Raw genomic sequence first — 52423 nt, forward strand, 5'->3', positions numbered from 1 at the left:
CCTCGAACGGGTTGGTCAAGGGGTAGCCATAGCTGGCGGCGTCGATATCGCGCGCTGAAGCGGCCACAGCCATGAGCAGGCCACCGAGCAAGGCAGCGAGGCGCAAAGTACGAAGCATGTAATCCCCCAAAAGAACGCAAGGTCAAGCGTATGCAGGCTAGGACCACTGCGGGCTGAACAAAGTTGCCTGGCGTAGTGGCCTTTGGTGTTCTTGTTATCTGCAACATAGCTGCAGGCCGACAATTTTGCCTTATCAAGGGCGATGGGTGATCATCGTTTTCTTCAATAGTGACTGTAGGGAAAACAGGATGTCTCGTGCCTTGCCGGCAACCATGGTCATGCTGTTCATCGGGCTGTGGCTCGCAGCCAGTTACGCGGTGCGTTACGGGCTGATGGAAGACGGCCAGTGGGTCGGCCTGTGCACATTACCGGCGGCGTACTGGCAGTGCGAGGTCCGGTCGTTGCTGGGGCTGGGCATTCACCACCAGGTGCTGGCCTGGGGCGGTTTGGGCCTGGCCCTGTTGGCGCAGGTGGTCGCCGGCCGTGCAGGCTGGTGGCTGGCTTTCCTGGCCCTGGTGTTCGCGGTGCCGGCGCTGGTGCTGTATACCGCCAGCATTGCGGTGTTTGCGCTGGTGCTGGCGGGCTTGCGGTTGGTCCGCTCGCAGCGGCGGGCCTGACCAGGCCAACCGCCGCATTAAAGGTGCGCCGCGGCCGCCATCACACCGCGCGCAGCCGCAAGCTGCGCCACAGCGCCACGGTCATTATCACGCTCACCACCGCCCACCCCCAGGCCTGGCGGTTCTGCAGCCCTTCGACAAACAGCTGTGGCGCCACCCCGGCGCCCACGATAAACGCCAGCAATGCCACCTCCGCCCGCCGCGCACGCACCGGCCACAGCGCGTACACCAGCGCCGGCAACGCCAGCGCTGCAGTGGGGAAGCTGCGGTAGCGCGGGTCGAACACCAGCGCCAGCATACTCACCGCCGCAGCGAAGCCCGCTGCCAGCAACAGCCAGCCGGCGCGCGCCTGCAACCCGGCGAACAGCCGCTCGCGCCAACCGGCGCGCTGCGCCTGGGCCAACACGGCATGGGCCAGCACCAACAGGTTCAGTGCGACCAGCCCCAGCGCCCACGCCCATTCCCCGGCGAAGCGCGCATGGGTACGCACCAGCTCGCCCCACAAGCCCAGGCAACCCGCCCCCAGCGCTGCCAGCAGCGGTAACAGCAACGCCGCCCGCAGGGTGGCGGGGCGCCCGGCCAGCACCAGCATGACCAGCATCAGCGCGGCGCTGCCCAGCAACCACTGCGGCCAGTAGTGCAGGTTGCTCACCGGCCCTTCCAGCACACCCTTGTCCTGCCGGTCGGCATCGTACAACCCCCAGTACCCGCCCACCGCACCTTCGTTGGCACGCTTCCACGGCTGGTCGAAGGCCTCGATCAGGTTGTAGTGCCAGCCATTGGCCTCTGCCATGCTCACAAAACCACGAATGAAGCGCGCTTCATTGACCCGGCTGGGCACTGCCGTCTCGCGCTGGCGGCCTTCGCTGGGCCAGCCGGTTTCACCAATCAGGACGTCCTTGGGCGCAAAGCGCGTACCGAACACCCGGCGTACATCGGCGACATGGGCCAAGGCCTGGTCGATGCCCTGGGGGTCGTCCTCCCAGTAGGGCAACAGGTGAATGGTGAGGAAGTCCACCGCCGGTGCCACCTGCGGGTGCTGCAACCAGAATTCCCAGACATCGGCGTAGGTCACCGGCACGTGCACCTGGCTTTTCACCCGGGCGATCAGCGTGGCCAGGTGTGCACCGGTCACCTCCTTGCGCAGCAGGGTTTCGTTGCCGACGATCACTGCGCTGACCACGTCGGGGTTGGCATTGGCGGCGGCGATCAGCAGGTTGATTTCCCGCTCGGTGTCGGTGGCGTGCGCATTGACCCAGGCCCCCAGCATCACCTTCAGGCCGTGCTTGCGCGCCAGCGCCGGTATTGCTTCAAGACCGGTCATGGAATAGGTGCGAATGCACTGAAAGCGTTCGGCCAACAAGGCCAGGTCGGCATCCATGCGCTGCGGGCGCAGCCGAAACGGTTGGTCGTAGGGCGACTGGTCCTTGTCGAACGGTGTGTACGAGGCACATTGCAGCTTGTGTGCAGGGCTCGCGGCATCGGGCAGTTGCAGCGGCTTGCCAAGCCCGTACCAGAGCGCTCCCAGCCCCAGCAGGGCGAACAGGCAGGCAAACAGGTACAACGGCAGCAGCGCGCGGGCAGAACGGGGCATCAGGCGGTCCATCGTCAGGCACAAAGGGATAGATAGTAGCCCGGCGCCAAAGCTTTGGCATGCAAGGATCGCGCAGGTCGTGGTGGGCATATGGCGCTAATGGCACAGTGCTGTCGCATATGGGGCAGGTACAGGTCGCAGCTGGATCAGGTCGCCCGGGGTTGCAGGCAGATGATGGAATCTCCAAGACCTGACGAGGGGATGCTTTGATGGCAACTTTGAAAAAAATGCGACGTTTCCTGGGGGTGGGCACCGCCCTGGTACTGGGATTGAGCGCAGCACAGGCAATGGCCAAGGAAGTGAGCATTGGCTACGTGGACGGCTGGGCCGACAGCGTGGCAACCACCAACGTGGCGGCCGAAGTAATCAAGCAGAAGCTCGGCTACGATGTGAAGTTGCAGGCCGTTGCCACCGGGATCATGTGGCAGGGTGTGGCGACCGGCAAGCTCGATGCCATGTTGTCGGCCTGGTTGCCGGTGACCCATGGCGAGTACTGGGCCAAGAACAAGGATAACGTGGTCGACTACGGCGCCAACTTCAAAGATGCCAAGATCGGCTTGATCGTGCCTGAGTACGTCAAGGCCACCAGCATCGCCGACCTCAAGACCGACAACAGCTTCAAGCAGAAGATCGTCGGCATCGATGCAGGCTCGGGCGTGATGATCAAGACCGAACAGGCCATCAAGGACTACGACCTGACCGGCTACAAGCTGCAAGCCAGTTCGGGCGCCGCGATGACCGCCGAACTGGGCCGTGCCTACGCCAAGCAGCAGTCGATTGCAGTGACCGGCTGGGTGCCGCACTGGATGTTCGCCAAGTGGAAGCTGAAGTTCCTCGAAGACCCGAAAGGCGTTTATGGCGCGTCGGAAACCGTAAACAGCATTGGCAGCAAAGAACTGGCGACCAAGGCACCGGAAGTGGCCGAGTTCCTGAAGAAATTCAGCTGGCAGTCCAAAGACGAGATTGGCGAAGTGATGCTGGCCATCCAGGAAGGCGCCAAGCCTGAAGCGGCGGCCAAGGACTGGGTGGCCAAGCACCCGGACCGCGTGAAGGAATGGACTGGCAAGTAACAACCTGAAGGGCCGGTTTTGTTGCTTCGCGGGTAAACCCGCTGCCGCAGGGCAGCGGGTTCTCTCGCGAATGGGCCGGCACTTTGTTACGCAAACGGTAAAACACCGTTGCATCTAAGACTAAGGTCGTCTGGTTGGCGTCCATCGGCAGCATAAAGTAAGGGTGTGGGTGTTTCCCTACTTGTGCTGCTAGGACAAAAACAATGAACGACAGCATTTACCTCTCGATACAAAACAGCCCTCGCTTCAAGGAGCTGGTCAGCAAACGCGAACGGTTCGCCTGGATCCTCTCGGCGATCATGCTCGGCTTGTACTGCGCTTTCATCCTCCTCATTGCCTACGGTCCTCACATACTGGGCGCCAAGCTCAGCCCTGAGTCGTCGATCACCTGGGGTATCCCCATCGGCGTCGGCCTGATCGTCTCGGCATTCGTCCTTACCGCCATCTACGTGCGCCGCGCCAACGGCGAGTTCGATGAGCTGAACAAGGCCATCCTGAAGGAGGCGCAACAATGATTCGCCACGCCAAAGCCCTGGCCATACTGGCCTGCGGAGCCTTCGCACCCGCCGTGTGGGCCGCCGATGCCCTGACCGGCGAGGTGCAGAAGCAACCGCTGAACGTCTCTGCCATCGCCATGTTCGTGGCGTTCGTCGCCTTCACCCTGGGCATTACCTACTGGGCCTCCAAGCGCAACAAGTCGGCGTCGGACTACTACGCCGCCGGCGGCAAGATCACCGGTTTCCAGAATGGCCTGGCGATTGCCGGCGACTACATGTCGGCAGCCTCGTTCCTGGGCATTTCCGCACTGGTGTTCACCTCTGGCTACGATGGCCTGATCTACTCGATCGGCTTCTTGGTCGGCTGGCCGATCATTCTCTTCCTGATTGCCGAACGCCTGCGCAACCTGGGCAAGTACACCTTCGCCGACGTGGCTTCGTACCGCCTCGGGCAAAAGGAAATCCGCACCCTGTCGGCTTCCGGCTCGCTGGTGGTGGTAGCGTTCTACCTGATCGCGCAGATGGTCGGTGCCGGCAAGCTGATCGAGCTGCTGTTCGGCCTGGACTACCATGTGGCGGTGATCCTGGTGGGTATCCTGATGTGCCTGTACGTGCTGTTCGGCGGCATGCTGGCCACCACCTGGGTACAGATCATCAAGGCCGTGCTGTTGCTGTCCGGTGCCAGCTTCATGGCGCTGATGGTGATGAAACACGTGGGCTTCGACTTCAACACGCTGTTCTCCGAAGCGATCAAGGTGCACGCCAAGGGCGAGGCCATCATGAGCCCGGGCGGCCTGGTCAAAGACCCGATCTCGGCGTTCTCCCTGGGCCTGGCGCTGATGTTCGGTACGGCCGGCCTGCCGCACATCCTGATGCGCTTCTTCACCGTCAGTGACGCCAAGGAAGCCCGCAAGAGCGTGCTGTACGCCACCGGCTTCATCGGCTACTTCTACATCCTCACCTTCATCATCGGCTTTGGCGCCATCCTGCTGGTCAGCACCAACCCTGACTTCAAGGACGCCGCCGGCGCGCTGCTGGGCGGCAACAACATGGCCGCGGTGCACCTGGCCAATGCCGTGGGTGGCAGCGTGTTCCTCGGCTTCATCTCGGCAGTGGCGTTCGCCACCATCCTGGCGGTGGTCGCCGGCCTGACCCTGGCGGGCGCCTCGGCAGTGTCCCACGACCTGTACGCCAGCGTGTGGCGCAAGGGCAAGGCCAACGACAAGGACGAGATCCGCGTGTCGAAGATCACCACCGTCGCCCTCGGCGTACTGGCGATCGGCCTGGGCATCCTGTTCGAGAAGCAGAACATCGCCTTCATGGTCGGCCTGGCGTTCTCCATCGCCGCCAGCTGCAACTTCCCGGTCCTGCTGCTTTCGATGTACTGGAAAAAGCTGACCACCCGTGGCGCCATGATCGGCGGCTGGCTGGGCCTGGTCAGCGCAGTGACGCTGATGATCCTTGGCCCGACCATCTGGGTGCAGATCCTGGGCCATGAAAAGCCGATCTACCCGTACGAGTACCCCGCGCTGTTCTCGATGGCCATTGCCTTCGTCAGCATCTGGTTCTTCTCGGTCACCGACAAGTCCAAGGCCGCAGAAAACGAACGCGCGCTGTTCTTCCCGCAGTTCGTCCGTTCGCAGACTGGCCTGGGGGCTTCAGGCGCTGTGTCGCACTGAGCCCGCCCGCCCATAAAAAAACCGCGCCGAAGCGCGGTTTTTTTATGCCTGGCGTGGCGCGTCTAGATCCTGCCCAGCAGTAACAACACCAGCAGGACCACCAGTACCACGCCGACGATGCCGGACGGGCCGTAGCCCCAGCTGCGCGAGTGTGGGAAGACCGGTAAGCCACCAATCAACAGAAGAATCAGGATGATGATGAGGATCGTGGTCATGTACGTGTCCTTGCGTGGTTAGGGGTCAAGGGCCTCGGGTTGCCGGCCTCTTGTAAGTTCGGACTGGTGGGCAATGTGAAAGATTCCATTTTGTGCCGGTTCATGCCCCCACATTCACTACCCTGATGAACCCTGCAGTTGGCCAGGCCCTTGTTTAGACTCGTTTCATACCTCAACGAGACAGGGCCAGCCACCATGCACAACCGCATCATGATTACCGGAGCCGGCTCAGGCCTCGGGCGCGAAATTGCCCTGCGTTGGGCACGTGAGGGGTGGCGCCTAGCGCTGGCCGATGTCAACGAAGGCGGCCTGCGCGAAACGCTGGACCTGGCCCGTGCGGCCGGCGGTGAGGGTTTCGTCCAGCGCTGCGACGTGCGCGACTACAGCCAGCTCACAGCCCTGGCCCAGGCCTGTACCGAGCAGTTCGGTGGCATCGACGTGGTGGTCAACAACGCCGGGGTTGCCTCGGGCGGGTTCTTTGCCGAGCTGTCGCTGGAAGACTGGGACTGGCAGATCGCCGTCAACCTGATGGGCGTGGTCAAGGGCTGCATGGCCTTCCTGCCCCTGCTGGAGCGCAGCAAGGGGCGCATCATCAACGTCGCGTCGATGGCCGCCCTGATGCAGGGGCCGGGCATGAGCAACTACAACGTCGCCAAGGCCGGCGTGCTGGCGCTGTCGGAGAGCCTGCTGGTGGAATTGCGCCAGGTGGAGGTGGCGGTGCATGTGGTGTGCCCGTCGTTCTTCCAGACCAATCTGCTGGACTCGTTCCGCGGCCCGAACCCGGCCATGAAGGCTCAGGTCGGCAAGTTGCTGGAAGGGTCGCCGATCAATGCGGCGGACATTGCCGACTACATCCACCGGCAGGTCGCTGCTGGCGAGTTCCTGATTATGCCGCATGAGGCCGGGCGGCAGGCTTGGGAATTGAAGCGGCAAGCCCCCGAGCGGCTCTACCAGGAAATGGCCGAAATGGCCGTGAAAATGCGTGCCAAAGCGGTTTCGCGATGAAATATCTGTAGGGCGAATTACCAGTAGATGTAGGGCGCTTCTGAATCGCTGCGGAGCTATTGAGTAGCCTGATCCTGACGATGCAGTCTCCGGTTTTACCTTGTGCAGGAGGACCGGAACATGCTGGTGATAGGGCGCGAAGTGGGCGAGGTCATCATGATCGGTGAGAACATCCGCCTCGTGGTGGTCGAAACCCGTGACGGGGTGGTGCGCTTTGGCGTGGATGCCCCACGGGAAGTGCCGGTGCACCGGTCCGAGGTGTACAAGCGCATCAAGGAAGCCAAGAAAGCCGAGACCGGCTAGTCGAGCAGTTCCCGCGGCACGTCATGCTTGGCCAGCAACTGGCACTGCTGGCTTTCGGGGTCGAACAGGATGAAGGCCTGGCCCTTGGCCAATGCCTGGCGTACCCGCAGTACCCGTGTTTCCAGCGGGGTATCGTCACCATTGTCGGTACCGTCGCGGGTGACGAAGTCTTCGATCAGGCGGGTCAGTGTTTCGGCTTGCAGTTGCTCGTAAGGGATCAGCATGGGGCGGTGTCTCGGGTTACGGTGGGGGCATGCTACGCGAAACATTGGGGCTTTGGGGACCGCGTTGCGGCCCATCGCGACACAAGGGCGCACCTCAACGACCGTGCAATTTTTGAGCTGTGGGAGATTCTATGGTTCCTGGCAAGGGTAGCCGGAGCATCTTCAGCGCCTGTGAGATCGAGCGCCGCCCGCGCGGCGCAATCGCGAGCTGCGCTCGCTCCTACGTTTGTTTCGGGCCAGTAACGCCTGTGACAGGCGCGCGCGGCCGCCGTGTTTGTACGGCGCGATATTGAGGCATGCACCAAGGCGTTCGCGCGCAAGCATCGCGCGGGCGGCGCTCGCTCTAACAGGCGCTGCATACCTTGTGGCAAACACCTGTCTGCCCTGATGCGATCCCCGTGGGAGTTGGCTTGCCGACGATGGTCCGCAAAGCGGCCCCAAGGCCTCAGCCCTTGTTACCGACCAGGCTGTCGACCGCCGGCACGCGCGTGTCGCTCTCCATCTGCGCATCGTGTTCCAGCTGGTGGCTGAAGCGCTCCAGCGAGGCATTGGCCGGCTGTGAATCGCTGGCAAACACCGGCGGGCTGAGCAGGTACGCCGACAACAACTGGCTCAGGGCCGCCAGGCTGTCGATGTGCGTCCGCTCATAGCCGTGGGTGGCATCGCAGCCGAACGCCACCAGCGCGGTGCGAATGTCGTGTCCGGCCGTTACCGCCGAATGGGCGTCACTGAAGTAGTAGCGGAACAGGTCGCGGCGTACGGGCAGGTCGCGGTCGCCGGCCAGTTTCAGCAAGTGCCGCGACAGGTGGTAATCGTAGGGGCCCGACGAGTCCTGCATGGCCACGCTCACGGCGTGCTCGCTGGAGGCTTGCCCCGGCGCCACCGGGGCAATGTCGATGCCGACGAACTCGCTGACGTCCCAAGGCAGGGCACCCGCTGCGCCCGACCCGGTTTCCTCGGTAATGGTGAACAGCGGGTGGCAGTCGATCAGCGGTTGCTGGCCGCTCTCCACCACTGCCTTGAGCGCGGTGAGCAGCGCCGCGACACCGGCCTTGTCATCCAGGTGACGGGCGCTGATGTGGCCGCTGTCTGTGAACTCGGGCAGTGGGTCGAAGGCCACGAAGTCACCAATGCTCACCCCCAGCGCCTCGCAATCGGCGCGGGTGGCGCAATAGGCGTCCAGGCGGACTTCCACGTGTTCCCAGCTCACCGGCATCTGGTCGATGGCGGTGTTGAAGGCGTGCCCACTGGCCATCAGCGGCAGGACGCTGCCGCGCAACACGCCGGTGTCGGTGAACACGCTGACCCTGCTGCCCTCGGCGAAGCGGCTGGACCAGCAGCCAACCGGCGCCAGGGCCAGCCGGCCGTTGTCCTGCAGTTGGCGCACGCTGGCGCCGATGGTATCGAGGTGCGCGGATACGGCGCGGTCGGGCGAGGTTTGCCGGCCCTTCAAGGTCGCGCGAATGGTGCCGCGACGGGTCAGCTCGAAGGGGATGCCCAGTTCGTCCAGGCGTTCGGCCACGTAGCGCACGATGGTGTCGGTGAAACCGGTCGGGCTGGGGATGGCCAGCATCTCCAGCAGCACGCGCTTGAGGTATTCGAGATCGGGTTCGGGATGTCGCTCGGACATGGTTGAATACTCCTTGCTCCTGTGCCGGCCTTTTCGCGAATGAACCCGCGAAGAGCCCGGCACTGGTTTACGCCAAAGGCCGGCTATGCGGGAACAGCAGGTCGATGAAACGCTCGGCCGTTGGCTGCGGTTCGTGGTTTGCCAAGCCGGCGCGCTCGTTGGCTTCGATGATCACGTACTCGGGCTGTTCGGCATCACGCACCATGAAGTCCAGCCCGACCACCGGTATTTCCAGCGCCCGCGCAGCGCGCACGGCTGCGTCGGCCAGCACCGGGTGCAGGCGGGCGGTAACGTCTTCCAGGGTGCCGCCGGTGTGCAGGTTGGCGGTGCGCCGCACGGCCAGGCGCTGGCCGGGTGGCAGCACGTCGTCGTAACCCACGCCAGCAGCGCGCAGGGTACGTTCGGTTTCTTCATCCAGCGGGATACGGCTTTCACCCGCCGTAGCGGCCTGGCGACGACGGCTTTGGGCCTCGATCAACTGGCGCACACTGTGCTTGCCGTCACCCAGCACCTGGGCCGGGTGGCGAACGGCGGCCGCCACCACTTCATAGCCGATCACCACGATGCGCAGGTCGAGGCCGGCATGGAAGCTTTCCAGCAACACCCGGCTATCGAACTGGCGGGCATGGCCGACCGCCTGGGTCACGTCGTCGATGCAGGTCAGGTTTACCGCTACGCCCTGGCCTTGTTCGCCGTCAACGGGCTTGACCACCACCGCGCCATGCTCGTCGAGAAAGGCCAGGTTATCGTCGGCATTACCGGCCAATTGTTGCGCCGGCACCTGCAGCCCGGCAGTGCGCAGGGCATGCTGGGTCAGGCGCTTGTCCTGGCACAGGGTCATGGTCACGGCGCTGGTCAGGTCGCTGAGCGACTCTCGGCAGCGGATGCGCCGGCCGCCCAGGCTGAGGGTGAACAGCCCGCCGGCGGCGTCATCCACCTGTACCTCGATGCCGCGGCGCAATGCCTCGTCGACGATGATGCGTGCATAGGGGTTGAGGTCGGCCTGTGGGCCGGGGCCGAGGAACAGTTGCTCGTTGATGCCGTTCTTGCGCTTGACGGCGAAGGTGGGCAGGTTGCGAAAGCCGAGCTTCTGGTACAGGCGCTTGGCCTGGCGGTTGTCGTGCAGCACCGACAGGTCGAGATAGGCCAGGCCACGGCTCATGAAGTGCTCGATGAGGTGGCGCACCAGCACTTCACCCACGCCGGGGCGGGTGCAGTGCGGGTCGACTGCCAGGCACCACAGGCTGCTGCCGTTCTCGGGGTCATCGAAAGCCTTGGCATGGTTCAGGCCCATGACGCTGCCGATCACCGCGCCGCTGTCTTCGTCTTCAGCCAGCCAGTAGACCGGGCCGCCCAGGTGCCGAGGGGTGAGCAAGTCGGCATCGACCGGCAGCATCCCGCGCACCTGATACAAGGTGTTGATGGCCTGCCAGTCAGCCGGGTTCTGCGCCCGCCGCACGCGAAAGCCGCGGAATACCCGCTGGGCTGGCCGGTAATCGGTGAACCACAGGCGCAGGGTGTCGGATGGGTCGAGGAACAACTGTTGTGGCGCCTGCGCCAGCACCTGCTGTGGTGCTGCCACATACAGCGCGATATCGCGTTCGCCTGGGCATTCGCCCAACAGGTCGTCGGCCAGGTCGGCCGGCTCGGCATAGGTGTGGCCAATCAGCAGCCGGCCCCAGCCGCAGTGCACGGCACGCGGCTGTTGGTGGGGCTGGCTGCCGTCGCCGGCCAGGCGCGCCTGCAGGCGCTCGTAGGACGGCGCCTGGCCACGCAGCAGGCGCTGACCGTAGGCGATTTCGTGGGGTTTCATCGGTCAGAGTCCTTGTTCGCTCAGCCACAGGTTCAATGCTGCCAGTTGCCACAGCTTGGAACCGCGCAGTGGCGTCAATTGGCCGTGCGGGTTGCTAAGCAGGCGGTCGAGCATGGCTGGGTTGAACAGCCCACGGTCCTGGCTGGGGTCGGTCAGCAGCTCGCGTACCCAACCCAGTGTGGCGCCTTCCAGGTGCTTCAGGCCCGGTACCGGGAAGTAGCCCTTCTTGCGGTCGATCACTTCATGCGGGATCACCCGCCGTGCGGCTTGCTTGAGCACCTGTTTACCGCCGTCTGGCAGCTTGAAGCGCGCCGGAACGCGTGCCGACAGCTCTACCAGGCGGTAGTCGAGGAACGGGGTGCGTGCTTCCAGGCCCCAGGCCATGGTCATGTTGTCGACCCGTTTGACGGGGTCGTCGACCAGCATCACGGTGCTGTCCAGGCGCAAGGCCTTGTCCACCGCCTGCGGCGCGCCGGGGCGGGCGAAATGCTCGCGCACGAAATCGCCAGCGGCATCGGTATCCAGCAACCATGGCGCCTGTACGGTATCGCGGTACTCGTCGTGGCTGCGGTCGAAGAAGGCGTTGCGGTATGCCGTGTAGGCATCGTCGGCGCCGTCCACCTGCGGGTACCAGTGGTAGCCGGCGAACAGTTCGTCGGCGCCCTGGCCGCTTTGCACGCCCTTGCAATGCTTGGCCACTTCCCGCGACAGCAGGTAGAAGGCGATGCAGTCGTGGCTGACCATCGGCTCGCTCATGGCGCGGAAGGCGGCAGGCAGCTGGTCGATGATTTCGTGCTCGGCAATGCGCAACTGGTGGTGGCGCGTGCCGTAGTGCCTGGCGATCAGGTCGGAGTACTGGAACTCGTCGCCGCGCTCGCCGCCGGCATCTTCAAAGCCGATAGAGAAGGTCGACAGGTCGTCCACACCGACTTCGCGCAGCAGGCCGACCAGCAGGCTGGAGTCGACACCGCCGGACAGCAGCACGCCCACGTCCACGGCGGCACGCTGGCGGATGGCCACGGCTTCGCGGGTCGCGTCCAGTACGCGGGTGGTCCAGCCTTCCAGGTCCAGCTCACGCTCATCGGCGTTGGGCCCGTATTGCAGTTGCCACCAGGTCTGGCGCTCGATTTCGCCGTGGCGGTCGATACGCATCCAGGTGCCGGGTTCCAGCTTTTGCACGTTCGCCAGCAAGGTGCGCGGTGCCGGCACCACGGCATGGAAGTTGAGGTAGTGGTTGAGCGCCACCGGGTCGAGCATCGGGTCGATGTCGCCGCCCTTGAGCAGCGCTGGCAGGGTCGAGGCAAAACGCAGCCGCTCGCCGTTGCGTGACAGGTACAGCGGCTTGACGCCCAGGCGGTCGCGGGCCAGGAACAGACGTTGGTTATCGCGTTCCCAGATGGCCAGGGCGAACATGCCGTTGAGTTTCGGCAGTAGCGCCGCACCCCAGGCGTGGTAGCCCTTGAGCAGCACTTCGGTGTCGCCGTCCGACCAGAACTGGTAGCCCAGGGCCTGCAGCTCCTGGCGCAACTCGGGGAAATTGTAGATGGCACCGTTGAACGCCAGGGACAGGCCCAGAGTGTTGTCGACCATGGGCTGCGCCGAGCCGTCGGACAGGTCCATGATTTTCAGGCGGCGGTGGCCGAGGGCTATGGGGCCCTGGCTATGGAAGCCCCAGGCATCCGGGCCGCGTGGCGCCAGGTGATGGGTAATGCGCTCTACCGCAGCCAGGTCGGCTGGGCGTGGCGCTTGGCCGATGGGGGTGAAACGTAACTCTCCTGCTAATCCGCACATACAACGTAGACCCTTTGAGTTTCGGCACTCTTGGCGCTACTGGCTCTTAGCTCGTACCACTTTTGTACCACTTTCCAACATTTTCAGCTTCTCAAGCTCAGCCCAGTCGTTGGGCGAGCTGATCCACTTGGCATAGGTGGAGAGCAGCACCTGCACGCTGTGCCCGAGTTGCGCGGCGATGAATGCCGGGTTCATGCCGGCCATCAGGCACATGGTCGCGTACGTGTGGCGCGTGTCGTACATCCTGCGGCGCTTGATGCCGAGTTTCCGCAGGGTCGCCAGCCAGTAGCGTTTTTGACTCGTCTCGGAGCGAATGAACATCTCCGACCGGTCTCCCGTCCCACTGGGCGCGAACACGTAATCTGAACGAGCCTCGGTGAGCGGTCTGGCTTTTTCGAGCGCATGCATGGCCCGATCGTTCAACAGAACTTTCCTCGAGCGCTTCGTTTTGGTGCGATCCTGGATGACTCCGCGTATCTGGATACGGCACACGTTGGCGGTCCTGGCGCGGCGATCAATCTCGCTCCAGCGCAGAGCCATCACCTCTCCTGGGCGCATGCCGGTGTAGAAACAGAACTCAAAATAGGCGGCGTAAATGGCGGTCATGCCGCTCGTCGTTTCGGTCAGGTGAGCAATGATCGAATCGGCCTCATCCTTGGTGAACGGGTCGACCTCGCGCTTCGGAACCTTCGCGCCGGGAATGGACAGGGCGGGATTTCTGACGATCAGTTCGTCCGCAACTGCCTGCTGGAAGATCGACACGAGGAGCCCCACCACGCCCTTGCGCCGGACAGGGGAGGTCCACTTAATGTCGTTCATGATCTTGCGCAGCTTTACTGAGGTGATCGTGTCGATCGGCATCTCAGCCAGGTAAGGAACCCAGTAGACCTGTAGAGCAGACCTGTAGTTTTTGCGGGTGCCTTCGACGATCTGCAAGCTGTTCAGCCAGTCCTGGGCGTAGTCGAAGAAGATGGGCGCAGTCTGCTCGACGACTGCAACGCTGCGAGTGTTCGGAAACAGCTCGACGTACTTGTCTGGGGTCAAGGCGCCGAGCTTGTCCAGTCCTCTTACTTGAGCACGTAGACTCGCGGCTGCTGCGATCCCTTTCGCGGTCTGAGGGAGGGGGAGCGTCTCGCAGCAACGCTTCTTGTTCCAGGTGAACCGGATTCGGATAGAGCGCCCGACAAGCTCGACTCCGGCCGGCAGGTCCACAGGCTTTCGATCCATTCGTCATATCTCCTTCTGCTGTACATGATCCTGCCGTTGATCTTCATCCACACCCAGCTGGGGATGATGCCTTTCTCGCGCTTGCGTTGAAGCGCCTTCGCTGTGCACCCAACCAACTCGCCCATCCGCTTTTCGGTGACCTTGTCTTGTGCCTGTTCGTCGGGCAGATTCTCTGCTGCTGCCATCGCTACTCCTCCTGATGCGTCAGGTTTTGTTTGTCACGCTGAACTGTCACGTCAGCAGGCCGACGCCGGTCGCGCTGAGCATTCACCGCACGCAGCACCGCACCGACCACCGAACTGATCTTGGCCTTCTGCCGATCGTCCAACTGATCGAAAGGTGTGTCCGCGAAGCTGCTTGCGCGGTGGACCTCGCTGCAAGCCGCCTGGAAGTCGCCGCAGTACAGATGCCCCTCGGCGCTCTTGGCGCGCTGGCGCCAGTAGGCAGCCCGCGCATGCAACGCATCCATCTCCGACAGGAGGGCGAGAACATTTGCCGGATTGGCGCCGGCAATGAAAGCCGCATTGGCCCGGCACTCTTCGTCCGTCTTAACCCGGCAGTTAGCGAATGCCTCCGCGATCATCCCGCTCTTCTCATGTGCAACGTAGGCGTACAGGAGATGGCCGTGCTCATTGATGTACTCACCCTCTGTGACCCACTGGCCACCAGTAGCGGCTTGGGCCAGCGCCCTCAGCTTATCTCGATCTATTTTCATGACATCGCCCACCGACGGTTGAAGTTGGACATGGCCGCATCAGCCAATACTTTCGCCTGATCGTGGCTCAGGCCGCGCGCAAGGCCAGCGGCGTAGCAGCGGCTCCAGTGCTGGCAGCGGAGTTCGTTCATGGTCACGGTCTATCCTCCCAGTCCCAGCTCAGCTTCGGATCAATCGGCGGGTGAGCCTGCAGGGTGTGCAGGTTCAGCAGCGTAAAGTGGCCATCCATCCAGCCGCCGGTGTCGATGTGGTACACGTTGCCCAAGACAGCCGGGCGCCGAACAGGGGTGTGGCCCACCACCACGGCGCGGACGCAGCCAACCCCATGGTGCTGCTCATGGGTGATCCTGCTCCGCGACCACTGAACTGCCTCTTCGACGTTGCGCAGGCCTGGCATATTGCCCTTGGCCCAGTCCTGCAGCATGGTCCAGGTCGGCAGCGGGCAGTCAGCGTGCACGATGCCCACCAACCCCTGCGGCGTCATAACCTCGATGATCAGCGGCAGGTCGGCCAGCAGTTGCACGTAGCAGCCTTGCCCAATTGACGATCTGGCGTAGAGCCAAGCGCCGCCGTTGGCAAGGTGGTCCCCACCTGCACGGCCATCAGGGTCAAGCCGGTAGGCGTCGATGGCCATCTGCTCATGGTTGCCGCGCACCGCATGAAACCATGGCTTGGACAGCCAGGCGTCTACCTGGTCCGACTCAGGCCCACGATCGACCAGGTCGCCCACCGAGAACAGCCGATCAGCGGCAGGATTGAACCCGACCAAGTCCAGGGCGCGTTGCAGTCGGGTGAAGTGGCCGTGGATATCACCAACGGCGAAGTCGCGGCCAGCGGTGTTGATCTGGAAGTGCTTGATCATGTCCGCTCTTCCATCGCCTGCTTCATCAGCAGGTAAGTCTTTGGAGCGCGATTACCCTTGCACCAGTCCAACCCGACTTCATCAAGGAAGCACTTGCAGATCTCGCCCCAGTTGCCGGCCAGCCCTACCCACTGCTCCCCGCGCTGAGCCATCTCGCCCATGCGCGGTTTCCACTCGGGGATCAGCTCAAGCAGCTTGATGCAGCGGTTGAGGTCATCCGGGTCGGCAGGGGCGGCGTAACCATCACGGGCGGGGACGCCAAGCATGTGGTCGTGAATCGCCCGCGATGACATACCTACGTCGCCGTCACGCATCCAGGCAGCGGCCCGCTGCTCGACCGTGGCATCACCGCCAGGCATTGATGTGTCATAGCCAAGCGCGCAGCCAGCAGCCTCAAGCGCCTTGGCGCAAGCCTGTTCGAGCTTCTTCTTGCCCTTGATCTTCCCGTGCATGAAGTCGTTCATGATCGGTGTAATAGCGTCCAGCTGGCGCTGATTAAGCTTGTGACCCTGCAATACAATGCTCATGCCTGACCTCCCGCCAGCGCCGCCAATTCAGCCACCAGCGCATCGGCCCGCCCGTAGAACTTCCCGGCGTCCTCGTTCACGAACCGCTCCAGAACGGTGGCCACTGCCTGCTGATTGGCCAGGCCACGCAAATCGGCGCTGGGCACGGCCGTATCGGTCGACGGAGCGTGGACGAAAGCCTCCTGGCTGATCAGCAAGGTGCGCACCGGCCTGATGCCCTTGCACTTGCTCACCCAGTTCGTATCGGGCACGCACCAGGGCAGCATGTGAAGGCACCAGGCAGTTGCTGCGTTCGACTTCTGACTGCTGGTCCAGTACTCGCTAAGGCCAAACGCCTGGGCCGCGCCCCTGACTGTGTACGATCCGTCGTGACCCCATTCTGGAAGCTGCAAGAGATTGCAGCGCAGCACCTGCAGCTCCTCGATGGAGGGGATGTGCCAGCCCCAAGTGCCACGGATGTTCATGCCCAGAACCTTGCGGGCAATAGCGCTGCCCTCGGCGGCCATGGCTTGGGTGTTGGCCATTCCGTCGAAGCGGGACGTGGCGCCACGGATGCGTGGGCGCGGGCCTTCCTCCTGCCACCAGTGTGCGGCGACTTCAAAGTCCCGGCCTGCATCGATAACCGCGTGCTCGGCGCCGTCGAAGAACAGGCGCCCGGCGAAGAAGCCACCACCAAGCGGCTGGCTAACGGCGGGGAGGGCGGCGGGGTTGATTGAACGACGCTTGGTCATTTTGCAATCCTCGGTTTGCCCGTAACTACTCGACTGCCCTCGGCGTCATGCACCGTCACCGTTGGCGAATTCCTCACCATGGAGCCGTCGGGCATTTGGGTGTAGGTAGGGATGCCGTAGAACGGTCCGTCAGGTGCAAACGGATCGGGCAGGGCGCCTGGGTTGTCCAGCAGCATCTGCTCGAACTGGCGCATGCAGGCGTTGAATAGCGGGCCGTTCTTGAAGTCAGGCTCTTTTCGCCCAGACTTCGTGCTGGCGCTGTCCTCCAGCCCGGCCACGAACGCCACCCCAGAAAGCGTGCCCCTGGCTTCGGCGGCATACTCGGCAGCCTCAGCTCTATGCACTGGATTGACCGACAGGACATCGAGGATGGTGTCGAGGCCGTGCACGATGGTCAGGTAGTCGTCGGCACGCAGGAGCCAGTCCGCGATCACCAGGAAATTATTCCGACGACTCTTGCGACGAGCTTCACGTTGCGCCTCTAGCTCTTTCACCTTGCTTGCGGTGAACGGCAGGCCCGTGCTAGCCACCTTGATCTGCTCGGCGTAGTAGGCATGGTCGTGCTCACGCTCGGCGCACATATGGCGAGCAGCGCGTCGAGCGATAATCAGGGAAATCAACGGCTCGACGTTGCCACGGTTGGCCAGCTCAAGCAGCCGGCGGGCATGCTCAGGTTTCATTCGCATGGGAACCCCCGAAAGTGATCGGCCAGCACCCGTCGCCCGTCCAAGCCGCAGGCCGTGGAAAGGTCGATGACTTGGCCAAAGGTGGTTTCACGGTGCTGCAGGGCATCCCACAGCAGCAGAAGGAGGCCGGCCTGGTTCATGGCTGCTGCTCCTGCACCACCTGCTGCTGCAAGGCCTCCAGGCGCAGGGCGGTGTCGATCTCCTGATCCAGCTCTTCAGCAGAGAACCAGTTGTCGCCGCGAACCACCAGCAGGTCCTCGTCAGGATCTTCGATGCGCTCGCGATTACGCAGCCAGCGATACCGGCGGGCATCGGCAGCCATGCGGACGTGCTCATCGATGTCGAAATCTGGAGCTGAAACTGATGGGGGAGCATTTTTTTCAGCTTGTTCACTAAATTTCTTAGTCGGTGCCCCGTTTATCAGATGTGAAGGTGCTGCGGGCCGGCCCTGTGACAGGTTCAGCACCAACTCAATCTCGGCCAAAGCATCTTCCGCCTCTGCCCACATTTCCTCGCTTGGTGCCATCCCGTGCCCGGCGACGGCCATCAAGCCACCTACTTTCACGTCAATTCGCTTGAGCAGGTTTGCCATCTCCGGAGAAGCCAGAGCCAGGTGCTTGTCCACGGCCAGTGCTTCGTTGAGCACCTCGACATCGTTCTGCAGGTCGCCCAGGCTGGCGCCGGCGATTACCGCCAAACCGCGACCGATGGAGACGTGGGCCCCGAGCAGGGCGAAAGGCTGAACCTGCTCCAGGCTGCCGCCCTCTGGCGCTTTCAGCACCAGGCTGATTCGATCAGGCAGCGTCATGGCCAGTCTCCTGTTTCTTCTGCTCCTGGATGCGCTCGTAGATTTCCTGGCGGTGCACGGCCACGCCTTCAGGCGCTTCAATGCCCAGGCGAACCTGCATGCCGTTGACGCCCAGCACGGTAACGCTGATGTCGTCGTTGATGCGGATGGTTTCGCCTACGCGGCGGGTGAGGATAAGCATGTGGTACTCCTTGTGTGGGTTAGGGGTGGTGCCCATCACCACCCCATTGGCCTTACTTGACGCCGATGAAGGGGAGAGGGGCCTGACCGCCGGTGTAGGTCGGCAGCTTGCCGTCCCACTTCTCGACCGCGTTGAGGGTCACTACATCGGGGTTGGCTCGCAGAGCTTGGGCGCGCACCTCGATCGCCTTTGCATCGGCCTGGGCAATCAGCAGCTTGGCGTCGGCCTCACCCTGGGCCCGCGCTCGTTCCTTGTCGGCCTCAGCCTTGGCCTGGGCAACCTCGTTACGGCGCTGTTCGGCCATCTGCGTGGCCTGGATCTTGGCATTCAGGCTGGCAGTGACCTGCGGTGGTAGTGCAAGGTCGGAGGCGTAGTAGATGCGCTCCAAGTTGATCCCGATCGGCGCCACTTGGGCACGGACGCGTTTCTCCACTGCGGTGAGCAAGTCGGCCTTGCCTGCGCCATACACGCTTTCTACAGGCAGGGTCGAAGCCACGTCGTTGAAGGCGTCACGCACCATGTTGCGCAGGAATTTATTGGTGATCTCGTCGATGCCGGCGCGGTATTTCTGGAACAGGGTGGTGACCTTGTCCGGCGCGACGGCATAGGTGATGCCCACGTCGCCGCCAACCTTCATGCCCTCGACGGTCTGGAACGTGATTGTTTCGGCACCGGTCCAGGTTTCGGTCTGGGTGAACGTCGGGAAAAGGTACAGCTCTTCGTTGATGCCGACCCAGTACTTGCCGGTACCGACCTCCTTGAGCTCAACCCCTTTCTCCGAGCCGTACAGGTTGACGATGACCCCGACATTGCCGGCCGGAACCTTCGAGCACCCGCCCAGGACGGCGATAGCACACAGCGATACAGCAGCGAGTAAACGCTTCATTGGTCTTCCTCTTTGGTGATTGCCGCAGGAGCACGGCGCTTGTTGAAAAGGTGGTAGGCGAGGGTGATGGACGCGATCAGCCAGATGACGACCAGTGCAAAACCGATGATCACCAGGCCGTCCGACTCGCTGCTGATCAGGGCCGGTGCGATGAAGCGCAGTACGGCCAGCGAAACGACCAGGTACAGGAATGCGCAGATCAGGTTGATCAGCAGGTCTAGCGTTCTGATTGATGGGTGCTTCATCACTTTCTCCAGGGCGAGCAAAGGCCCGCCGCGTTTGTTGGCTTTCGCAAAAGTCAGGGTTGGATCAGGTCAGGCGGGTAGCGTCACGCCACCGCCAAGGCGCACTCAGCGCGCCGTTGAATACGGGTCTCGGCAACCTTGCGCTCGCCGGAACGGCGGATGCGGGTGAATTCATCAATGCCAACAATCGAATGTCCGACCAGGATGGCGCACAGAGCGAGAATCATTGGAGAGATAAGTCCGCGGCGCATGGCTTCAGCTACAAGGGCTGGACGCTTGTAAACGCCAAGCTTGTGCATGGCTGCTTCAATGCGGCCTTTGATGGAGCGAGGAGAAAGACCGTCGCGCTGCGCGATCTCTTTGTCAGTGTGGCCGGCAGCTACGGCCACCAAGCAAGACAGCTCTCGTTCAGCCAAGCCTTGACCGAGAATGCCGCGCCACGATCCACAAGTGACAAATTCCATGAGGTGATGCTCCATGCTTCGTTGAAGATGGAGCAATAGTGCTTGCGGGATTTATTTGTGTCAATCCTTGCGGGATTATTTTTTACAGCCCTGGGATTTTTGCATCAACGACGCGCCCGATGATCTCCCAATCGCTGTCCATTTCGACAGTTCTAAAGGCTGGATTAAGCGGGGCGAGATAGCGCGCCCCCGCGTCGGAGACATATTGCTTGAACGTCATTTCGCCGTCTGTATGTCGTGCAACGTAGTATTTTCCGCTAATGAGATCGAATCCTTCAGGCCTGACGAGGATTCGAGTTCCCTCGGGAAAGCTGGTTGCACCAGGTCCTGTCATTGACGGCCCTTTTACAGTAAGCCAAAAACCATGCTCACCTGCGTTCTCAGTGCTCACCAGGAAATCCGAGCCATCCCCTGGTGCAAGGTAGTTTGGAGACTCTGAGCGCTCTCCTGCAGAAACCCAGCTTATCAATGGGTAGCTCCTTGCCTGTCGATAAGGGGCATTCGCCTCTTCAACGTTTGTATCAACCGCGTACTGGAAAGCTTTTTCTCCAGCCGGGCTTGATCGATAACCCTTGAATGCATCCAGCGCCATCTGCTCAACCCCTGGGCCGCTCAGCATTTCTCCATATTTTTTGGAGAAAGAGCTCACGGGAACCTCCAAGAGCGAAGCGATCGCAAGCGAGAAATGGAGATTTAGGGCGTTCCTGCCGTTCAAGTAATGACTCAACGACCCCTGATTCATGCCGAGGATCTGGGCGGCCTTTTCTTGAGTTAGCCCCAGCTCCTTGCGCTTCTCCATGAAAATTTTCTTGAGGGCTGCGCATTCGGCTAGTGCTTCCGGGGAGAGTTCTTTCTTTTTCATCAGCTCACCATATGGCTGGCGGCACTGAAATTCCAATGCCGCCAGCATTGACTTTAAAAAATCCCGCAAGCACTATTTGTGAAAGTCAGAGCTACGGAGTAACCCTGTGCAGCGCACCCCTCTTGCTGAATACGCAGCCAAGCGGCATGCCTGGACGGCTACCAAGCTTGGTATGACCCAAGGAGCCTTGAGCAAGGCTATCCGAGAAGGCCGTTCGATTTTTGTAGTTGTAACCGCGTCCGGGGAAATTTCAGCGGTGGAGGAAAAGCCATTCCCTGGACAGCGTCGAGGCAGTTCGTCTGCATGCCCACAGAATAGCTCCGCAGGAACTATCGAATCAGGTCCTAAAGTACCTGTTTTTTCATCCAGTGCTATGCAGGCCCCTACATGAAGTCTTCCCCAACCCTGTTTTTGCTGAGCGGCTGAGATTTTCGACCGCCCACAAAAAAGCCCAGCCTGAGCTGAGCTTCTTAGTTGCTACCCGCGCCAACGGGTGGCTTTGGTACCACTTTGTCTGCAGAAGGACAAAACGATGCAACAGGAAAATACCACCGCACCACCAAGCGCGCAAGCCCCGGACTTGTTCCGCCTACATCGGCTACACCGTGGCTCGCTGGCCGCATACAGCGTTGCCCGAGTTTTGCGGGAGAGCCATGAGTTTGGTGATGACAACCCACTCACTGATCGTGATCAGCACGGTCTTATGCTGGCGCTTGAGTTCATTTGCTACGACTTGTACGCACACCATGAAGCCGAGCTTGAGCTTGGCGAAGGCGGTGCCCAATGACCGCCCTTGCCACTCATGTCCAGCGCTTCACCATCTCTGGCGTCTCGTACCAAGTCGAATCTGGCACGCACTGCAGCACTGCCCTTGTCGCAGCAGGAAGCATCTTGTCGGGCGTCAACATCTTGCTCGGTGCTCTCATTGATGAGAGCGGTGACCAGGCCAATGAGATCTACGCAATCCGCACTCTGACCATGCAGGTCGAGGCACTTATCGGCGCCATGGAGGTGCCGATCCGCAACGCCGAAGACCTCGCGCCACAAAACCAAACCCCTCCAGTTTGTGGCGCGGAGGTGACTCAATGAGCACGACAACCAGCGACCTGGGCGAGAAGGTCATGGCCCGTCTTCGGGTTATCGAGGGGTTCGCCTCCATCCTGATGGAGAACGACAGCCTCAAGGGGGATGCGCAGGCCGGGTTCGCTCCTCAACTCGATCATCTCAGCGAATCCACCATCCATGAAGCGATGTACATGCTGGCCGACCAGGCGCAGGGCCAGCTGCTTCAGCTGATGAATGCCGCAGGGGGTGCCCAATGAAGACCCTTCAAAACATTGCTGATGAAGCCTACGACGACCTGATGGTGCTGCGGGAAAAGCTCAACGACTTCAAGACCATGTTCCTGGCTGTGAGCAAATTGCTGCCCGAGTCTGACACTGCAGGCCGATTGGCAGGCATCGGGGCCATACACGCCAAGGAGTGGGCGACCAATGCCGAGGAGTGGGCGCGGAAGATGGATGAAAACCTCCGCAACCTTGAAGCCCAGCAGCCCGTCGCGCCACAAAAACCTACCCCTGCAAAACGTGGCGCGGGAGGTGCGGCATGAAGCTAGTCACCATCCACAACACTCAGCTGCCCGTCGTCGAGTATCGCGGCCAGCGCGTAGTCACCCTGGCGATGATCGACCAGGTGCATGAGCGGCCGGATGACACTGCTGGTCGCAATTTCCGCGAGCACCGTGACCGGCTCATTGTCGGTAGTGACTACTACGTCATCGCTCGATCTGAAAACAGCGAAATTCGCGGTTTAGGTTTCGACGTGCCGAATCGCGGTTTGATCGTCCTGACCGAGCAGGGCTATCTGATGCTGGTCAAGTCGCTAACCGACGATCTGGCTTGGACGGTCCAGCGCCAACTGGTCAGCAACTACTTCAGGCCGGCACCAGCACCTGCTCTCCCTGGCGACTACATCACGGCCTTGGAGCACCTGCTGGCCACGAAGCGTTCTGAGCAGCTGGCGTTGGAGCAGCGTGACCATGCGATCGCCACCAAGGCGGAGATCGGCAGTCGGCGAGAAGCCACCGCCATGGCCACTGCATCAGCTGCTGTCCGCAAGGTCATGCACCTGGAGAACGAGCTGGGTCGTGGTTGCCAGCACGCCACCGTGACGGCGGTTGAAAAGGCCGCCCACCGAAGCTTCGGTGGCCAGGGTTTCCGTCCGCTCAAGAACTGGTGTGACATCCATGGGGTGTCCGCCCCGAAAGTCCAAGACCCTCGATTCGGCTGGGTTCGCTCCTGGCCTGCGGCCGCCTGGACGGCTGTTTACCAAATTGACCTGGCCGAACTGTTCGGCGTCGCAGGAGACCACGAATGAAAGCCAAGCCTACCCATGCGCAACTCATGACCTTGATCGCCGAGGCGGCTGTTGAGTTCCAGCAGGCCGAGATTCTGCGCAACTCCCTGAAGCGCGAACTGAGCGCGATGTATGCGACCTACTTCAGGGCTCACGGTCGCCCAGGCAATGGCGAGCGCACCCGTTTCGACTTCGAAGACCCGGCGTATCGCGGTGTGGTCCAGTTCACCGAGGGGGCGTACAGCCGCTGGTTTGACCAGCGTGCTCTCACAACGAAGCTCAAGCGCCGGCTGCGCGGTCTGGTCGAGCGCCTGGAGCGTGCCCAATGAGCAAGGTGATCAACAAGGCCTACTTCGAGAGCTTCTCCAATGCGGCTCTGATGTTGCTGTCCTTCGAGGCCGTCATGGACGCAATCGAGGTGGTCAGCGATGGCGCCAAGATCCGCGAGTTTGACGAAACCTATGTCGGCCTGGTCGGCGCCAGCTTGGCGCTGAGCGTGCTGTTCGAGCGACAGACCGGCAGTGATGCTTCGGTCGTCTCGGGAGAGCACCTCGAGCAGGAGCGTCGGCATCTGCTGGAGGGTGGTGAGCCGCCAACCTTCAGCATTCCGATCGTCAACACTCTGCGCGAGCCACTGCGGCCCGAGGTTTTCGACCATCTGACCACTCTGCAGCTCGCCAGCGCGTCGTTCAACTATGCCGACAAGGTGTTCGAGACGATCAGCAACCACTCGCCCCAGGCGCTTGAAATGGCCGAGGCGCGGGTTTCTTCGCTGGATGCGGTGACAGCGCTGCGTTCGCTCGTTCTGCGCCTTTCTGGTGGATCGCTGACTGACCTTGCCCAGCACGTTGCCAAGATCACCGGCGCTGGTTCGGAGACTCTCCAATGACCACGACCGCAAACCCTGCCCAGGCGCTCCAGCAGCGCGCTGGCGCGTCGATCATCACAGGCCCCTGGCCTACCTACAGCCAGTTCAAGGGCTTTCCAGAGCGCGAGCGCTGGACGCTTTACGAACTGGCCAAGGCTGGGCGCCAGGCCATGGAAGACAGCGGCTTCGAGATGGCTGAAACCTACGACGCCTTCGTGCGCCGTGTCACAGAGGAGCTTGAGCTGTGAGCACCATCCTGATGACCGCCTGCTGGCCGCTCGAGATGAGCGCTGCCCAGAAGTCAGTCCTGATCTCCTTGGCCGACAACGCTAACGACGACGGTGTTTGCTGGCCTTCCATTGCCAAGATCTGCGAGCGCACCTGTCTGAAAGAGCGGGCGGTACGCAACGCAATCCGTTGGCTTGAAGGCGTCGGCTTGCTGGTGGCGAAAGAGCGTGCTGGGAGGTCGACCTACTACGCTGTAACCCCGGCATCTTATGCCCCCGGCATTAAATGCCCCCCGGCACCAGATGCCGGGGACCCCGGCACCACGTGCCCCTCACCCCGGCACCAGATGCCGGACACCCCGGCACCAGATGCCCCCAGAACCGTAATAGAACCCAAAGGTGAACCATCAAAGAACCGTAAGAGGGGAAATGACGGTTTCACGGTTGAGCAGATGCTTGAACTGGCACCAGAAGATCTGACGGAGCAAACCGCCCGTGACTACTTCCAGTTCAGGAAAAAGAAGGGCCCGCTCAATACGACGATTTGGAACACCGTGCTGAGCGAACTGGAGAAGTGCCGTCAAGCTGGTATCAATTCGGACAAGGCCCTGGCTGAAGCCATGACCGCAGGCTGGCAGGGGTTCAAGACGGAATGGCTTGTAAACCGACTCAAGCAGGATGCCTGGAGTGCTCCAGCAACCGGCTCGCGCAGCGCAGTTCTGCAAGTACCTGCCCACCACCAGGAGATGTACCCTGATGACCTCATCTAAATTCAGTCCAGCCCCAGGCGAGCGCGCCACCGGCATTGCTAAATGCGAGGTGCCTGGGCATGGCCAGTACGAAACGAAGCAGGTCGAGCAGTTTGATGGCGGATGGAAGGCTACCGAGTGTCCGCGTTGCCGCTGGGAATCCCTGAACCTCCAGTGCGAGGTGGGCGTGCGGGACGCTGCGTATGCCGAAAAGGAAGCCGACGAGCTCAACCGTGACCTGTTCGCCACCGGCATCACGCCGCGCTTCCGTGGGTGCACGTTCGACAGCTTCATCACTAACGCCGAATCGGCCAAGGTCCGCGCCCAGTCTATTTGCCGGCGCTACGCCGAAGAGTTCGAAAGCCACTACCGGGCTGGCCGGGCACTGATGCTGCTGGGTGAGGTCGGGAACGGTAAAACCCACCTGGCATGCGCGATCCTGCAGCACGTCGTACGGGAGTACGGTGCCAAGGGTCTGATCGTCACCGCCGAGGCGATTATGCAGGCCGTGACTGACAGCTTCAGGAGCAACGCTGGGCCTTCGAAGTCCGACCTACTGGCCGAGCTGGCTGCAGTCGACCTGCTGGTGATCGACGAGGTGGGCATGCACACGCCGCGTCCAGGCAAGGATTTCATGCCCAGTCTGCTGCATGAGGTTATCGACCGCCGCTATCAGCTTGTTCGACCGACGATCCTGGTCAGCAATCAAGACCGTGAGCAACTACCGGCCTTCATCGGGCCCCGGGCCATGGATCGCCTGCGCGAGAACGGCGGCTTGCTGGCGCCATTCACCTGGTCGTCAGCGCGTGTAGGAGGGGCGGCATGATCAGCCAAGATTACGCGGCTTGCACAAAGGATGTGTCACGGTTGCACAGCCCTGAGTCAGAGCATGCCCTGATCGGCGCAATGATCCACCAGCCAGCGCTCATTGACGACGTGAAGCTTGAGGTCGGGGATTTCTACCAGGCCGATTGCGCGGAGCTGTTTGAGCTGCTGCTGGCGCTCAAAGCGAAGGGCCGGCAGATCGACGTGGTAACTCTTTCCGACGCCCGCCCGGCCTTGGCAGACGGTCGTGGCACGTTGGCAGTGGCTGCTCACATCGCTCACAACACGCCAAGCGTGGCGAACTTCACCGAGTACGCCAGGATCGTGAAGCAGCGCTCAGTTGCCCGCCGGGTGATAGCCGCCGCCCACATCATGTCGGAGCGGCTGAAGGATGGCGAGCCACTGGACGAGGTTCTGGCGCAGGGTCAGCAGGCCTGGATCGCGCTTGAGGCAGAGGGCCTAGATTCCCGCAAGCGGTACCGCTTCGTGGGCGAGATCCTGCCCGAGGCAATCGACGGGATTGACCGCCGGTTCAACCGCGAGGTGGTGCTGGGCTTCGATACCGGGCTGCCATCGCTCGACAAGTTCATTCCCGGCATCTGCGCCGGGCACATGGTCGTCATCGCTGGCGCCCCGGGTAGCGGCAAGACCACCCTGGGCCTGGGTATCGCAGAGCGGGTGGCGTTGGTGGCCAAGTCCACGTCGCTGGTGTTCAGCCTTGAGATGACGGATGTGGAGCTGACAAACCGGTCGCTGGCCTCAGTGGGTAGCGTGCAGTTGAAGCACATCACCGAAGGACATTCGATGGCCGACAGCGACTGGCCAGGCCTGACGGCGGCTGTGAGCAAGCTCGATGGCGCTCCGCTGATCTTCTGTGATGACGCCTCCCTGACGATGCGCGATATCCGTCAGATCTGCCGCACGGTCAAGCGCGAGCATGGCCTGGGCTCCGTCACGCTGGACTACATCGGCCTGGTCAACGGCGAGAGTAAGTCGGCCAGTCGATATGAGCAGGTCACCGACATCAGCAAGTCGATCAAGCGGCTGGCCAAGGAACTGGGAGTGCCCGTGATGGTGCTGGCGCAGTTGAACCGCGGCCCAAACAACCGGGCGAACAAGCGCCCCACGAAGAGCGATCTGCGTGACTCTGGCCAGATCGAGGCCGACGCCGACGTGGTGGTGCTGGTCCACCGAGACAGCGATTCCGAGGAGGGGCAGTCGGGCGTCACTGAACTGATCGTGGACAAGAATCGTCATGGTGAAACCGGCATCTGCCGGGTGCAGCACCAGGGTGCTTATCACCGGTTCGTCGAGCTAGTCGGGTACCAGCCAAGCAACGAAGAAGTCGAAATGGGCAGGACATTTGCCGGCCGCCACCGCACCAAAGGAGCTCAGTATGAAACTTTTTGACCTGTGGCCAGGCCACAAACCACCCGCTCGCACTCCGACCCGGCCCGTCGTATCGGTCACCGTGACCAAGCGCGCTGGTGCCGGGCAGCCTGTTGCCACTGGCAATACCCCGAAACCCGAAGGCGTGCATCAGCGTTTGGTCGGCCCACGCGAGCTGCCAGAGACGCTTGAGGCCTGTGAGGCCCTGCATGAGCAGCTGGTGGCTGACGCTATCCGCCTGGAGCTGTCGCTGGCGCAGGCCGTCGAGCGCGCCATCCAGGGCACGCCATACGACCGAGCCTGGTACAACCGGGCGAAGGCCGCGCTCAAGCACTTGAACCATGACCGCACCCGGCTGCTGTACCGGTGCGGCCAACTGCGCAAGGAGGCCAAGGCGCACGCCCAGCAGCACATGGATCGCGTCATCCTCGACGTGATCAAGGAGTCGATGCCCGCCGACCAGTTCTTGGGCTATGTGCGAATTGCCGAGGCCCGTGCGGCCCAAGGGGTTTCTCGATGAGCAACGTAACTGTGGCATTGCCGCGCAAAAGCCTGACCGCCGTGGAGTGCAAGTTCCTCAAGGTGGGCAACCGTATGCTGCTGGAGCAGAACAACGGCCGCATTGCTTCGGCGGCGCTGATGGACATCGTGGCTGACTGGCACGCCGCGCGCGCCAATGTGGGATTCGAGCAGTTCGCCAAAGGCTGGATCACCGAAGGCAACGCCAAGAACAAACACGCTGACAAGCTGCTGCGCGAGCTGTTCGGCCTGGATACCGACCCAACGCCCCGGAGGGCTGCATGAAGAAACGAACCTACGTGGACAAGGCGCTGGGCGATACCGAGTACTTGCTCGAGCAGTGGGGGTTCTGGCGTATGTGTGAGATGGGAGTGCCCCGGTACGTTTCACCGCTCTATGCCCTTATGCGGGACAACGTCCCATCCGTGGGCGGCGCACGACAGCATGTGATCACAGACGATCTGGCCTTGGTGGTGGACCGCGCCGTGGCCAGGCTGGTGAAGCGTAACCAGCAGATGGGTGATTTCGTGTGGGCCTACTACGGCTACAAGCACCCGGCAATGAGGGTCGGCCGGGAGGCGGGCATGTCTGAGCGCAAGGCCCGGGAGATCATCAAGGCTGGCGTTGCATGGATCGACTGCGCCCTTGAAGAATTTCGAGAGGCTGCATAAAAAGTTCTATGCGGGCGGATAAACACCTGTTTTCATAGCAGCGTGTCCAGCTTGCAACGTTACGCGACACAGACAAACCCCGGCCATCGTGTCGGGGTTTTGTGTTTTTGAGGGGCTTCGATTCAGGTAGCCCTCCAGAAAAAGCATTTTTCTTGTATGAGGGAACGATTTGATAGCGCTATGATTCTGATAGGTTGCTACTCAATAATATGGAAGACCGTGAGTATGAAAAACGTTCTCGCCGTTGTGGCGCTTTCCCTTTTCGCTGCGTCCGCCGGAGCGGCTGAGCTATCCGGAGCGCTTGGCGCGACAGGCCAAGGTGGTCTTACAGCGCGCGTCGGCATTGGATTTAACTGGGACAAAAGCTGGTTTGAATCCAGTACTGGCCGCCTCACCGGTTATTGGGATGCTGGCTACACCTACTGGGAAGCAGGCGATGCTTCAGGTGGCGCTCACTCGCTGTCCTTTGCGCCAGTTTTCGTTTACGAGTTCGGCAGCGGTAACGTGAAGCCATTCGTTGAGGCTGGCATCGGCCTGGCGGTCTTCTCTGGTACGTCCGCAGGTGACCAGGACTTTGGTTCGGCCTTCAACTTCGAAGACCGCATCGGTGCGGGCTTGAAGATCGGCGAGACGCAGAAGGTTGGCATCCGAGCGATTCACTACTCCAACGCTGGCATTAAGCAGCCCAACGACGGTATCGAGTCGTACTCGCTGTTCTACAGCCACCAGATTTAAAAAAGCACGATCCCTCTTTGCCCGCCCTGTGCGGGCTTTTTTATGCGGATGACACGCTCAGGCAGCTGGGCTAAGTCGGTAGTGGCGTCGATCAAAGCCGTGCGCTCCCTGATCGGCTACGCGATGAGAGTCTGGGGTACGTGACCCAGCGATCCAGACCACCAAGCCGGGAAGCACCGGCCCTCCGCACCCATTCCAAGGGTTCGCCAAAACGGCGGGCCTTTCTTTTTTGCTCCCCGCAAGGGAGGAACCCGGATGTCCAACATGCCAGACAAACCAGACACCTGGGCGGTTGCCCTCGCATGGTTGAGCCAGCATTCGCCCCTGCTGTACGCGGCTGGCCTGTCTTGCGCCATGGCTGTACTGCGCATCACTTACGGTGGCGGCACTCGCCGGCAGATGCTGGTGGAGGGCGCCATATGCGGCGGCCTGACCCTGACGATCATCAGCGGCCTGGAGTTCTTCGGCCTGCCGCAGAGCATGTCGACGTTTGTGGGTGGCTGGGTTGGCTTCCTTGGTGTCGAGAAGGTCCGCGCCATTGCTGATCGCGTCACCGACTTCAAGCTGCCGAGCCGCAAGGTCGATTAATCCGCGCCACAAAATAGACATGCGCCGTTTTGTGGCGCGAGCACGCTGATCATGCGTTCAGCCAGATTAGTGAAGCACTCGACCGGGGACCGGTTGAAGCTGATCCCTTTCGTGGATGACTCCGCGCGCTGCTTTGGTAATTACATCTTGCTGAAGCTGATTAACCTGCATGGTGAGGACACGAACGGCAGTTTGATAAACAACTGATCCGGACGCCACGGGATGCTCCTCCAGTAGGCCTTCAAGCTTCTCGGTTAGCAAAACGCACCTGTCTATAAGCTCTTCGATTTCTTTCATCACGGTTTCTCCAGATCTTTCCGCTACGACCATCCGGGCGGAATGTCGTTCCGACGACCCCGCGGATGCGCCGATTTCATTGCGCGAGAGAGCTAATCGAACATGGCCAAGCAACCCTATACACCATGCAGGCTGTATGTCGACGGTGCCGACGGCATTGCAGTCAGTGATTTCATAACCACTGCTGCCGGATCTGCCTATTTGGTGCAGACGCTGCGTGTGAGCCGCACCCGGCCAGAGCGAAAGTACATGGGCTGCTTGCGCTGGCCCATCGCCGAGATACCCGCCGATGCGCGGTGCTACCAGCTGACCTGGTACAGGAGGTGAGCAATGGCCTGTAGTGGATGCGCCGCTCGGCGCGAGTGGATCAACAAGTGGACAAAGGTGGCGTATGAGCGAGCAGCAAACCTATTCGCAACAAATCGAGCAGCTGAGCCCGAAGAAGGGCGACCTGTTGGTGGTCAGCGTTCCGTTCCCGATCAAGACGGAGGTGCGCGAGCGACTGACTCAACACCTGGCAGGGACAGCTGATCGACTCAAGTGTGAGCTGATCGTGCTTGAGGCGGGCATCACCGCCCAGCTGCAGCCAAGCGTCAGCGACTTACTGGACGAACAGCGCAAACAGACCGCACTGCTGGAGCAGATCGCAACGCAGAACCTGGCACTGATCGAGGCGCTGGCTGACGGTGACGATGCTGACCCTGAAGCTGAACCGCGGTCCTACCTGGATGGCACGCCATGCCGTTAAGGCCGCAGCGCCCATGTAGAGCCCAAGGCTGTCGATCGCTGCACCGCAATGCCAATGGTTACTGTGACGGCCATGCCGATCTGGCTGCCGAGCAGGCCAAAGCCTGGGCTACACGCAAGGGCTCAGGTCGTGGCGGCCGGCCATGGCGTCGGCTGCGTGACCGCATCCTCAAGCGTGATCAGTACCTGTGCCGGTGCGACGACTGCACCAGGCTGGAAAGGATTCGCGAGGCAGATGAAGTTGACCACATCGTCGCGCTGGCCCACGGCGGCACGGACGATGACAGCAACCTCAGGGCCATCAACCACGACTGCCACAAGGTGAAGACCCAGCGAGAGTCAATAGGGGGTGTACGTGGCGGCTGAAACACGTCAAAACCCCGATTTCTGCGCGTTTTTAGGGCAAAAAACGCCCTGAGGGGGTGGGGCACCCTCAAAGTCTGGGCCTTTTAGCTCGGACACCGCGCCCTCAGCCTTTTTTCCATTTCCGCAAAATTCAGGTTTCCAAAATGGCCCGACCGCGCAAGCCGACGAACGTGCTTGAGCTGACGGGTGCGTTCAAGAAAGACCCCCAGCGGCGCCGCGAGGATGCTGAACCGGTGGGCGAGCTGACCGCCCCGCCGGCTCACATCAATGGAGCAGTGCTCCACGCCTGGAAGGAGATCGCGAAGTACGCCCCGCGGGATGTGCTGACCAACTCCGACCGACTCAGCCTAGAATTGGCCGCGAACCTTTTGGCCCAGTTCCGTAACGACCCCCTCGATTTCCCTGCCGCCAAGCTCGTGCGCCTGGAGGCCATGCTCGGCAAGTTCGGCATGACGCCGGCTGACCGGTCCAAGGTGGGCGGGGGTAAAAAAGACGCGCCGAAGGGCAATGCATTCGCGGAGCTGTAATGGCCAAGGTGATATTTCCGCTGATGAAGGCGGCAGAAAAGTACGCCAAGGATGTCGTCGCCGGGAAGATCCTCGTCTGCAAATGGATTCAGCTACTGGCCAAACGTCACCTCGATGACCTGGCTGCCTCCAAGCGCAAGGATTTTCCGTACAAATTTGATCCAGCCAAGGCGGAGAAGGTCGCCAAGTTCCTGCAGCTTCTGCCGCACACCAAGGGTAAATGGGGCGGAAAAAAGCAGCTGATCAAGCTGGAGCCCTGGCAGCTCTTCTCGGTTTGCGTGCCGTTCGGCTGGGTTCGCAAGAAGGATGGCACCCGGCGTTACCGGACGATTCTGGTGTTCGTGCCTAGGAAGAACGGCAAATCGATCATCGGCGGCGGTGTGGGTCTGTACATGTTCGTTGCCGACGGAGAGTTCGGCGCCGAGGTCTACTCGGGTGCGACCACAGAGAAGCAGGCCTGGGAGGTGTTCAGGCCGGCCAAGCTGATGGTCGAGCGTACCGATGACTTGCGGGAGCACTATGGCGTCGATGTGAATGCCTCGAACATGGTCGTCCTGGCCGATGGGTCGCGCTTCGAGCCGGTCATCGGCAAGCCTGGCGACGGATCTTCGCCGTCCTGTTCGGTGGTCGACGAGTACCACGAACATCAAGATTCTACGCTCTACGACACCATGGAGACCGGCATGGGCGCCCGCGAGCAGCCCATTATGCTGGTCATCACCACTGCGGGCTCCAGCATCGGCGGGCCGTGCCACCAGCTGATACGCGACTCGGAACGGATGCTGGAAGGCGTCATTGAGCGTCCGGATCTCTGGCCGGCGCTCTATACCATTGACCATGGTGATGACTGGACCAGTGAGATCGCGCTGCGCAAAGCGAATCCGAACTTCGGTATTTCGGTCGGCGAGGACTTCCTGCTGGCCCGCCAGCGTGACGCGATGCAGTCGGCAACCAAGCAGGCTACCTTCCGCACCAAGCACCTGAACGAGTGGGTGGGCGCCAAGAATGCCTGGCTCAACATGCTGCGCTGGAAAGAGGCCCCGGCCAGAAAGAGCCTTGCAGAACTGGAGGGCCGTCCCTGCTACGGCAGTCTCGACCTGGCGAGCAAGATCGACATTGCTGCGAACCTGCTGATCTTCCCGCCCAATGGCGACGATCCGTTCTGGCATATCCACGCTAGGTACTACCTGCCAGAAGCGCGGGTGCTGGAGGAGCTGGACAGCAACACCGCGCGGTACCGCGAGTTCGATGCTCTCGGCCTGCTGACCCTGACCGACGGAGAGGTCACCGACTTCGAAGTCATCAAAGAGGACATGCGCGAGTTTGCCGGTCGCTTCGACATCCGGGCCTACGCCTACGACCCGTGGCAGGCCACCCAGCTTGCTCAGGAGATGGACGCCGAAGGATTGCCGATGGTTGAGCTGCGTCAGACGGTGCAAAACCTGAGTGAGCCCATGAAAGAGGTTGAAGCCCTGGTGTTGCAGCGAAAGCTGGCCCACGGTGGCTGCCCGGTGCTGACGTGGATGGCCTCGAACGTGGTGGCGAAGCTGGACGTGAAGGACAACATCTACCCCAACAAGGAGCGCCCGGAGAACAAGATCGACGGCATGGTGAGCCTGATCACCGGCTGCGCCGTGGCCATCAAGCTCGGTATCGATGACTCCGGCCACTTCGATGACTTTCTTGCCAGCCCGATCGTGGTTGGCTAACGGGACTACCTATGAAAACTGGCCTGATCATCTTTCTGGTGCTTGCCGCCGGCGGCTTGCTGCTGGGCGTCGCTGGTGTATACGTGCTGGCCGGCTTGGGTTACGCGCTGCTGGCCGCTGCCGGTTCGCTACTGATCGCCGCGGGCTTCATTCGCAAGGGGTTGATCGGTGGCTAAATCACTCACGCAGATCCTCGGCCAGGCCCTGGTGAAGTCGGCCGAGCCGGGAGCGGCATCGAGCCTGGCGGGATGGGCGGGCCGCAAGATCGGCCTAACCGACTCCGCCTTCTGGAACACCTTCTACGGTACCGACTCGGCCTCAGGGAAGGTGGTCAGCCAGCAGACGGCGCTCCAGCTCTCGACTGTTTGGGCATGCGTGCGCTTGATCGCTGAAACCATCGCCACGCTGCCGATCGCCTTGTACGAGGACAGGAACGGTGCGCCGGTGGTGGCGAGCTCTCACCCGGTCAACTTCGTCATCAGCCAGCAGCCCAACGCCGACCAAACCCCCGTGGAGTTCTGGGAGAACGTGATGGCTAGCCTGCTACTGCAGGGGAATGCATTCTGTGAGCCCCACCAGAGCGGCCGTGCCTTGACGAGTCTGGAGTTCCTTCTGCCGCAGAACATGTCGCCCCCGCGGCGCCTGGCGGACGGCTCCATTGAGTACCGCTACACCGACAACTTCGGCAAGCCTCACACGTTGACCGAGGATCAGATGGTGCACGTGCGCGCTTTCGGCGTAGACCCATTGTGTGGTCTCTCGCCGTTGGCCTATGGCCGGCAGGTTCTGGGCTCAGCCATGGCTGCTGATGAGTCGGCGGCGAAGATGTTCGCCAACGGCATGAAGCTGGGCGGCGTCCTGTCCACCGACCAGATCCTCAAGCCGGACCAGCGGAAGGACATCCGCGAGGACATGATCAAACAGTTCTCCGGCGCAACGAACCACGGCAAAACCATGGTCCTCGAGGCTGGCATGAAGTACCAACAGGTCTCCATGACGCCGGAGGATGCCCAGATGCTGCAGACCAGGGCGTTCAACGTCGAGGAGATTTGCCGCTGGTTCCGAGTGCCGCCGTGGATGGTGGGGCACACGCAGAACTCCACCAGCTGGGGCACTGGCATGGAGCAGCAGATGATCGGCTTCCTGTCGTTCACCCTGCTCCCCTGGATCAAACGCATCGAGATGTGCGCCAACCGGCGTCTGCTTCGCCCCGATGAGCGCCGTCGCTTCTACGTGAAGTTCAACCCGGAAGGGCTGCTTCGCATGGACAGTGCCGCACGGGCGGCCTTCTACAGCTCGATGACTCAGAACGGGATCTACACCCGGGACGACTGTCGGCGCAAAGAAAACTTGCCGCCGGAGGGTGGTAACGCGGCAAAGCTCACCGTGCAATCCAACATGCTGCCGATCGACAAGCTGGGCGAAGACCCCGGCGGCGCCAACCAGGCCAAGGCGGCGCTGCTCGACTGGCTCAACGACCAGCCAAGAGGTAACACCCCATGAGACACAAGGATCGACTGGCGGCGGTCAAGTACCGCTCCTTCGACTATGACGTAAAGGCTGTCGGTGAAGACGGCCTTTTTTCTGGCTACGGCTCGGTGTTCGGCGTGGTCGACAGCTACAACGAGGTCGTCGCGCCTGGCGCCTTCCTCGAATCGATCGAGGACGCCAGGGCCAAGGCACGAACCTTCCCAGTGCTCTGGCAGCACCGCACCGGCGAGCCTATCGGCAGCTGGGACATCGGCAGCATGAAGGAAGACGACCGAGGGCTGTTCGGCGCCGGCGAGCTCTGGCTGCAGGACGCCCCGTATGCGCGCATCGCGTACCGCGGAATGCAGACCCGCTCGATCACCGGTTTGTCGATTGGTTACTACGTCCGAGAGTCGAGCTTCGACGAGAAGACTCGGATCAGGACGCTGACCAAGCTGGACTTGATCGAAATCTCCATCGTCACGGTGCCGGCCAACGACGAGGCGCGAACCGACACCATCAAATCGAAGCTTGCCCACGGCGGCCTGCCTTCGATGCCGGAATTTGAGCTGCTCCTGCGCGAGGCAGGCTTCTCGAAAACTCAGTCCGCGGTGATTGCCAACCGCGGGTTGCAGCACCTGCTCCGGAGCGAGTCCGAGGGCGACCTGGCAGCAATCGAAATCGTCGAGGCGCTGAAGTCGCGCCCGGCACTTTCTCTCCCATCGTTTTGAGGATTCATCATGCATAACGCCATGAGCAACCAGGCTCGCTCCGAACATCGCCAGTTCCAGCGCAAGGAGCACGCCGACGACAAACTGCAGCTGAAAGCGGTCAACGACCTGCTCGACGAGCGCGACAAAGAGATCAAGGCATTCGCTGCCAAGGCCGCCGAAGAGATCAAGTCGCACGGCACCATCCTGGCCGACACCAAGACCATCCTAGATGGCCTGGTGAAGGACGGCTTGGGCCTGCAGGACCGCCTGCAGGAGATCGAGCAGAAGATGGCCCGCCGCTTCTCCGCCAATGACCCGGTCGACTTCAAATCGGCTGGCGAGGAGCTGACCGAGTGCGACGACTTCAAGTCGCTGCAGACTCGCGGCCGGGGCATCGTCCGCGTAGGTCGCAAGGCCGTTACCAACATCACCAGCGCTACCACGGGGACCGGTGGCGTAGGTGCCGGCATCCAACCGACCCGCGTTCCTGGCATCGTGGTAGGGCCTGAGCGCGAGTTCACCATCCGCGATCTGATCATGCCGGGTCGCACCGGCTCGAGCTCGGTTGAGTTCGTGCAGGAAACCGGCTTCCAGAACATGGCAGCGCCCCAGGCGGGTGAGGGCGCTGCGAAAGCCCAGTCCGACCTGTCCTTCGGCCTGAAGACCACCAACGTCATCACCATCGCCCACTGGTTCCGCGCTTCCAAGCAGGTGCTTTCGGACATCCCGCTCCTGCAGAGCTACATCAACGGCCGCGCGATCTACGGCCTGAAGTACAAGGAAGAGGAGCAGCTCCTCGCTGGCGACGGTACCGGCCAGAACCTGCTGGGCCTCATTCCCCAGGCGACCGCCTTCAACGAGGCGCTGCGCAAAACTGGTGACACCAAGATCGACACCCTGCGCCGAGCGATTCTGCAGGTGCGCGTAGCCGAGTATCGCGCTTCGGCCATCGCCCTCAACCCGGTGGACTGGGCCGACATCGAGCTGACCAAGGACGCGAACGGCTCCTACATCTGGGTGAACGTCCAGGAAGGCGGCGTGCAGCGTCTCTGGAAGCTGCCGGTAGTGGACAGCAACGCGGTGCCAGAGGGCGAGTTCCTGGTCGGCGCGATGAACATTGCCGCCCAGGTGTTCGACCGCGAGGAAGCGGCCGTAGAGGTCTCCACCGAGGACGGCGACAACTTCCGCACCAACATGGTCACCATCCGCGCCGAGGAGCGCCTGGCGTTGGCGGTGTACCGCCCTGAATCGTTCGTACACGGCGAGTTCGAGGACACCCCTTAATCTGCCCAGGAGCGCGCCCGGGAAACCGGGCGTGACTGCACATGCCAGAAGTCAAAGTGAAAACCATCAAGGGCTTCAACAACGACGGCCAGTACGCTAAGCGCAACACGGAGATCACCGTCGACGAGCTGCGTGCTCGCGACTTGCTGCGTAATGGCCTGATCGAGGACTACGACGAGAAGCAAGCCCAGGAACCCGAGAACAAGAAGGCCCCGGAGCCGACCAACAAGGGCGGCAAGGGAGCATCCACCAAGGCCAAGGAGTGATCCATGTCCGTGATCGCCATCGACTTGGCCATGCACCACCTGCTGGCTGAGCCTGACGACCAGGTGCTGGTCCAGGCGCAGCTCGATGCTGCGGAGGAGGCGGCCATGCAGTTCCTCAACCGCCGTTTTTACCTTGACCAGGTGGCGCTTGATGCTGCCCGCGCTGGTGTGCCAGCGGCAATGCAGCAAGCCAAGGAAGCCAACGCAGCAGCCGTAGCTGCCGCTGAGGCTGAGCAGGACCACACCCTGCGCTGCCGGCAGCTGGAATACGCACGCAAAGCGCTGGCGGACGCCTACGACGTGGCGGATTCCATCGCCTACGGCATGGTGCTGAACCCTGCCATCCAGGCGGCTTGCCTGCTCAAACTGGGTCACCTGTTCGCCAACCGCGAGGATGTCGTCACCGGCACGATCGCCACTGAGCTACCGCTGGCGTCTCAGCACCTACTGATGCCTTACCGCATCCGGATGGGTGTGTGATGCAGGCCGGTAGGCTACGGCACCGCATCGACATTCAGGAACTGCGACCGGTGCGTGACCCGGATACCCTGGAGTTCGGTGAACCTGAATGGGTGACCCGCTGGGAGAAATGCCCGGCCAGTGTCGAAGACCTGTCGGCCAGAGACTTCATCGCGGCGCAGGCCGGCCAGGCGCAGGCCACCGGCCGCATGGTGATCCGTTACCGCCCGGGCGTGCTCCCTACCATGCGCATCCTGTACCGGGACGATGTATATAGCATCGTCGGTCCGCCCCTGGCTGACGCTAAGTCCGGGCTGGATTACTTGACGATTTTGGTCGAGAAGGGGGTAAAGGATGGTTGACGGTGTCGAGTTCTCCATCACTGGCCTGGATAGCCTGCTCGGCAAGCTGGATGCCGTCAGCTACGACATTCGCCGCAAGGGTGGACGGGCAGCGCTAAGGAAGGCTGCCCAAGTGGTAGTGCAAAAGGCCAAGGCCGGCGCCGAGCGTATTGATGACAAGGCAACTGGCCGCTCGATTGCCGACAACATCGTGCTGCGCTGGAACGGGCGGCTGTTCAAGCGCACCGGCGACCTGGGTTTCCGGATCGGCGTGCTGCACGGCGCGGTACTCAAGAATGGCGGGGACTTGAGCCAGAATGCCCCCACACCTCACTGGCGATTGCTTGAGTTCGGCACCGAGAAGATGGCTGCAGTGCCGTTCATGCGCCCGGCCTTGGCCAACAGCATCAGCGAGGTGACCAACACTTTCGTAACTGAGTACGAGAAGTCGATCGACCGCGCTATCCGGCGCGCAGCGAGGAGGGGGGCCACGGCATGACACCACCCATTGTACAGGCCTGCCTGCGGAGCACGGCCGTGACCGCGTTGCTCGGCAGCGGAACCGCGATTCGTCTCTACTCGTTTGGGGAGGCTGAGCAGGGTGTGGCCAAGCCATATGCCGTGTGGCAGATCGTCAACGGTAATCCTGAGAACTACCTGGCTGGGCGCCCTGATCTGGACGGCTTCACCCTGCAGGTCGATGTGTATGCCGCTACTGGCGATTCCGCCAGGAAGGTTCGTGATGCCATCCGTGACGCGGTTGAACTTGAGGCCTACGTCACCCGCTGGGGTACCGAGGGCCGCGACCCCGAGACCAAGAATTATCGAACCAGTTTTGACGTGGATTGGATGGTCCACCGCTAGAGCTGAAACCAACCCCAATAGCCCGCCCAGTGCGGGTTTTCTTTTGCCCGCAATTGGAGAAACCCATGGCGATTCTCGCTCAGGGTACCCAGGTCTATGCCCTGGTGCCCAAAGCTTCAAACCCCACTGTATTTGAAGTCATGGAGGTTGAGTGCGCCACCGCCTTCAGCCCAGGTGGCAACCCGGCCGACCAGGTTGAAGTGACCTGCCTCAGTGACACTGTGCGTAAGTACCTGCGCGGTCTGCGTACCCCTGGCCAGGCTTCGCTGACCCTCAACGTCGACCCACGCAACCCCTCCCATGTTCGCCTGCACCAGATCTCGGAAGACGACACGATCGAGAGCATTCGCTGGGTGGTGGGCTGGTCGGACGGCAAGGACATCAAGCCGACAGTTGGGGTTGCTGGCGCGCTGGCGGCCATAGAACTGACCAGTGGCGGCGCCGGCTACACCTCAGCTCCGACCGTTGCGTTCTCTGGTGGTGGCGGTACTGGTGCTGCTGCGACCGCGATTATCGAGGACGGCGAGGTGGTCGGATTTGATATAACCAATGCTGGTACCGGGTACACCACCAGGCCAACGGTCTCGTTCACTGGCGGAGCTGGTACTGGCGCTGCTGCGACTGCAGTACTGGGCGAGGCTGATGATTTCGTACTCCCGCCAACCCGCACCTGGTTCCTGTTTGACGGCTACGTTTCTGATTTCCCGTTCGACTTTGCTGCCAATGCGGCGGTTACCACGGCGGCAACCATCCAGCGTTCGGGCGGTTCTGCCTGGATCCCCAAGACCATCAACGCCTGAGGTAAAACATGAAGTTGACACTCGACGCGCTCAAGGGCGCTGGCTCGTTCACTGGTCGCCCGGTGGAAAAGGAAATCAAATGGCGCCAGAACGATACTGACTTCACTGCCACCGTCTACGTTCGTCCGATGGGTTACCAGACTGCGGTGAGTGATGTGATCTCGGTAGCGAGCAAGCAGGACAGCATCGCTGGCCGCATTGCCGCATCCATCTGTGACGAGCACGGCAACCCGGTGTTTAGCAGCCCGCTGGACATTACCCACGGGCCGCTCGATCCAGTTGAACTGGAAAAAGACCCCGATAGTACCAAACGCCTCGGCTCTCTCGATGGCGCACTGTCCGTCGCCCTTCTGTTTGCTATCCAAGAGGTGAACGACCTGGGAAAGACGAAGAACTCACCGAGCGAGACGAAATCTGGCACGAACTCGTCCTCTCCGGTGTAGGCGGCTGCACGATCGCGCAGGCCAAGGAAAACCTAAGCCTGCGCGAGTTCAGGTCCTGGGTTAAATTCCGGCAGCGCCGGGGTTCGCTGCATATGGGCATGCGGGTCGAGCGCTCTACGGCCCTGCTGGCCATGATCCTGGCCAACCAAGCCCGCGACCCGAAGAAGCGGCCAGAGCCCTACACCGTCGAGGACTTCACGCCGCACGATAAGGACGACAAGCCGATCTCCCTGGAGGATGCCAAGGCTACATGGGCGTAGTGGTGCAACCCTGCTGGCGATGATGGTAAATTGGCAGGTTTCGACCAAAGGGATTGGCCATGGAATTAATCACCGGCACCTCTTATTTGATTTTTGCTGTCTCGTTTGTTTTGTACTTTCTCCCTATGATGATTGCTTTCAAGCGGCATCATGAGAATTACACAGCGATTTTTATGTTGAATCTCCTTTTGGGGTGGACTGGTGTTGTGTGGCTCGTTTGCCTGATATGGGCATTCATAAGCAAGCCAGTTCCAGTTGAGGAGGTTCAGAGAGTCGGTAGTTCGTCTAGGTATGAAGAGCTTGAGAAAATTTCGGCTCTCCGAAACAGCGGGGCTTTAACTGCCGAGGAGTTCGATCGGGAGAAGTCTCGAATACTAAAGTGAAATGGAAACCCGCCAAGTGCGGGTTTTTTAATGTCCGGAGAAAATAATGGCGTCAAGATCTCTCGGCACTTTGACTCTTGATGTCATTGCCCAAGTAGGCGGTTTTGTTGCCGGCATGGATAAGGCTGAGCGCAGCTCAGAAAAGTGGCGGAAGCAGATCGAGAAGAATGCCAAGGCAGTAGGTACAGCTATCGGCGCGGGCCTGGCGACTGGCATAACCGCCATAACCGCAATGACAGTTTCGGCCATCAATTCCGCCTCGGAAATAACCAATCTGGCGTCGGTCGCGAACGTCAGCACTACAGACTTCCAGAAGCTTGCAGTGGGGGCAAAAACAGTAGGCGTAGAGCAAGACAAGCTTGCTGACATCCTCAAGGACGTGAACGATAAGGTAGGTGACTTCCTAAACACCGGCGGCGGCGGGATGGCGGACTTTTTCGAGCAGGTCGCGCCCAAGGTCGGCGTCACGGCTGATCAATTCCGGAACTTAAGTGGAAGCCAGGCTTTAGGGCTGTATGTGTCCACTCTCGAGAAAGCTAAGGTCAGCCAGTCGGATATGACCTTCTATCTTGAGGCGATCGCAAGTGACGCCACGGCGCTGTTACCGCTTCTGAGGAATAACTCCGAAGGATTCAATCGATTCGGCGATGCAGCCGCCGCGGCTGGTTCAATCATGGATGAGAAAACTATTCGTGCGGCTCAGGAGCTGAAGGCTGCTAACTGGTTGGTCGAACAGTCAATCAGCGGCCTTGGCAATCAAATCACAAGCGCTCTGCTGCCGACTCTTGCGAATTTCGCAACCAGGCTTAGCGACACGACCATAAACGGAGTGCTAGCCAAGCGTGTTTCTGATGATCTCGCTGCGAGTTTTAGGGCGCTTGGAAAGTTCGCTGTTGGTACTGTTGCAGGCATACACCTACTAGGTATTGGCCTCAAGACACTTTCTGATGTCGATAACGCAATGGTCGGCGGGGAGGATGCAAAGTGGTGGGATAGGTATCTGCCACCGGTCAGGATCTACAACGCCTTCAAAAACGTTGATGCCATGGGAAAGACCATCGGCGATGCGAAGGCGAAGATGGGAGAGTTGGCCATAGGGTACGGCGATCTCATGGCCTCGTTTGACGAAAAGCCAGGCCAGGGGAGCACCAATCAAGTCAAAGAGCTTGCCGATTTGCTAGCAGAGCTGCGCAAGGGCCAACTTGGCAGTTTCACCGCGCTGACGCCCGCCCAACAAGAAGCCGCCAAAGCCGCTGAAGCCGCAGCGAAGAAACTCCAAGGCCAGTTCGACACAGCCGAGGAAGGCTACAAGCGACAAATTGCCCTGATCAACACCGAGACGGACAAGCGCAAGCAGGCCACCGAGGTGGCCAAGCTCCAGTTCGAACTGGAATCGGGCAACCTGCAGGGCTTGAGCGCCAAGCAGCAAGAACGCCTGAAGGGCCTGGCCGCTGAACTGGACCAGCTGAACAAGCTGAAGCAGGCCAAGGAGGATGACAAGGCTGTCGCCGGGTTTGACGCAAGCGTGAAGCGGCAACTGAACATTGATCAGCGCGCCTTGGACGCGCCGTTGCTGAATGCCTACAGCAGTGACGAAATGAAGCAGCGTGCTTTGGATCTGCTGGCGATCGAGCAGGATTACCAAGACCAGCTTGAAGACCTTCGGCAGCGGCATGAGGGCGGCGACGTTTCCGACTCGGCGTACGAGCGAGAGACGGCGATCCTTGAGGATGCCCTCGAAAAGCGCCGCGCCATGCAGGAGAAGTACTACGAGGACCTAGACAGGCTGCAGCAGAATGGAACTGCCGGCTTCATCAGCGGCATTGCCAACCAGGCCCAGGCCAGCATGGATCTGTACAGCAACATGCAGAGCGCTGGCGCTGAAACGTTCACTGGGCTGACTGATGCCCTCTACGGGTTTGTCACTACCGGCAAGCTGTCGTTCTCCGACATGGCTGCCACATTTGCTGAAACGGCCCTCCGGATGCTGATCCAGTGGGGAACGGCACAGGTTGCCATGGCGGCGCTCAACGCCTTTACCTCGACGGCAGCGATCCCCTTGGTTGGTCCTTTTGCTGCTCCGGCTGCCGCCGCGTCGGCCATGGGGTCGGCGGGAAGTTTCATGTCGGTGATCAATTCTGTGGCCGGCATGGCGCACGACGGCATCGACTCGGTGCCCGAGGACGGCACTTGGTTGCTGCAAAAGGGCGAGCGAGTCACCACAGCCGCGACCAGCGCGAAGCTGGATCGCACCCTGGAAGATTTGCGTTCCAATGGCGGGGGCGGCGGCACTGTCATCAACATCATTGGCGATCGAAACAAGGCGGGCACAGTTGAACGTCGAACAGATCCTAATGGACAAGAACGCGCCGACGTATTTGTCGCGGATATATGGGGCGGCGGCGAACGAGCCCAAGCACTTGAAGATGCCTATGGACTAACCAGGCGAGGAAGTTGATTTATGGCAGCAATCGATTTCCCTAAGCAACTACCTTGGCCATTGCAGGAAAATTACTCGCTCGAAACAGTTGACCCGATGATCAGGACATCAATGGTTACAGGGCGATCCAGACGACGTATCCGGCATAGTTATGTACCGACATATGTTTCTGCGAGCTTCATATTCAATGAGGCCCAGGCTTCGTTCTTTGAAGCATGGTATGCCAGGACTTTGGGGAATGGCCTTGAGTGGTTCAACTGCCCGCTCCAGACGCCTGAAGGAACGAAGCCTTACGAGGCTAGGTTTCTCCAGATATATGAAGGGCCAGTCCTTGTTCAGCTCTCTTTTTGGCGTTACTCGGTCAGGCTGGAGCTTCGCCGGCGTCCGCTTATGCCGGAGGGCTGGGAGCAGTTTCCTGACTTATGGTTTGGCAAGAGCATTATTGATCTGGCAATTAATAGGGAGTGGTCTAAAGCATGAGCCTGATCGAGGAATGTTACGCCTCGGGCAGAGGCGAGCTGGTGGATACCGTGGAGGGCAGGGAGCTTGGGAGCGAAGTCTCCCATCTCTACTGTGCTGGTTATGAAGATCGGACCTGCACGACGGAAGACGGGCGGACGCTGACCTTCACGGCGATGGCCATGGACTATGCCCTGCCAGCCAACGACAACAGCGGGTTCCAGAACATCGTCATGGGTCTGGATAACGTCACCGGTGAGGTCCAGGAGGTAATCGAGGCCAGCAAGGAGGGCGGTAAGCGATTCATCATCACTGTGCGCAGGTACTTGGCTGAAGACCTTTCGTTCCCCCAGGAGCGATACCGAATGACACTGCTCAGCCGGGAGTACGACACCGACACCGATATCGCTCAGCTCACCGCCGGCTTTTTCGACCTGCTCAACACCAACGGTCTGCGCACCGTCCTGACCACCTCCCTGGCACCTGGCCTGAAGTACATCTGACCATGATCGAGAAATTCATGCGCGCCCCGTACCGCGAGGGTGCAAGGGGTCCTATTGCCTTCGATTGCTGGGGGCTGTGCATCGCGGTACGCCATGAACTGTTCGGCCTGCCGCTGCTGCCCAGCCTCGGCGCCGTGGGCAAGAACAGGCTCAGGGCCAACACCGAGGCCTATCACGACCTTCGCCAAGGAATGGAAGAGTGCGCGCCAGAGCCAGGGGCAATCGCCGCCGTGTTCCGAGGCTCGCTGTGCCTGCACGTCGGCGTGGTGGTGGAAAGCGAAGGCAGGCTGAAGGTGCTGGACACAAACCCCGGCGGTGCATGCCTCCGGACCACTGGCGAGTTCGAAGCCGCTCACCCGAGGGTGGTGTACTACCGATGATCGAATTTTATCCGAACAAGCTGAGCAACACGGCTCCGCTGGGCACCTGGAAGACCGACCGCCGGATGACTATCGAGGGTTGGCTGAAGTCGCTGGCCCCGTCCTACGAGCGCCGCGAGAGCCCGCCAATCAGCATTGTCCTCAATGATGAGGTGATCGAGCAGCGCTTGTGGCACAAGGTCCAATTCAAGCCATCAGACCTGTTACAGATCTACCGTGAGCCCAAGGGTACCGACCCATTCTCCATCACCTTTGCCCTGTTCAAGGGTGCCAAGGCGGTCCTGAAGTCGATCATGCCCAAGATGCCCGGTATGCCGTCCAGCGCTGGCACCCAGCAGGGCGACCCCCTGACCGAAGCCAGCGCCAAGGGCAACAAGGTAAAGCTTGGCGACCCGGTACGTCAGATCGCTGGACACCAACGGGTCTACCCATCCTACCTGGCCCAGCCTCGCCGGTTTCATGTTGCGCCGCGTGATCAGCGGGTGGAAATGCTGCTGTACATCGGTGAGGGTGAGTATCAGGTACCGACCACCAAGGTGAAGGTAGGGGAAACCCCGCTGATATCTTTGGGCGCCGACGCCGAGTTCACGATCTACCCGCCAGGCGCTGACCTGTCTGGTGATCCGGCCCATATCAACTGGTTCAACGTCCCGGAGGTAGGGGCAAGCTCCAGCGGTTCTGCCGGCCTGGAACTGACCGTGGCCACGGACCTCACCCGGTCCGCTACTGCTTCGGCCTACCAGTTCGTGGGTGACACCATCAGCGTGCCTGCTGGGTCCGGCCAGTTCCCCGCAGACTGGTCGAACGGTGTCATCGTCAGGGCGCTGGCCCCGTACACCTACACAGTGATCGACGGTGGCGCTGGGCGCGACATTGTCCGCGGGCCTCTGTGGATGCTGAATCCAGCACCTGGCATGCCGATCGAAGTGGCGGGGGCGAACGCTGGGCTGTACGTCGTGTACAGCTACACACCATACCGTCCAGCCATTCCACCCAGCCCAGGCACTGCATCGACTCTCACTGGGTCGGCAGCTCCAAGCCGGTATGACTTCAATGTCACGCCGCTGAGCTTCACCCTGGCGCGCGGCGGGTCCACCTACCCGGTAACGCTGAGCACGGCGATAGCCGACTTAGACGGCCTTGTTTATGAACTGAACAGCCAGCTCGGTGGAGCCCCCATCCAGGCTCAGCAGATCAGCGGACGACTGAGGTTTGTCGAGCTGACCCCATTTACAGGGCAGGCAATCACGGCTTCGGGCGCGGCCACTATCCTGGGTTCGTCTCCTGTCCGCGTGACGGGCACGCCGACCACCAGTGGAACGCCAGAGCAGCCTGCCGAAATGACCCTGAACTATGACGGGGGCGAGCCGGTGGTAGGGCTGGCACTTGGGCAGGGCCTGGCGACGATTGGCCCCCGCGGGTTGCGGTACCGGATCACGGCATTCAGCACCAGCTTGCTGGAGGTGGAGCGCCTGACATCCTCCGGCGCCGTGGATGCTGGTTGGCCGGGCTTCGACAACATGCAGACCGTGAACGGCCTGGTTACGCTGGATGCTTCAAACCTGCAGGGTGGTTACCGTGGGCCGTTCGCCTGCTGCCCTGAAAACGAGAAGGTAACCGAGCTCGAATGGACCATCACCTATGCCGGCGGTCTCCTCGGGATCGGTCGGGAAGGTCAGTTTTATGAGATTCCAACGTACTACGCGTTTGAATACCGAGACATGGATATCGCCGGCGCGTGGACGGTCATCGAGATCACCAATGTCGGGGGCAGTCGGGACGCGCAAGGATTCACTGAGCGTGTAGCGCTGCCCTATCCGATGCGAGCTGAGGCGAGGGTGCGCAAACTTGCCAAGGATAGGCCAGGCCGGATCAATGAAGAAGCCAATGACGACGCCACGTGGACTGACCTGCGCGGCCGCATGCAGAGCTCGCCAACCAGCTACCCCGGCCTGACCGTGATGACCTGCACCATCCGTGGCGGTGACCGGCTTTCAGCGCAGTCCGAGAGCCAGGTAAACGCCGAGGTTACCCGCATCCTGCCACTGCTGGATGGGGGTGCTGGGCCAGTGCGTGACATCGTGCCCTGGTGCATCTACCAGCTGAAGCAGCGCGGCTATACCGATGAAGACCTCGATCTTCCCGAATGGCAGGCCTTCCACGAAATCTGTGTAGCCCGCGGCGACACCTACGACGACACGCTCGACGCAACGATCACCGTGAAGGACATGGTGAACAATGCGCTGGCGTGCGGATTCGGTGAGTTGGTTACCTTCCGGGGCCTGCTGCGCCCAGTGCGGGACAGTGCTCGGGCAGCGTTCGATGTGACCTACGGCCCGAAGACCCAGACGTACTCGCCGCAGAACATGACCAAGATGTTGAAGATCAGCGGTGCGATGCCGTCGATCAACGACTTCGACGGTGTGGACGTGGAGTACTTCTCCCGCGAGACGTGGGCCTGGGAGACGGTTGAGTGCCGATGGCCAGGCGACCTCGGGATCAAGGTCGAGAAGGTCAAGATACCGGGGGTCAGCGAGAAGGCCAGGGCGTGGCGGTTCGGCATGCGTCGACGTGGCCACCAGAAGTTCCGCACCGACACCTACACCTGGGAAACCGAGATGGACGGCAGCAACAGCGGCTATCTGAGCTTCGCGGCCGTTGCTGATGACGCGCCAAAGCGGTGCCAGAGCGCGATTCTGCTGGCCTTCGAGGTCACTGGATCGGGAACGCTTTTGATCTCGTCGGAGCCACTGGACTTCAGCGCCGGTGGCGAGCACCGGATCGGCTTGCGTAAGTTGGACGGCACTCTGTCCGGGCCATGGACTGCCACGCAGGTGGACCAGTACACGGTGCTGGTGGATGCCCTCGACTTCACGCCCGAGGTCGACGGGCCGTTTGAGCCACCGCATATCCTGTTCGGCCCGGCCTCGCGGTGGGCGTACCCGGTGCTGATCACCAGTTCCGATCCCGCAAACGGCAATGTGGCGATGAAGGGAATGCCCTACGACGCCCGCGTTTACACCTACGACGACTTATTCCCGCCGGCCTGACCGGACCCTGACGAGCATGCCCGCCAAGTGCGGGCTTTTTTGTGCCCGGAGATCCCATGCGCTACAACACCAATAACCCGGCTCCCAGCAATGACCCGCGCGATCTAAACGACAACGCCATCGGATTTGATGAGGGCATGGTCAGTCTGGAAGAAACGTTTACAGATAGATTTGGGCGTCAGCGTTACACGTGGCAGGCCTACCACAACTTGGTTATCGATGCGAAAGCCCAGATTGATCCAACTGTCGAAGCTGCACAGGAGGCGGTCAATTCGACAGCGGCTGCTGCCATCTCCCAGATGGAGGAGACCGCCGCCAACCTTGGCGACGACCTCAATAACAAGCGCTACACGTCGTATGCGGCAATGAATGCGGATCCACAGACGCGAGACGCCGTCGTTGCGGTGGTCGATGGCGATCAGGATCCCAACCTGAATGGCTGGTATGCATGGAACAACACCACAAAGGTCTGGTTACGGTTCGTGAACCAGCCTGCAAATTCAGCAACGGTCGATGCACGGTTTTATCGAACCGAAAACCAACTCTCTGGCGCGAGTGAACTGGTATTGGACGGGGCTATTCTTCAAGCGCTTCCAAGCGACAACCCTAATGCAGTGATCCAGCTTATCGACGGCGCGCCTGTTGGTCGCATCGACACGCAGAGGCGAAAGCACTTTTTCGATCTTGAAATCAACAAGAAGTCTGAAGTGCTCGAAGGTGATGCTGGTCATGTTGATCGCAGCAACTTTCCTGCGTATGAGACACTGCCGGACTCAGTCAATGCCCTGACCTATCTGTGCAAAGATGGCACAGTCGCTTTCAGCATCGACACGCTAAGTAAGAAAATCACATCCTGCTTGGATATCGAGTCATCGCTGGAGGCGCGCCCGACTTGGGTATTTGTAGATTCTCCAGCAAGGATTGAAAGAAATACACAAGACCCAGTTTATAGGTTGGCGGATAGGAACTATCAGGCGACAGCGACAATTGCAAAGACAGGAACCTCTAGATTCTGGGCAGCATGGCGCGCCGAGAACAAAGAAATAGATACCAGCCAGGTTACCTCTGAGCCAGGAGAGGGGCCCGGAAACTTTGCAGTTCTTGCCTACTCAGACGATGACTGCCTTACCGTAAAAGAGTATGGGTACCTGACATATTCTCCAGAATTTCCTGGGAATCAAATTGTTGACCCGATGCTTTGGACCGACCCAGATGGAAGGCTATGGCTCTTCCACGGAGTGATCGGAAACAACCAACATTACGATGGCGTGGGCGGTGCCTGGGCAGTGATTTGCCAGAATCCAAATGCCGAATTCCCTGTGTGGGGTCAGCCCTTCCGGCTGTCCTACTTTGGGGATCCAAGGCGCCCTGTCGAAGTGAACGGCAAGTGGTACATCGCCCTGGACGGGTGGAGGTTCAATGCGCTTGAGCCACCTCTGTACATGGACCATGTAGGCCCGCACATCTACGAAATCGACTGGCGCGGACAGAAACTGAAGCATATTGCACAGTTGCCCCCGAACAACAACGGGCAGTACAGCGGATTCTTCGAAACCGAGTTTGTTCAGCGCTCGGATGGGAGCGTGCTGGCGCTGCTTCGCTGGGGCGTAGCCAATGAACCCTCGCAGGTGCAGTACTCGGTCAGCAAAGATCTGATGAAGACATGGACGCCTTGGCAGGACTATACCGCGGCCGTGCCAAGCTCATCTTCACGGATGTGGCTTGGGCGATCTTCTTCTGGGCGCGTTCTTCTGTGCTGGAACAACGACGGCGTAAGAAGAACGCTGACTGTCGGTCTTTCAGACGATGAAGGTCAGACATACGCCTACAAAAAGGTCGTTGAGCCTGACCCAAATATCCAAGTCTCTTATCCGATCGTAGCCTTCGGCGAAGCCGGCGCTATATATGTGATTTACGACAATGGTCGGGTGACCAATAAGCAAATCCGTATTTCGAAAGTCTTCGAGCAAGATATTGTTTCTGGAACAAGCGCACCGCGCGTCAGCGTCGTCAGCGATCCTGCAAATCCATAAGGAATTCAAACCATGGCAATGCGTGCTCAGGCATACGGTCATAAAGTGTCGTCGTTCTCAGTACAGTCCTACAAGATGGATCAGGCCATCAGGAGTTTTTCAGGCACCAAACCTAATACATACACTTCAGGTCCATCTGCTGGCAGTAATGCAGAGAAGTTCTATGGTGCGGTGAATATTCCTGGCGGGAAGGTGCTCCATATTCCTTACAGCAAAGGAAACGTTGGAATATCTGACCCTGTGGCAGGCACCTACACGGAAGCTGACGCAGTTCCTGTTGGTTCCGCTCGGTTTAGGGGTGGTTGCTATCATGCCGACACCGGCCTGGTGGTAATGGCGCCGCTGCTTTCTCCTAGCATCGGTCTCTACGATGTTCTGCGTAAGGAATTCAGGCTTGGGCCCGTGCTCGGCTCGGGAACAATCGGATATTTCGGGGCGGTCGTTTCAAGCATCACGAACAAAGTTATCTTGGTGCCTGGGACCAAGACAACCATCGGTATTTATGATCCGGTCACCAACGAATTTACTGAAGGGCCTGCGCACGGAGGAACGGGGAGCCCATATTTCTGCGGTGCTGAAGAGTTGCCAAACGGAAAGATCTTGCTTATCCCGTTCAGTTCGCAAGCGTTCAAGCTCTACGACCCTGTAACCAACACCGTTTCAAATGGGCCGACTGGCATAGTTTCATCTGCCTATCATGGATCGTCCAAGCTTCCTAGTGGTGACGTGGTTTGCACCCCTTACTCCGCAACCACCATCTCCATCTACCGCTGGCGTTCCAATACGCAATACACCATTCCAGCCCCGGCCGGTGGCGCGAAGTTTCGCGGATCCGCTCCTGTCGCAGATGGGCGCATCATTTTCCCCCCAAACAACTATGACAGAGTGGGCTGGTACGATCCTGCTACCAACTCATATGGGGAGTCCGACGCGCTTGGCCTTGGCACGATCTCGAAGTTCTCCGGGGCCGTCCAGGCTGCTAACGGGGTCGTATTGCTATCACCCTACGCAGCCGAGAACATAGGTCAATTCAAGGCCGTTTCAGCAGGCGCTTTGCCATTTGATGCGATGTTGAGCATTCAGTGGAACAAGAACTGATCTGTCAACTTATGCGGCCCGCCCAGCGCGGGCTTTTTTTCGCCTGGAGAAAAGCATGTCCACACCTCGCGGCATCCGTAACCGGAACCCCGGCAACATCGATTACAACCCGCGCAACGCCTGGCAGGGGCAGCTGGGCCTTGAGGTAGGCGTGGCCAAGCCGCGCTTCGCTCGCTTTGACCATCCTGAGAACGGCATTCGTGCCCTGGGCAAGCTGCTGCTCAACTATCGAGGCAAGGATGGGATGCCCGGCCTTGGCCGGCCTGGCATCGACACCCCGCTGGAGTTCATCAGCCGTTGGGCGCCCAGCACCGAGAACAACACCCTGGCGTACGCGCAGGCTATCGCCAAGCGCCTGGGTGTGGGCGTGCGCGACTCTATCGACATCTCCAAGCCGCAGGTGCTGCGCGAAGCCGTGGTCGGCATCATCGTCCACGAGAACGGCAGCAATCCGTACAAGGCCGAGGTAATCGACGAGGGTATCCGGCGGGCTCTGGCATGAAGGGCTGGGCCATATTGGCGGTTGCTGTGCTGCTGGGATCCCACTGGGCGGCCTACCAGCACGGCCGCTCGGTAGAGCGAGCGAACGCGGGGCAGGCATCAGCCCAACGAGACAGCGGTGACCGGCTAGCCGAGGTCATCGGCGAACGATCGGCGCGCCAGGAAGAACACCGGAGCGCAGACGCGCAGCAAGAGGCGAGGGTAAAAGCGCATGAAGAAAGAACGATTGCTGATGCTGGCGCTGCTGACGCCAATGCTGCTGGCCAGCGGCTGCGCGACGAAGCCAGCAAGCTCGCCGCCACCGTCAGTTGCCCCAGCACGGATACCGCCGCTGTCTCCAGAGGCCAGGCAGCCACCCGCGCCGCCATGGTGCTCTCCGACCTGCTCGACCGGTCTGTCGCTACGAATCGAGAGTTGGCGCAGGCTTATGACCGCGCCCGAATAGCTGGGAAGCAGTGCGAGCAAGAGTACGAGGCCTTGCTCGGCAGAAAATAGAGGAGGAGTAGTGCGGATTGCTCGTACCACTTTTTGTACCAAAAGAGGTTTTTTATGGGGGATTCAGGGGGATTTATAGCCCCTGAAAGCCTTTAAAACCCCCTTTTCCAATACTCCTGCTAATCCGCACATAAGTCCTTACCGGTTTTTCCGTTGGGGAAGTGATGCCCCGGATTAGGGCACCTTAAGGAACTGACCCATGTGCTTTATGAGAGTTTTAGAACAATCTGTTATATGCGGCTGCGGCCTGCGACGCTTTTCTGCTCAATCGCGACACCGGTTTTGCCTTGCCGGAACGGCCCGGTGTCGCGATTGGGCTGCACCGCAGCCCCCGGTTCCATCACTTGCCCCGTATCAGCCTGCGCAGGGCGAACCGGTTAGGATGGCAAGCCTGCGCCACGCCTTGAGGCACCGGCAGCGGCTCCCCGCACACCCACGCCGCGAGCAATTCCCCACTCAACGGCGCGGTGATCAACCCGCGCGAGCCATGCCCGCTGTTCACATACAGCCCGCCCAGCCAGGGGCAAGGGGCTTGCGGCACCTGTCGCGCATCACGCGCCAGTACCGCGTAGGTGTCGGCAAACGCCTGTGCATCGGCCAGCGGCCCGACAATCGGTAGGTAATCCGGGCTGGTGCAGCGGAATGCGGCCCGCCCTTGCAGGTGCTCAGGGTTCAGCGTTGCCACGCCCAGGCGTTGTGCCAGGTCGGTCGATATGTCGTCCAGCAACGCCAGGTTGCCCTGGTGTTCGGCCACCGTCGGCGCCAGGTTGTCACTGTTGAAATCAAAGCTCGCGCCCAAGGTATGTTCATCGCCACGCGGCGGTGCCACGTAGCCCTCGGCGCACACCACGGTGCGCAGTGCCCGGCTGCCGACGGTGGCCGGCAAGCGGGTGATCTGGCCGCGGATGCGCTTGAGC

General features: G+C 61.0%; 73 protein-coding genes and 1 pseudogene (2 of these 74 cut by a window edge). 51 read left to right on the forward strand and 23 right to left on the reverse strand.

Annotation, left to right across the window (positions count from 1 at the left end):
• Positions 1 to 118 carry the start of a serine/threonine protein kinase gene (locus tag QME24_RS10360; protein WP_029885886.1) on the reverse strand. It extends 1181 nt beyond the left edge of the window, so only the first 118 of its 1299 coding nucleotides appear in the window; it begins with the start codon at positions 116 to 118; its stop codon lies beyond the left edge, outside the window.
• A gap of 190 nt (positions 119 to 308) precedes the next feature.
• Between QME24_RS10360 and QME24_RS10365 the strand changes: the two genes are divergently transcribed.
• Positions 309 to 677: a hypothetical protein gene (locus QME24_RS10365; RefSeq protein WP_281690837.1), complete on the forward strand. Its 369-nt coding sequence runs from the start codon at positions 309 to 311 to the stop codon at positions 675 to 677.
• A 40-nt stretch (positions 678 to 717) separates the two neighbouring features.
• Here QME24_RS10365 and QME24_RS10370 read toward each other — a convergent pair whose 3' ends face one another.
• Complete coding sequence (locus QME24_RS10370) at positions 718 to 2283, reverse strand: beta (1-6) glucans synthase (protein WP_154211767.1); 1566 nt, start codon at positions 2281 to 2283, stop codon at positions 718 to 720.
• A 197-nt stretch (positions 2284 to 2480) separates the two neighbouring features.
• Between QME24_RS10370 and QME24_RS10375 the strand changes: the two genes are divergently transcribed.
• From QME24_RS10375 to QME24_RS10385, 3 genes are all read left to right on the forward strand, one after another.
• Positions 2481 to 3341, forward strand: a complete 861-nt coding sequence (locus tag QME24_RS10375) for a glycine betaine ABC transporter substrate-binding protein (RefSeq protein ID WP_009682858.1) — start codon at positions 2481 to 2483, stop codon at positions 3339 to 3341.
• A 203-nt stretch (positions 3342 to 3544) separates the two neighbouring features.
• Positions 3545 to 3856: a DUF485 domain-containing protein gene (locus QME24_RS10380; protein ID WP_009682859.1), complete on the forward strand. Its 312-nt coding sequence runs from the start codon at positions 3545 to 3547 to the stop codon at positions 3854 to 3856.
• Positions 3853 to 5517: a cation acetate symporter gene (locus QME24_RS10385; protein ID WP_009682860.1), complete on the forward strand. Its 1665-nt coding sequence runs from the start codon at positions 3853 to 3855 to the stop codon at positions 5515 to 5517. The genes QME24_RS10380 and QME24_RS10385 overlap by 4 nt, the downstream gene beginning before the upstream one ends.
• Before the next feature lie 62 nt (positions 5518 to 5579).
• On the opposite strand, the gene QME24_RS10390 is transcribed toward QME24_RS10385, so the two are convergent.
• On the reverse strand, positions 5580 to 5732 hold the full coding sequence (locus tag QME24_RS10390; protein ID WP_009682861.1) for a DUF3309 family protein: 153 nt from the start codon (positions 5730 to 5732) through the stop codon (positions 5580 to 5582).
• 195 nt (positions 5733 to 5927) lie between these two features.
• On the opposite strand from QME24_RS10390, the gene QME24_RS10395 reads away from it, so the two are divergent.
• Positions 5928 to 6737 carry an SDR family oxidoreductase gene (locus QME24_RS10395; RefSeq protein ID WP_281690838.1) on the forward strand — a complete coding sequence of 270 codons (810 nt, stop codon included), beginning with the start codon at positions 5928 to 5930 and terminating at the stop codon, positions 6735 to 6737.
• A 120-nt stretch (positions 6738 to 6857) separates the two neighbouring features.
• Positions 6858 to 7040: a carbon storage regulator gene (locus QME24_RS10400; protein WP_029885890.1), complete on the forward strand. Its 183-nt coding sequence runs from the start codon at positions 6858 to 6860 to the stop codon at positions 7038 to 7040.
• Here QME24_RS10400 and QME24_RS10405 read toward each other — a convergent pair.
• The 18 genes from QME24_RS10405 to QME24_RS10490 all read right to left on the reverse strand — a co-directional run bounded on the left by QME24_RS10405 (position 7037) and on the right by QME24_RS10490 (position 20692).
• Positions 7037 to 7264 carry a YheU family protein gene (locus QME24_RS10405; protein WP_009682864.1) on the reverse strand — a complete coding sequence of 76 codons (228 nt, stop codon included), beginning with the start codon at positions 7262 to 7264 and terminating at the stop codon, positions 7037 to 7039. The genes QME24_RS10400 and QME24_RS10405 overlap by 4 nt on opposite strands.
• Before the next feature lie 445 nt (positions 7265 to 7709).
• The gene (locus tag QME24_RS10410; RefSeq protein ID WP_232892946.1) at positions 7710 to 8894 is read right to left on the reverse strand and encodes an osmoprotectant NAGGN system M42 family peptidase; all 1185 of its coding nucleotides are present in this window, start codon (positions 8892 to 8894) and stop codon (positions 7710 to 7712) included.
• A 67-nt stretch (positions 8895 to 8961) separates the two neighbouring features.
• On the reverse strand, positions 8962 to 10707 hold the full coding sequence (ngg, locus tag QME24_RS10415) for an N-acetylglutaminylglutamine synthetase (RefSeq protein ID WP_009682070.1): 1746 nt from the start codon (positions 10705 to 10707) through the stop codon (positions 8962 to 8964).
• Positions 10708 to 10710: 3 nt separating this feature from the next.
• A complete protein-coding gene (locus QME24_RS10420; RefSeq protein WP_054881869.1) occupies positions 10711 to 12498 on the reverse strand; it encodes an N-acetylglutaminylglutamine amidotransferase in 1788 nt (595 codons plus the stop codon).
• Between the two features lie 36 nt (positions 12499 to 12534).
• Positions 12535 to 13725 carry a tyrosine-type recombinase/integrase gene (locus tag QME24_RS10425; RefSeq protein WP_110678083.1) on the reverse strand — a complete coding sequence of 397 codons (1191 nt, stop codon included), beginning with the start codon at positions 13723 to 13725 and terminating at the stop codon, positions 12535 to 12537.
• Positions 13726 to 13912: 187 nt separating this feature from the next.
• Positions 13913 to 14440 (reverse strand): ead/Ea22-like family protein, encoded by a 528-nt coding sequence (locus tag QME24_RS10430; protein ID WP_110678085.1) that lies wholly within the window; start codon positions 14438 to 14440, stop codon positions 13913 to 13915.
• Positions 14437 to 14571 (reverse strand): hypothetical protein, encoded by a 135-nt coding sequence (locus tag QME24_RS10435; RefSeq protein WP_256598634.1) that lies wholly within the window; start codon positions 14569 to 14571, stop codon positions 14437 to 14439. Before QME24_RS10435 ends, QME24_RS10430 begins: the two co-directional genes overlap by 4 nt.
• 2 nt (positions 14572 to 14573) lie before the next feature.
• Positions 14574 to 15302, reverse strand: coding sequence for a metallophosphoesterase (locus QME24_RS10440; protein ID WP_110678087.1), 729 nt, complete (start codon positions 15300 to 15302; stop codon positions 14574 to 14576).
• Entirely contained in the window at positions 15299 to 15829 is a 531-nt protein-coding gene (locus QME24_RS10445) for a hypothetical protein (protein ID WP_232892944.1), read from the reverse strand. The genes QME24_RS10440 and QME24_RS10445 overlap by 4 nt, the downstream gene beginning before the upstream one ends.
• Positions 15826 to 16560 (reverse strand): hypothetical protein, encoded by a 735-nt coding sequence (locus QME24_RS10450; protein WP_232892943.1) that lies wholly within the window; start codon positions 16558 to 16560, stop codon positions 15826 to 15828. Before QME24_RS10450 ends, QME24_RS10445 begins: the two co-directional genes overlap by 4 nt.
• Positions 16557 to 17246: a hypothetical protein gene (locus QME24_RS10455; RefSeq protein WP_232892942.1), complete on the reverse strand. Its 690-nt coding sequence runs from the start codon at positions 17244 to 17246 to the stop codon at positions 16557 to 16559. Before QME24_RS10455 ends, QME24_RS10450 begins: the two co-directional genes overlap by 4 nt.
• On the reverse strand, positions 17237 to 17386 hold the full coding sequence (locus QME24_RS10460; protein WP_012313218.1) for a hypothetical protein: 150 nt from the start codon (positions 17384 to 17386) through the stop codon (positions 17237 to 17239). The genes QME24_RS10455 and QME24_RS10460 overlap by 10 nt, the downstream gene beginning before the upstream one ends.
• Positions 17383 to 18054 (reverse strand): hypothetical protein, encoded by a 672-nt coding sequence (locus QME24_RS10465; RefSeq protein WP_232244417.1) that lies wholly within the window; start codon positions 18052 to 18054, stop codon positions 17383 to 17385. Before QME24_RS10465 ends, QME24_RS10460 begins: the two co-directional genes overlap by 4 nt.
• Positions 18041 to 18235 carry a carbon storage regulator CsrA gene (csrA, locus tag QME24_RS10470; protein ID WP_197896236.1) on the reverse strand — a complete coding sequence of 65 codons (195 nt, stop codon included), beginning with the start codon at positions 18233 to 18235 and terminating at the stop codon, positions 18041 to 18043. The genes QME24_RS10465 and csrA overlap by 14 nt, the downstream gene beginning before the upstream one ends.
• 52 nt (positions 18236 to 18287) lie before the next feature.
• Positions 18288 to 19121, reverse strand: coding sequence for an SPFH domain-containing protein (locus QME24_RS10475; RefSeq protein WP_232892941.1), 834 nt, complete (start codon positions 19119 to 19121; stop codon positions 18288 to 18290).
• Complete coding sequence (locus tag QME24_RS10480; protein WP_232892940.1) at positions 19118 to 19366, reverse strand: hypothetical protein; 249 nt, start codon at positions 19364 to 19366, stop codon at positions 19118 to 19120. The genes QME24_RS10475 and QME24_RS10480 overlap by 4 nt, the downstream gene beginning before the upstream one ends.
• A gap of 83 nt (positions 19367 to 19449) precedes the next feature.
• Positions 19450 to 19830 (reverse strand): LuxR C-terminal-related transcriptional regulator, encoded by a 381-nt coding sequence (locus tag QME24_RS10485; RefSeq protein ID WP_223625135.1) that lies wholly within the window; start codon positions 19828 to 19830, stop codon positions 19450 to 19452.
• An 82-nt stretch (positions 19831 to 19912) separates the two neighbouring features.
• On the reverse strand, positions 19913 to 20692 hold the full coding sequence (locus QME24_RS10490; protein WP_060519585.1) for an XRE family transcriptional regulator: 780 nt from the start codon (positions 20690 to 20692) through the stop codon (positions 19913 to 19915).
• 106 nt (positions 20693 to 20798) lie between these two features.
• Here QME24_RS10490 and QME24_RS10495 point away from each other — a divergent pair, with 106 nt between their 5' ends.
• The 17 genes from QME24_RS10495 (at position 20799) to QME24_RS10575 (ending at position 29618) form a co-directional block, all read left to right on the forward strand.
• Complete coding sequence (locus QME24_RS10495; RefSeq protein ID WP_223625136.1) at positions 20799 to 21083, forward strand: Cro/CI family transcriptional regulator; 285 nt, start codon at positions 20799 to 20801, stop codon at positions 21081 to 21083.
• A gap of 141 nt (positions 21084 to 21224) precedes the next feature.
• The gene (locus tag QME24_RS10500) at positions 21225 to 21479 is read left to right on the forward strand and encodes a hypothetical protein (RefSeq protein ID WP_156343191.1); all 255 of its coding nucleotides are present in this window, start codon (positions 21225 to 21227) and stop codon (positions 21477 to 21479) included.
• Positions 21476 to 21781, forward strand: coding sequence for a hypothetical protein (locus QME24_RS10505; protein WP_223625138.1), 306 nt, complete (start codon positions 21476 to 21478; stop codon positions 21779 to 21781). Before QME24_RS10500 ends, QME24_RS10505 begins: the two co-directional genes overlap by 4 nt.
• On the forward strand, positions 21778 to 22014 hold the full coding sequence (locus QME24_RS10510) for a hypothetical protein (RefSeq protein WP_060495423.1): 237 nt from the start codon (positions 21778 to 21780) through the stop codon (positions 22012 to 22014). Before QME24_RS10505 ends, QME24_RS10510 begins: the two co-directional genes overlap by 4 nt.
• Positions 22011 to 22301: a hypothetical protein gene (locus tag QME24_RS10515; protein ID WP_232892939.1), complete on the forward strand. Its 291-nt coding sequence runs from the start codon at positions 22011 to 22013 to the stop codon at positions 22299 to 22301. The genes QME24_RS10510 and QME24_RS10515 overlap by 4 nt, the downstream gene beginning before the upstream one ends.
• Positions 22298 to 23068, forward strand: a complete 771-nt coding sequence (locus QME24_RS10520; RefSeq protein WP_232892938.1) for an ORF6N domain-containing protein — start codon at positions 22298 to 22300, stop codon at positions 23066 to 23068. Before QME24_RS10515 ends, QME24_RS10520 begins: the two co-directional genes overlap by 4 nt.
• Complete coding sequence (locus QME24_RS10525; RefSeq protein ID WP_232892937.1) at positions 23065 to 23376, forward strand: hypothetical protein; 312 nt, start codon at positions 23065 to 23067, stop codon at positions 23374 to 23376. Before QME24_RS10520 ends, QME24_RS10525 begins: the two co-directional genes overlap by 4 nt.
• Positions 23373 to 23936 (forward strand): hypothetical protein, encoded by a 564-nt coding sequence (locus tag QME24_RS10530; RefSeq protein ID WP_110676525.1) that lies wholly within the window; start codon positions 23373 to 23375, stop codon positions 23934 to 23936. The genes QME24_RS10525 and QME24_RS10530 overlap by 4 nt, the downstream gene beginning before the upstream one ends.
• Positions 23933 to 24163: a hypothetical protein gene (locus QME24_RS10535; RefSeq protein WP_232892936.1), complete on the forward strand. Its 231-nt coding sequence runs from the start codon at positions 23933 to 23935 to the stop codon at positions 24161 to 24163. The genes QME24_RS10530 and QME24_RS10535 overlap by 4 nt, the downstream gene beginning before the upstream one ends.
• Positions 24160 to 24912 carry a helix-turn-helix domain-containing protein gene (locus tag QME24_RS10540; RefSeq protein ID WP_232892935.1) on the forward strand — a complete coding sequence of 251 codons (753 nt, stop codon included), beginning with the start codon at positions 24160 to 24162 and terminating at the stop codon, positions 24910 to 24912. The genes QME24_RS10535 and QME24_RS10540 overlap by 4 nt, the downstream gene beginning before the upstream one ends.
• On the forward strand, positions 24899 to 25717 hold the full coding sequence (locus tag QME24_RS10545) for an ATP-binding protein (RefSeq protein ID WP_281690839.1): 819 nt from the start codon (positions 24899 to 24901) through the stop codon (positions 25715 to 25717). Before QME24_RS10540 ends, QME24_RS10545 begins: the two co-directional genes overlap by 14 nt.
• A complete protein-coding gene (locus QME24_RS10550; protein ID WP_232892933.1) occupies positions 25714 to 27126 on the forward strand; it encodes a DnaB-like helicase C-terminal domain-containing protein in 1413 nt (470 codons plus the stop codon). The genes QME24_RS10545 and QME24_RS10550 overlap by 4 nt, the downstream gene beginning before the upstream one ends.
• Complete coding sequence (locus QME24_RS10555) at positions 27113 to 27625, forward strand: hypothetical protein (protein WP_197884499.1); 513 nt, start codon at positions 27113 to 27115, stop codon at positions 27623 to 27625. The genes QME24_RS10550 and QME24_RS10555 overlap by 14 nt, the downstream gene beginning before the upstream one ends.
• Positions 27622 to 27909, forward strand: coding sequence for a hypothetical protein (locus tag QME24_RS10560; protein WP_019752326.1), 288 nt, complete (start codon positions 27622 to 27624; stop codon positions 27907 to 27909). The genes QME24_RS10555 and QME24_RS10560 overlap by 4 nt, the downstream gene beginning before the upstream one ends.
• Positions 27906 to 28295, forward strand: a complete 390-nt coding sequence (locus QME24_RS10565) for an antiterminator Q family protein (RefSeq protein ID WP_019752325.1) — start codon at positions 27906 to 27908, stop codon at positions 28293 to 28295. The genes QME24_RS10560 and QME24_RS10565 overlap by 4 nt, the downstream gene beginning before the upstream one ends.
• Positions 28296 to 28520: 225 nt before the next feature.
• Positions 28521 to 29030, forward strand: a complete 510-nt coding sequence (locus QME24_RS10570; protein ID WP_016489223.1) for an acyloxyacyl hydrolase — start codon at positions 28521 to 28523, stop codon at positions 29028 to 29030.
• A gap of 255 nt (positions 29031 to 29285) precedes the next feature.
• Positions 29286 to 29618 (forward strand): phage holin, lambda family, encoded by a 333-nt coding sequence (locus QME24_RS10575; protein ID WP_019438288.1) that lies wholly within the window; start codon positions 29286 to 29288, stop codon positions 29616 to 29618.
• Positions 29619 to 29684: 66 nt separating this feature from the next.
• Here QME24_RS10575 and QME24_RS10580 read toward each other — a convergent pair whose 3' ends face one another.
• Entirely contained in the window at positions 29685 to 29915 is a 231-nt protein-coding gene (locus QME24_RS10580) for a hypothetical protein (RefSeq protein WP_019438289.1), read from the reverse strand.
• 102 nt (positions 29916 to 30017) lie between these two features.
• On the opposite strand from QME24_RS10580, the gene QME24_RS10585 reads away from it, so the two are divergent.
• From QME24_RS10585 to QME24_RS10720, 28 genes and pseudogenes are all read left to right on the forward strand, one after another.
• Complete coding sequence (locus QME24_RS10585) at positions 30018 to 30242, forward strand: hypothetical protein (RefSeq protein ID WP_009685289.1); 225 nt, start codon at positions 30018 to 30020, stop codon at positions 30240 to 30242.
• 64 nt (positions 30243 to 30306) lie between these two features.
• On the forward strand, positions 30307 to 30663 hold the full coding sequence (locus QME24_RS10590; protein WP_019752324.1) for a hypothetical protein: 357 nt from the start codon (positions 30307 to 30309) through the stop codon (positions 30661 to 30663).
• On the forward strand, positions 30654 to 31028 hold the full coding sequence (locus QME24_RS10595) for an HNH endonuclease (protein WP_019752323.1): 375 nt from the start codon (positions 30654 to 30656) through the stop codon (positions 31026 to 31028). The genes QME24_RS10590 and QME24_RS10595 overlap by 10 nt, the downstream gene beginning before the upstream one ends.
• Before the next feature lie 143 nt (positions 31029 to 31171).
• Positions 31172 to 31555 carry a phage terminase small subunit gene (locus QME24_RS10600; RefSeq protein WP_010952646.1) on the forward strand — a complete coding sequence of 128 codons (384 nt, stop codon included), beginning with the start codon at positions 31172 to 31174 and terminating at the stop codon, positions 31553 to 31555.
• Positions 31555 to 33264, forward strand: a complete 1710-nt coding sequence (locus QME24_RS10605) for a terminase TerL endonuclease subunit (RefSeq protein ID WP_019752322.1) — start codon at positions 31555 to 31557, stop codon at positions 33262 to 33264. The genes QME24_RS10600 and QME24_RS10605 overlap by 1 nt, the downstream gene beginning before the upstream one ends.
• 11 nt (positions 33265 to 33275) lie before the next feature.
• Entirely contained in the window at positions 33276 to 33440 is a 165-nt protein-coding gene (locus QME24_RS10610) for a hypothetical protein (protein WP_019752321.1), read from the forward strand.
• Positions 33433 to 34767 carry a phage portal protein gene (locus QME24_RS10615; protein ID WP_019752320.1) on the forward strand — a complete coding sequence of 445 codons (1335 nt, stop codon included), beginning with the start codon at positions 33433 to 33435 and terminating at the stop codon, positions 34765 to 34767. The genes QME24_RS10610 and QME24_RS10615 overlap by 8 nt, the downstream gene beginning before the upstream one ends.
• Entirely contained in the window at positions 34764 to 35465 is a 702-nt protein-coding gene (locus QME24_RS10620; protein WP_019752319.1) for an HK97 family phage prohead protease, read from the forward strand. The genes QME24_RS10615 and QME24_RS10620 overlap by 4 nt, the downstream gene beginning before the upstream one ends.
• Before the next feature lie 9 nt (positions 35466 to 35474).
• A complete protein-coding gene (locus tag QME24_RS10625; RefSeq protein WP_232892932.1) occupies positions 35475 to 36731 on the forward strand; it encodes a phage major capsid protein in 1257 nt (418 codons plus the stop codon).
• Positions 36732 to 36772: 41 nt separating this feature from the next.
• Positions 36773 to 36997 (forward strand): hypothetical protein, encoded by a 225-nt coding sequence (locus QME24_RS10630; protein WP_232892931.1) that lies wholly within the window; start codon positions 36773 to 36775, stop codon positions 36995 to 36997.
• 3 nt (positions 36998 to 37000) lie between these two features.
• Positions 37001 to 37477, forward strand: coding sequence for a head-tail connector protein (locus tag QME24_RS10635; protein WP_196128055.1), 477 nt, complete (start codon positions 37001 to 37003; stop codon positions 37475 to 37477).
• Complete coding sequence (locus QME24_RS10640; RefSeq protein WP_232892947.1) at positions 37477 to 37818, forward strand: phage head closure protein; 342 nt, start codon at positions 37477 to 37479, stop codon at positions 37816 to 37818. The genes QME24_RS10635 and QME24_RS10640 overlap by 1 nt, the downstream gene beginning before the upstream one ends.
• Positions 37811 to 38296 (forward strand): HK97-gp10 family putative phage morphogenesis protein, encoded by a 486-nt coding sequence (locus tag QME24_RS10645; protein ID WP_232892930.1) that lies wholly within the window; start codon positions 37811 to 37813, stop codon positions 38294 to 38296. The genes QME24_RS10640 and QME24_RS10645 overlap by 8 nt, the downstream gene beginning before the upstream one ends.
• Positions 38293 to 38661 (forward strand): DUF3168 domain-containing protein, encoded by a 369-nt coding sequence (locus QME24_RS10650; RefSeq protein WP_232892929.1) that lies wholly within the window; start codon positions 38293 to 38295, stop codon positions 38659 to 38661. Before QME24_RS10645 ends, QME24_RS10650 begins: the two co-directional genes overlap by 4 nt.
• A 140-nt stretch (positions 38662 to 38801) precedes the next feature.
• A pseudogene (locus QME24_RS24745) lies at positions 38802 to 38963 on the forward strand (phage tail tube protein); the annotation flags it as partial.
• Positions 38964 to 39017: 54 nt separating this feature from the next.
• A complete protein-coding gene (locus tag QME24_RS24750; protein ID WP_348650968.1) occupies positions 39018 to 39461 on the forward strand; it encodes a phage tail tube protein in 444 nt (147 codons plus the stop codon).
• A gap of 8 nt (positions 39462 to 39469) precedes the next feature.
• Complete coding sequence (locus QME24_RS10665) at positions 39470 to 39904, forward strand: phage tail assembly chaperone family protein, TAC (protein ID WP_060479761.1); 435 nt, start codon at positions 39470 to 39472, stop codon at positions 39902 to 39904.
• A 92-nt stretch (positions 39905 to 39996) separates the two neighbouring features.
• Positions 39997 to 40164 carry a hypothetical protein gene (locus tag QME24_RS10670; protein ID WP_155500297.1) on the forward strand — a complete coding sequence of 56 codons (168 nt, stop codon included), beginning with the start codon at positions 39997 to 39999 and terminating at the stop codon, positions 40162 to 40164.
• A gap of 59 nt (positions 40165 to 40223) precedes the next feature.
• Positions 40224 to 40547, forward strand: a complete 324-nt coding sequence (locus QME24_RS10675) for a superinfection immunity protein (protein ID WP_232892928.1) — start codon at positions 40224 to 40226, stop codon at positions 40545 to 40547.
• A 46-nt stretch (positions 40548 to 40593) separates the two neighbouring features.
• Positions 40594 to 43005, forward strand: coding sequence for a phage tail tape measure C-terminal domain-containing protein (locus tag QME24_RS10680; protein ID WP_232892927.1), 2412 nt, complete (start codon positions 40594 to 40596; stop codon positions 43003 to 43005).
• A gap of 3 nt (positions 43006 to 43008) precedes the next feature.
• Entirely contained in the window at positions 43009 to 43467 is a 459-nt protein-coding gene (locus tag QME24_RS10685) for a transposase (protein ID WP_232892926.1), read from the forward strand.
• On the forward strand, positions 43464 to 43949 hold the full coding sequence (locus tag QME24_RS10690; protein ID WP_060479757.1) for a DUF1833 family protein: 486 nt from the start codon (positions 43464 to 43466) through the stop codon (positions 43947 to 43949). Before QME24_RS10685 ends, QME24_RS10690 begins: the two co-directional genes overlap by 4 nt.
• A gap of 2 nt (positions 43950 to 43951) precedes the next feature.
• Entirely contained in the window at positions 43952 to 44329 is a 378-nt protein-coding gene (locus QME24_RS10695; RefSeq protein ID WP_060479756.1) for a hypothetical protein, read from the forward strand.
• A complete protein-coding gene (locus tag QME24_RS10700; RefSeq protein WP_232892925.1) occupies positions 44326 to 47379 on the forward strand; it encodes a host specificity factor TipJ family phage tail protein in 3054 nt (1017 codons plus the stop codon). The genes QME24_RS10695 and QME24_RS10700 overlap by 4 nt, the downstream gene beginning before the upstream one ends.
• A gap of 56 nt (positions 47380 to 47435) precedes the next feature.
• On the forward strand, positions 47436 to 49412 hold the full coding sequence (locus QME24_RS10705) for a sialidase family protein (protein ID WP_281690840.1): 1977 nt from the start codon (positions 47436 to 47438) through the stop codon (positions 49410 to 49412).
• 12 nt (positions 49413 to 49424) lie between these two features.
• Entirely contained in the window at positions 49425 to 50510 is a 1086-nt protein-coding gene (locus QME24_RS10710) for a hypothetical protein (RefSeq protein WP_232892969.1), read from the forward strand.
• 55 nt (positions 50511 to 50565) lie between these two features.
• Entirely contained in the window at positions 50566 to 51012 is a 447-nt protein-coding gene (locus tag QME24_RS10715) for a structural protein P5 (RefSeq protein ID WP_232892970.1), read from the forward strand.
• Positions 51009 to 51506: a DUF2514 domain-containing protein gene (locus QME24_RS10720; RefSeq protein ID WP_019752303.1), complete on the forward strand. Its 498-nt coding sequence runs from the start codon at positions 51009 to 51011 to the stop codon at positions 51504 to 51506. The genes QME24_RS10715 and QME24_RS10720 overlap by 4 nt, the downstream gene beginning before the upstream one ends.
• 340 nt (positions 51507 to 51846) lie before the next feature.
• Here the strand turns inward: QME24_RS10720 and mnmC are convergent, their stop codons facing one another.
• Positions 51847 to 52423, reverse strand: partial view of a bifunctional tRNA (5-methylaminomethyl-2-thiouridine)(34)-methyltransferase MnmD/FAD-dependent 5-carboxymethylaminomethyl-2-thiouridine(34) oxidoreductase MnmC gene (gene mnmC, locus QME24_RS10725; RefSeq protein ID WP_281690841.1) — the end only. Its footprint extends 1394 nt past the window's final position; only the last 577 of its 1971 coding nucleotides appear in the window; its start codon lies beyond the right edge, outside the window — the gene reads right to left on this strand; it ends in the stop codon at positions 51847 to 51849.

The organism is Pseudomonas sp. PARCl1 (genome assembly GCF_947311875.1).
GTDB classification, from domain to species: Bacteria; Pseudomonadota; Gammaproteobacteria; order Pseudomonadales; family Pseudomonadaceae; genus Aquipseudomonas; species Aquipseudomonas juntendi.

Coding starts and splice junctions, on each gene's coding strand:
- QME24_RS10365 (WP_281690837.1), top strand. CDS start 309: ATGTCTCGTGCCTTGCCGGCAACCATGGTCATGCTGTTCATCGGGCTG.
- QME24_RS10370 (WP_154211767.1), bottom strand. CDS start 2,283: ATGGACCGCCTGATGCCCCGTTCTGCCCGCGCGCTGCTGCCGTTGTAC.
- QME24_RS10375 (WP_009682858.1), top strand. CDS start 2,481: ATGGCAACTTTGAAAAAAATGCGACGTTTCCTGGGGGTGGGCACCGCC.
- QME24_RS10380 (WP_009682859.1), top strand. CDS start 3,545: ATGAACGACAGCATTTACCTCTCGATACAAAACAGCCCTCGCTTCAAG.
- QME24_RS10385 (WP_009682860.1), top strand. CDS start 3,853: ATGATTCGCCACGCCAAAGCCCTGGCCATACTGGCCTGCGGAGCCTTC.
- QME24_RS10390 (WP_009682861.1), bottom strand. CDS start 5,732: ATGACCACGATCCTCATCATCATCCTGATTCTTCTGTTGATTGGTGGC.
- QME24_RS10395 (WP_281690838.1), top strand. CDS start 5,928: ATGCACAACCGCATCATGATTACCGGAGCCGGCTCAGGCCTCGGGCGC.
- QME24_RS10400 (WP_029885890.1), top strand. CDS start 6,858: ATGCTGGTGATAGGGCGCGAAGTGGGCGAGGTCATCATGATCGGTGAG.
- QME24_RS10405 (WP_009682864.1), bottom strand. CDS start 7,264: ATGCTGATCCCTTACGAGCAACTGCAAGCCGAAACACTGACCCGCCTG.
- QME24_RS10410 (WP_232892946.1), bottom strand. CDS start 8,894: ATGTCCGAGCGACATCCCGAACCCGATCTCGAATACCTCAAGCGCGTG.
- ngg (WP_009682070.1), bottom strand. CDS start 10,707: ATGAAACCCCACGAAATCGCCTACGGTCAGCGCCTGCTGCGTGGCCAG.
- QME24_RS10420 (WP_054881869.1), bottom strand. CDS start 12,498: ATGTGCGGATTAGCAGGAGAGTTACGTTTCACCCCCATCGGCCAAGCG.
- QME24_RS10425 (WP_110678083.1), bottom strand. CDS start 13,725: ATGGATCGAAAGCCTGTGGACCTGCCGGCCGGAGTCGAGCTTGTCGGG.
- QME24_RS10430 (WP_110678085.1), bottom strand. CDS start 14,440: ATGAAAATAGATCGAGATAAGCTGAGGGCGCTGGCCCAAGCCGCTACT.
- QME24_RS10435 (WP_256598634.1), bottom strand. CDS start 14,571: ATGAACGAACTCCGCTGCCAGCACTGGAGCCGCTGCTACGCCGCTGGC.
- QME24_RS10440 (WP_110678087.1), bottom strand. CDS start 15,302: ATGATCAAGCACTTCCAGATCAACACCGCTGGCCGCGACTTCGCCGTT.
- QME24_RS10445 (WP_232892944.1), bottom strand. CDS start 15,829: ATGAGCATTGTATTGCAGGGTCACAAGCTTAATCAGCGCCAGCTGGAC.
- QME24_RS10450 (WP_232892943.1), bottom strand. CDS start 16,560: ATGACCAAGCGTCGTTCAATCAACCCCGCCGCCCTCCCCGCCGTTAGC.
- QME24_RS10455 (WP_232892942.1), bottom strand. CDS start 17,246: ATGCGAATGAAACCTGAGCATGCCCGCCGGCTGCTTGAGCTGGCCAAC.
- QME24_RS10460 (WP_012313218.1), bottom strand. CDS start 17,386: ATGAACCAGGCCGGCCTCCTTCTGCTGCTGTGGGATGCCCTGCAGCAC.
- QME24_RS10465 (WP_232244417.1), bottom strand. CDS start 18,054: ATGACGCTGCCTGATCGAATCAGCCTGGTGCTGAAAGCGCCAGAGGGC.
- csrA (WP_197896236.1), bottom strand. CDS start 18,235: ATGCTTATCCTCACCCGCCGCGTAGGCGAAACCATCCGCATCAACGAC.
- QME24_RS10475 (WP_232892941.1), bottom strand. CDS start 19,121: ATGAAGCGTTTACTCGCTGCTGTATCGCTGTGTGCTATCGCCGTCCTG.
- QME24_RS10480 (WP_232892940.1), bottom strand. CDS start 19,366: ATGAAGCACCCATCAATCAGAACGCTAGACCTGCTGATCAACCTGATC.
- QME24_RS10485 (WP_223625135.1), bottom strand. CDS start 19,830: ATGGAATTTGTCACTTGTGGATCGTGGCGCGGCATTCTCGGTCAAGGC.
- QME24_RS10490 (WP_060519585.1), bottom strand. CDS start 20,692: ATGAAAAAGAAAGAACTCTCCCCGGAAGCACTAGCCGAATGCGCAGCC.
- QME24_RS10500 (WP_156343191.1), top strand. CDS start 21,225: ATGCAACAGGAAAATACCACCGCACCACCAAGCGCGCAAGCCCCGGAC.
- QME24_RS10505 (WP_223625138.1), top strand. CDS start 21,476: ATGACCGCCCTTGCCACTCATGTCCAGCGCTTCACCATCTCTGGCGTC.
- QME24_RS10510 (WP_060495423.1), top strand. CDS start 21,778: ATGAGCACGACAACCAGCGACCTGGGCGAGAAGGTCATGGCCCGTCTT.
- QME24_RS10515 (WP_232892939.1), top strand. CDS start 22,011: ATGAAGACCCTTCAAAACATTGCTGATGAAGCCTACGACGACCTGATG.
- QME24_RS10520 (WP_232892938.1), top strand. CDS start 22,298: ATGAAGCTAGTCACCATCCACAACACTCAGCTGCCCGTCGTCGAGTAT.
- QME24_RS10525 (WP_232892937.1), top strand. CDS start 23,065: ATGAAAGCCAAGCCTACCCATGCGCAACTCATGACCTTGATCGCCGAG.
- QME24_RS10530 (WP_110676525.1), top strand. CDS start 23,373: ATGAGCAAGGTGATCAACAAGGCCTACTTCGAGAGCTTCTCCAATGCG.
- QME24_RS10535 (WP_232892936.1), top strand. CDS start 23,933: ATGACCACGACCGCAAACCCTGCCCAGGCGCTCCAGCAGCGCGCTGGC.
- QME24_RS10545 (WP_281690839.1), top strand. CDS start 24,899: ATGACCTCATCTAAATTCAGTCCAGCCCCAGGCGAGCGCGCCACCGGC.
- QME24_RS10550 (WP_232892933.1), top strand. CDS start 25,714: ATGATCAGCCAAGATTACGCGGCTTGCACAAAGGATGTGTCACGGTTG.
- QME24_RS10555 (WP_197884499.1), top strand. CDS start 27,113: ATGAAACTTTTTGACCTGTGGCCAGGCCACAAACCACCCGCTCGCACT.
- QME24_RS10560 (WP_019752326.1), top strand. CDS start 27,622: ATGAGCAACGTAACTGTGGCATTGCCGCGCAAAAGCCTGACCGCCGTG.
- QME24_RS10565 (WP_019752325.1), top strand. CDS start 27,906: ATGAAGAAACGAACCTACGTGGACAAGGCGCTGGGCGATACCGAGTAC.
- QME24_RS10570 (WP_016489223.1), top strand. CDS start 28,521: ATGAAAAACGTTCTCGCCGTTGTGGCGCTTTCCCTTTTCGCTGCGTCC.
- QME24_RS10575 (WP_019438288.1), top strand. CDS start 29,286: ATGTCCAACATGCCAGACAAACCAGACACCTGGGCGGTTGCCCTCGCA.
- QME24_RS10580 (WP_019438289.1), bottom strand. CDS start 29,915: ATGAAAGAAATCGAAGAGCTTATAGACAGGTGCGTTTTGCTAACCGAG.
- QME24_RS10585 (WP_009685289.1), top strand. CDS start 30,018: ATGGCCAAGCAACCCTATACACCATGCAGGCTGTATGTCGACGGTGCC.
- QME24_RS10590 (WP_019752324.1), top strand. CDS start 30,307: ATGAGCGAGCAGCAAACCTATTCGCAACAAATCGAGCAGCTGAGCCCG.
- QME24_RS10595 (WP_019752323.1), top strand. CDS start 30,654: ATGCCGTTAAGGCCGCAGCGCCCATGTAGAGCCCAAGGCTGTCGATCG.
- QME24_RS10600 (WP_010952646.1), top strand. CDS start 31,172: ATGGCCCGACCGCGCAAGCCGACGAACGTGCTTGAGCTGACGGGTGCG.
- QME24_RS10605 (WP_019752322.1), top strand. CDS start 31,555: ATGGCCAAGGTGATATTTCCGCTGATGAAGGCGGCAGAAAAGTACGCC.
- QME24_RS10610 (WP_019752321.1), top strand. CDS start 33,276: ATGAAAACTGGCCTGATCATCTTTCTGGTGCTTGCCGCCGGCGGCTTG.
- QME24_RS10620 (WP_019752319.1), top strand. CDS start 34,764: ATGAGACACAAGGATCGACTGGCGGCGGTCAAGTACCGCTCCTTCGAC.
- QME24_RS10625 (WP_232892932.1), top strand. CDS start 35,475: ATGCATAACGCCATGAGCAACCAGGCTCGCTCCGAACATCGCCAGTTC.
- QME24_RS10630 (WP_232892931.1), top strand. CDS start 36,773: ATGCCAGAAGTCAAAGTGAAAACCATCAAGGGCTTCAACAACGACGGC.
- QME24_RS10635 (WP_196128055.1), top strand. CDS start 37,001: ATGTCCGTGATCGCCATCGACTTGGCCATGCACCACCTGCTGGCTGAG.
- QME24_RS10640 (WP_232892947.1), top strand. CDS start 37,477: ATGCAGGCCGGTAGGCTACGGCACCGCATCGACATTCAGGAACTGCGA.
- QME24_RS10645 (WP_232892930.1), top strand. CDS start 37,811: ATGGTTGACGGTGTCGAGTTCTCCATCACTGGCCTGGATAGCCTGCTC.
- QME24_RS10650 (WP_232892929.1), top strand. CDS start 38,293: ATGACACCACCCATTGTACAGGCCTGCCTGCGGAGCACGGCCGTGACC.
- QME24_RS10665 (WP_060479761.1), top strand. CDS start 39,470: ATGAAGTTGACACTCGACGCGCTCAAGGGCGCTGGCTCGTTCACTGGT.
- QME24_RS10670 (WP_155500297.1), top strand. CDS start 39,997: ATGGGCATGCGGGTCGAGCGCTCTACGGCCCTGCTGGCCATGATCCTG.
- QME24_RS10675 (WP_232892928.1), top strand. CDS start 40,224: ATGGAATTAATCACCGGCACCTCTTATTTGATTTTTGCTGTCTCGTTT.
- QME24_RS10680 (WP_232892927.1), top strand. CDS start 40,594: ATGGCGTCAAGATCTCTCGGCACTTTGACTCTTGATGTCATTGCCCAA.
- QME24_RS10685 (WP_232892926.1), top strand. CDS start 43,009: ATGGCAGCAATCGATTTCCCTAAGCAACTACCTTGGCCATTGCAGGAA.
- QME24_RS10690 (WP_060479757.1), top strand. CDS start 43,464: ATGAGCCTGATCGAGGAATGTTACGCCTCGGGCAGAGGCGAGCTGGTG.
- QME24_RS10695 (WP_060479756.1), top strand. CDS start 43,952: ATGATCGAGAAATTCATGCGCGCCCCGTACCGCGAGGGTGCAAGGGGT.
- QME24_RS10700 (WP_232892925.1), top strand. CDS start 44,326: ATGATCGAATTTTATCCGAACAAGCTGAGCAACACGGCTCCGCTGGGC.
- QME24_RS10705 (WP_281690840.1), top strand. CDS start 47,436: ATGCGCTACAACACCAATAACCCGGCTCCCAGCAATGACCCGCGCGAT.
- QME24_RS10710 (WP_232892969.1), top strand. CDS start 49,425: ATGGCAATGCGTGCTCAGGCATACGGTCATAAAGTGTCGTCGTTCTCA.
- QME24_RS10715 (WP_232892970.1), top strand. CDS start 50,566: ATGTCCACACCTCGCGGCATCCGTAACCGGAACCCCGGCAACATCGAT.
- QME24_RS10720 (WP_019752303.1), top strand. CDS start 51,009: ATGAAGGGCTGGGCCATATTGGCGGTTGCTGTGCTGCTGGGATCCCAC.